Genomic DNA, 56,425 nt, shown 5'->3' with positions numbered 1-56,425 from the left:
GTTTGAGGTGGGTGCCATCTGAAAGATCTGATAGTGCTATGCGAAGGAAGGTGGCAGCGAATTCCTCCGCAGGCAGGGGCAGGCTGACGATGTAGCCCTGAATCTGTTCGCAGCCTTCGCAGGCGAGAAAGTTTTGCTGCGCCTGGTTCTCGACACCTTCGGCAATGATGGTCAACTGCATGCTGCGTCCCAGGGCGATGATTGCGCGGGTGATGGCGACGTCATGGGGATCGCTGGGCAGGCCGCGAATGAATGACTGATCGATCTTGAGAATGTCCAGGGGTAGACGTTTGAGGTAGCTCAGGGACGAATAGCCGGTGCCGAAATCATCGATGGCCAGTTGCACGCCGAGCGCCTTGAGCTGATGAAGGATGGCTAAGGCTTCCTCGGCCTGGCTCATGATGAAGTTCTCGGTGATCTCCAGCTGCAGGTCCCCGGCCTTGAGCTGGTAAGTCTTGAGCAGGTGTTCTATGCGTCTGGCGAGGTTGGGCTGGCGCAGCTGGGCGCCGGCGAGGTTGATCGACAAAGGGCCAAACGGCTCGTAGGTGCTCTTCCATTTGTACATCTGCCGGCAGGCTTGTTCCAGCACCCAGTCGCCCAACTGCAAAATGGTGCCGTTCTCTTCGGCCAGGTGGATGAACTGCTCTGGCGGGACGTCGCCTAGGGTGGGGTGACGCCAGCGGATCAAGGCCTCTGCGCCAACCAGGTTTTGGGTCTTGAGGCTGAACTTGGGCTGAAAGCACAAGCTCATTTCGTTGCGCTCGATGGCCCGACGCAGTTCGTGTTCCAGAGCGATGCGCTCGCTGGCCTGGGCGGTCAGGTCGCGGGTATAGGCCTCGACCCGGTTGCGGCCCTTGGCCTTGGAGCGGTACATGGCCGCGTCGGCGTTGCGAATCAGGTTGGCGACGTCGGTGCCATCCTGTGGATAAAGGCTGATGCCGATGCTGGCGCTGGTGAAGAACTCATGTTCACCGGCCTCGAACGGGGCATGGAAGCAGGTCAGCAGCTTGTTGGCGATGGCGCTGGCATCGCTTGGGCGATGCAGGCCGGGCAGGAGGATGATGAACTCATCGCCACCCAACCGCGCCACGGTGTCCAAGTCGCGTACCTGCTCTCTCAGGCGTTGGGCGATGCCTTTGAGCAGTAGGTCGCCGACCGGATGGCCGAGGCTGTCGTTGATGTGCTTGAAGCGGTCCAGATCCAGAAACAGCACCGCACCCTGTCGGTTGGCCTCTTGCGGGCAAGTAAGGGCGGCCTGCAGGCGCTTTTCGAACAGCGCACGGTTGGGTAGGCCGGTCAGCGGGTCGTGGTGGGCCTGGTAATCGAGCTTGGCTTGGGCGAGCTTGAGGCTGGAGATATCGGCGAACACAGCCACGAAGTGGGTGATCTCATGATCGCGGTTGCGCACGGCGCTAATGGTCAGCCAGCCGGGGTAGAGCTCGCCATTCTTGCGCTTGTTGTAGATCTCGCCTTGCCAATGGCCTTCGGCAGTCAGTTGATGCCACATGGCCGCGTAGAACGCGCTGTCGTGCTGCCCGGACGCGAGCAGGCGTGGGGTTTGTCCAAGGGCTTCGATCTCGCTGTAGCCGGTGATCTCGCTGAAGGCGCGATTGACGGCACTGATGCGCTGGTCGGGATCGGTGATCAGTACCCCTTCGGCGGTGTTCTCGAACACAGTGGCGGCCAGTTGCAGTTTTTCCTGCATCAGATGGCGCTCGGTGATGTCCCGGGCGATGGTCAGCATGCAGTCGGTGCTTTCGATCGGCAGCGGCCTGGCGGAGAGTTCACACAGGCGGATCTGCCCATCGCTGCGCCGGATATGACAACTGAAGTCACGCACGAAACCGTCGCGCTGCAATTGCTCGATCAGGCGCTTGCGCTCGTTGAGATCGACCCAGATACCCAGGTCCAGGGAGGTCTGGTCCATGGCTGGATTGATGTCATAGCCGGTGAGGCGGCAGAACCCTTCGTTCACTTCGAGCAACAAGCCGTCGCTCTGGCGCGACAGCAACAGGCCGTCGGGGGAGGCATGGAAGGCCTTGGCGAATTTTTCTTCGGAGGTCTGCAGTTGTCGCTGGGTTTCCTTCAGTTGGCTGATGTCGCGCACCGCCACGACCATGGCCCGGGTGCCGTCGAGGTCGAACGTCTCGGCCGAGGTCAGGCCGGTGAACACCTGGCCGTTGCTGCGGCGAAAGCTCATTTCCAAGTTGCGGATGCCGCCTTGCTGCAGGCGCTCGAGCAGAGCGGGGCCGGCGCCAGCCAAGGCCCACAGGTCTAGTTCGGTGGCGGTGCGCCCGATCACCTGGCCTGGGCTCAGGCCGATCTGTTCCTCGAAGGCTTCGTTGACTTCCAATAGGCAACCGTCGCTATGGCGAGCAATCACCAGGATGTCCGGGCATTGCTGGAACACCGAGGCGAACTTCTGTTCCGACAGGCGCAGGGCATCTTCCGTACGTTTGGTTTCGCTGATGTCGATCATCAAGCCCCGCAGCAACGGGCGGTGGCCGTGTTCGATCATGCTGACGATATTGCGTACCCAGAGGGCGTGGCCGTCCGCGCGGATCACTCGATAGTCGAGGCTGTGGTCGCGCCCCGCGGCGGTTTCGCTGTCGCAATAGGCCTGGGCCCAGAGCGCGTCCTCAGGATGCAGGATGCTGCGCCAGAAACCGGGGCGCAGCCAATCACTCAAGGGGTAGCCGAGCAGGTCTTCGGCATGGGGGGAGACATAACTGTATGTGAAGTCGTTGGCATCGGCTTCCCAGGCGATAGCGGACAGGCTTTCGACCAGGCTGCGGTAGTGGTACTCGCTGCTGCGCAGTTCCTGTTCGAGGGCGATACGCCGCGAAATTTCTGAACTCAGGCGCCGGTTGATGCGAATGACCACCGCCAGACCGGCAAGCAGCAGCAAGACCGCAGGCAGGCCGTAGATCAGCATGTCACTCCAGAACGACCGCTGGTCGACGACGTTCCCGACCCAGCGTTGCTGGATGTGGCTAATTTCTGCCGTGGTCATATCGGCCATGACCTTATCGAGAAGGCCGACCAGTATCTTGTTGTCCTTCTGGGCCGCCATGGCCAGTTGATAGCGATAGGGCGTCTCACCGCTAACGTACAGGCCGTCGAGCTTGAGCTGGCGCAGGGCCCAGATACTCGAGGCGAGGTCCCCGACCACTGCGTCCACTTCATCTGTCGCCAAGGCCTGAAGGGAGGAGCTGACGTTGGGCAGTGCCACCAGGTTCAGGTCCGGGTGGTGAGTGCGCAGCAGCTCATGGGGGGCGTAGTTTTCAACCACGGCCACCTTCAGCCCATACAGGTCTTCGAGGGTGCGGGGCTGTGGGCCGCCCTTGTGTGCCAGGATGACGATGGGGAAGTCCAGGTAGGGGCGGGTGAAGGCGAGGTATTGCTGGCGTTCGGGCGTCGACATGATGCCGGGAAGCAGGTCGATGCGTTTTTCCCTAGCCTGCTGCAATACCTCGGTCCAATTGCTGGGCTCGATCGGTTTGAGCGATATGCCCAGACGCTCCTGGATCAAGGCAACGTAATCGGCGGCCAATCCCTGGTAACGGCCTTCCTGGTCGCGAAACTCGAAAGGCGGCCAGGAGGCATCGACGCCCAGGCGCACGTGTGGGTGAGCGCTGAGCCAGGCTTTTTCTTCATCAGTCAGGGTCAGGGCGCCGGCCGTTGCGTTCCACGCAAGCAGGATCAGCAACAGAAGGGCCGGCACAAAGGACATAGCGGCCTCTCATTCAGGTGGTCTGAATCGAGTGTAGACGGGCAATGGCCGAGGGGAGAGGCGATCAGTGGGGTTTGTCGCGTGCCTGAAAAGAAAAACCCCGGCCTAGGCCGGGGTTTGTCATCACTCGTCGAGGAAGGAGCGCAGGTGCTCGCTTCGCGTCGGATGGCGCAGCTTGCGCAGCGCCTTGGCTTCGATCTGACGGATCCGCTCGCGGGTCACGTCGAACTGCTTGCCTACCTCTTCGAGGGTGTGATCCGTGTTCATGTCGATACCGAAACGCATGCGCAGCACTTTGGCTTCGCGTGCGGTCAGACCGGAGAGCACGTCACGCGTGGCTTCCTTGAGGCTTTCGACCGTGGCCACGTCGATCGGGGACTGCATGGTCGAGTCCTCGATGAAATCGCCCAGATGCGAATCTTCGTCGTCACCGATCGGCGTTTCCATGGAGATCGGTTCCTTGGCGATCTTCAACACCTTGCGGATCTTGTCCTCAGGCATTTCCATGCGCTCGCCCAGCTCTTCCGGCGTCGGTTCGCGACCCATTTCCTGCAGCATCTGGCGGGAAATACGGTTGAGCTTGTTGATCGTCTCGATCATGTGCACCGGAATACGGATGGTGCGTGCCTGGTCGGCGATCGAGCGGGTGATCGCCTGGCGGATCCACCAGGTGGCATAGGTCGAGAACTTGTAGCCGCGACGGTATTCGAATTTGTCCACCGCCTTCATCAGACCGATGTTGCCTTCCTGGATCAGGTCCAGGAACTGCAGGCCACGGTTGGTGTACTTCTTGGCGATGGAGATCACCAAACGCAGGTTCGCCTCGACCATTTCTTTCTTGGCGCGACGGGCCTTGGCCTCGCCGATCGACATGCGACGGTTGATTTCCTTGATCTCGGCGACGGTCAGGCCGGTTTCGTTCTCAAGGTCGATCAGCTTCTGCTGGCAGGCGACGATCGCAGCGTCTTTCTCACCCAGGGCGGCAGCCCACTTGGTGTTGCGCTTGGACAGGTCACCGCTCCAGGTCTGGTCGGTCTCGTTGCTTGGGAACAGGCGCAGGAAGTCGGCACGAGGCATGCGTGCATCACGTACGCACAACTGCATGATGGCGCGTTCCTGGGCGCGCAGGCGATCCAGTGCACTGCGCACGCGCTCGACCAGAACGTCGAACTGCTTGGGTACCAACTTGATCGGCATGAACAGGTCTGCCAGGGCCTGGAGGGCTTCGATGCTCTCCTTGCCGCTGCGCCCGTGTTTCTTCAGGATCTTGCCGGTGATCTGGAGCTGGTCGGCGACGGCGCCGAAACGCTGGCGGGCGACTTCCGGATCCGGGCCGCTTTCGCCCTCGTCCTCGCTGTCGTCGCTGCTTTCTTCGCTCTCTTCGTCTTCGTCCTCTTCTTCCTTGGCAGCTGCGGCCTTGGCGCCCGGGATCGGGACTTCTTCGGTCGGCGCGGCAATGTTGTCGTCAGGGTCGATGTAACCGCTGAGGACATCGGACAGACGGCCACCTTCGGTGGTGACACGATCGTATTCGCTGAGGATGTAGTCGACAGTCCCCGGGAAATGGGCGATGGCGCCCATGACTTCGCGAATGCCTTCCTCGATACGCTTGGCGATTTCGATCTCGCCTTCGCGGGTCAGCAGTTCGACGGTACCCATTTCGCGCATGTACATGCGCACCGGGTCGGTCGTGCGGCCGATATCGGTTTCGACTGCCGCCAACGCTGCGGCGGCTTCTTCGGCTGCGGCTTCGTCGGTGTCGGCTTCCGCCAACAGCAGGGCATCCGCATCCGGAGCACTCTCGAATACGTTGATCCCCATGTCGTTGATCATGCGGATGATGTCTTCCACCTGTTCCGGATCTGAAATATCCTCAGGCAGGTGGTCGTTGACCTCCGCGTAAGTCAGGTAGCCCTGCTCACGACCGCGGGTGATCAACTCTTTGATACGAGATTGCTGTTGCGCTTTTCCGGACATAACACCCTATCCACTGAAGGTCTTGGCGGGCAAAAAACAAGCCGAGGATTATACCCGAGCATGGACCTCACGCGCCAGATGAGGTCGGGGTTTGTGCGGGAACATTCCGGCTCAGCAGTGCGAGGAGCTGCGATTTTTCCTCGGTGCTCAACTCGCTTTGACGTGCTTTCCTGAGCAGATGTTCCAGGCTGCGCTCGCGTTGGCGGGCGGACAAGCTAGTTATAGTGTCGAAAAACTGTTGTTCAAGGTTATCGGCATCGATCAGCCATTCCTTTTCCGCCAGAGCCCGCAGCAGACGGCCTTGTTCGGTGCCGTGCCAACGTGCGATCAGCTGCATTGAGCTTAGCTTAGGATTCTTCTGCGCGGCCTCGATCAGTGCGACCAACAGCTGGCTGTAGATATGCTCTTCGTCGGCAAAATGGCTGGCATCTTCCACCTTTCCGGCCAACAACGGGTAATGCAGCAGGGTGCGCAGGGCCGACAGGGTCGGCGGCTCGACCGGGGCGGGGACACGCGGTGGTGCTTCGCCGCGCTGGCCATCGCGTTGCCAGGGTTTGCCGCCTTTTTTGTCCCAGGGCTTGCCATCCCACGGTTTCTTCGCGCCCTTGTTCGGGGTCCATGGACGCTGCTCCTGCTGGGCGGGCGCGTAGTCGGGCTGATGCGCGTCGCTGTAGTCAGGGGCGTAGCTGGCCATGGCGTCGTAGTCATAGCCTGGGTCGTAGTCGGGCACGTTGGGTGCCGGCGCGTGCTGTGCCAACTGCTCGACCTGCTGAGGATCGAGACCGGTGATTTCCTTCAAGCGATTGCGCATGAGCTGACGCAAATTGGCGCCCGGAATCTTTTCGATCAGCGGTGCAGCCAATGTAGCCATGTGCGCCTTGCCTTCCAGCGACCGAGGGTCCGCCTCGTTGCTCAGTTGCTCGAAGAAGTAGTCCGCCAGCGGTTGGGCGTGCTGGTTGATGCGGGCCATGAAAGCGTCGGTGCCTTCGGCGCGGACCAGGCTATCCGGGTCTTCGCCCTCGGGCAGGAACAGAAAGCGCGCCCGGCGCCCATCCTGCAGGCTGGCCAGTGTGGACTCCAAGGCGCGCCAGGCAGCCTTGCGACCAGCCTGGTCACCGTCGAAGCAGAACAGGACACTCGGCACCACGCGAAACAGGCGCTTGAGATGTTCCTCGCTGGTTGCGGTGCCGAGGGTTGCCACCGCGTTGCGCAGGCCTTGCTGGGCCAGGGCGATGACGTCCATATAGCCCTCGACCACGATGATCTCATCGAGGTTGCGGTTGTGCTTTCGCGCTTCGAACAGGCCGTAGAGTTCCTGGCCTTTGTGAAAGACCGGGGTTTCCGGGGAGTTCAGGTACTTGGGCTTGTCATCGCCCAGGACCCGGCCGCCAAAGGCGATGACCCGCCCCCGGCTGTCACGGATCGGGAACATCACCCGGTCGCGGAAGCGGTCGTAGCGCTTGCCGCTCTCGGCGTTCTCGATCAGCAGGCCTGCGTCGATCATCACTTTCTGTTGCAGGCTATCGGCGCCCAGGTGTTTGAGCAGGTTGTCCCAGCCCGGCGGCGCGAAGCCCAGGCCGAAGTCGCGGGCGATCTCGCCGGACAGCCCGCGGCCCTTGAGGTAGTCCACCGCTGCCTTGCGGGTCGGGTGAGCGCGCAGGGCCTGGCGATAGAACTCGGCAGCGGCCTCGAGCAACGGGTAGAGGGGTGAATCGGTGGGCTGACGGGGCTTCTGACCTCGGCGGCCTTCTTCTCGCGGCACTTCCATGCCAGCGGCGCGTGCCAGTTCTTCCACGGCCTGGGGGAAGTCCAGGTTGTCGTGGTCCATGACGAAGCCGAGCGCGTTGCCGCCAGCGCCGCAGCCGAAGCAGTAATAGAACTGTTTGTCTGGGCTGACGGTGAAAGAGGGGGTTTTTTCTTTGTGGAACGGGCAGCAGGCGGAGAGATTCTTGCCGGTTTTCTTCAGTTGGATACGCGAACTCACCACATCGACGATATCGGTGCGGTTGAGCAGGTCATCAATGAAGCTTTGGGGAATCAGCCCGGCCATGGCAGTCTCGTCATCTGGCAGCTGGCAAGTCTAATCGCTACGCGCGGGTTAGGGGCGAGTAGTGCGGTGCGGGAAGTATGAGAAAAATGTGCTCGTCAGCCACGGAGGGCTCGTCAGTCAGGACGTGCACGACTGGTCGAGGACCAGCTCTGACGTGTTCAGGCAGGTTGCCCCGGGGTTGTTGCGAGGGGCGCCTCGGACGTGAGTCTGAGGTTTGAAACAACCGCTGCCATCAACCCGGCACAGGGCCGGGCGGGGCAGAAGCTTTGCGTAGAACGTCTGTATTAGTACAGACGAACGGCGCGGCGCTGTTCGCGCTGAACCTTCTTGGCGTGACGCTTTACAGCGGCAGCAGCTTTGCGCTTGCGCTCGGCAGTCGGCTTCTCATAAAACTCGCGGCTACGAACTTCAGCCAGTACACCGGCTTTTTCGCAGGAGCGCTTGAAACGACGCAGAGCTACGTCGAAGGGTTCGTTCTCTTTAACTTTGACGGCTGGCATCCAGGGCTACCTTCATTCATTACCGGGGTAGACGTGCTCCTGGCAAAACAAAAAGGTGTGCTGGAGAACGTCGGTTTTCAAGGGTTGCGGATGTTAACCCTTAGCTGGCCGGAATGCAAAGCCTCTGATCGAAAACCGCTGGTCGGCATGGGGTACGAGGACTATCATGCGCGCCTTCGAATTCAGCCTCGACAAGGCACGGACCCATGCTAGTACTGGGATTGGAAACATCCTGCGACGAAACCGGCGTCGCATTATACGACAGCGAACGTGGCCTGTTGGCCGATGCGCTGTTCAGTCAAATCGACCTGCACCGCGTCTATGGCGGCGTGGTGCCGGAGCTGGCCTCGCGTGATCACGTCAAGCGCATGCTGCCCTTGATCCGCCAGGTACTGGCCGAGGCCGGCTGTGTCGCCACCGAGATCGATGCGATCGCCTACACCGCTGGCCCCGGGCTGGTCGGCGCGCTGCTGGTCGGCGCTTCCTGCGCCCAGGCGCTGGCGTTCGCCTGGGACATCCCGGCGATCGGCGTCCACCACATGGAAGGTCACCTGTTGGCGCCCATGCTGGAAGAAACCCCACCAGAGTTCCCGTTCGTCGCTTTGTTGGTCTCCGGCGGCCATACCCAGCTGGTGCGGGTCGATGGCATCGGCCAGTACGAGCTGCTAGGCGAAAGTCTGGACGATGCGGCAGGCGAGGCGTTCGACAAGACGGCCAAGCTGATCGGCCTGAATTACCCCGGAGGCCCGGAAATCGCCCGTTTGGCCGAAAAAGGCATGCCGGGCCGCTTCGTGTTCCCACGGCCGATGACCGACCGCCCAGGCCTGGAGTTCAGCTTCAGTGGTCTGAAGACCTTCGCCCTGAATACTTGGCAGCAATGCCGGGATGCCGGCGATGATAGCGATCAGACCCGCTGCGACCTTTCGCTGGCGTTCCAGCAGGCGGTGGTCGAGACGTTGACCATCAAGTGCAAGCGCGCGCTCAAGCAGACTGGCCTCAAGCGCCTGGTCATCGCCGGTGGTGTGAGCGCCAACAAGGCCTTGCGCGCCTCGCTGGAAACCATGCTCGCCAGTCTCCATGGCAACGTTTACTACGCACGTCCCCAGTTCTGCACCGACAACGGCGCGATGATCGCCTATGCCGGTTGCCAGCGGCTGCTGGCCGGGCAACGCCAGGACCTGGCGATCAGCGTGCAGGCGCGCTGGCCGATGGAGCAGTTGTCGGCCTTATGAGGCGGGGTGTTGCCGGGCAGGCGTTAGAAATGTCGTTCGCGCCCGGCAAACAGGTCGCGTAGATTGCTGCGGTGGCGCCAGACGATGAGTACTGTAAGCACGGTGATTGGCAGCAGTGCCTCAGGTTCGCGCCAGGCCAGCAATGGCAGTGTCAGCGGTGTGGCAATCAATGCGGCGAGGGAACTGGTGCGGGTCAGGTAGAAGGTCAGCAGCCAGGCGGCGATGGCCAGCAAGGCGGCCGGAAAGTACAGGCCCATGAGCATGCCGGCTGCGGTGGCCACGCCCTTGCCGCCCTTGAAGCAGAAGTAAAGCGGGAACAGATGACCGATGACCGCGCATAGGCCGATCCAGGCTTGCTCCTGAAGGCCGAGGCCGGCCAGTTGGGCGAGCAGCACGGGCAACAGCCCCTTGCACAGGTCGCCGAGCAGGGTCAGGATCGCCAGCTTGCGGCCCGCCAGGCGTAGCATGTTGGTCGCGCCGGCGTTGCCTGAGCCGCTCGAACGCGGGTCCGGGCTGCCGCTGAGGCGGCTGAGGACGATGGCGAAGGACAGAGAGCCGAGCAGGTAGGCAAGCAGCGCCAATAACCAAAACATGCTAACTATTCCGGGCGAGGACGCCTTGATTCTAACGGCGCCAGTCGCCCTTGTCGTGCTGTGGAGAGAAGTGCTTGGACAGAGTGTTCATCGAAGGCCTGGAAGTCGAGACCGTCATCGGTGCCTATGACTGGGAGCGGGATATTCGCCAGTGCCTGCGCCTGGACCTGAGTTTCGCCTGGGACAACCGCCCGGCGGCAGCAGGCGACGACCTGAGCCTTGCCCTGGACTACGCCAGTGTGAGCGCGCGTATTCAGGCGTTCGCCGAGCAGTCGCGCTATGAGCTGGTGGAGACCTTCGCCGAACGCTTGGTTGCGGCGCTGATGGAAGAGTTCAACATCCCTTGGGTACGCCTGAAGCTGACCAAGCCCGGCGCCGTGCCGGCTGCCCGCGGTGGTGTTGGCGTGGAGATTGAGCGCGGATGTCTTTGAGCACGGTTTACCTGGGCCTGGGCAGCAATATCGACCGGGAGGCGCACCTGTGCGCCGGGCTCGATGCGCTGGCGAGCTTTCTGCAGGGCATGCACTGCTCTCCAGTGTTCGAGAGCCAGGCGGTGGGCATCAAGAGTGGGCCTTTCTACAACCTGGTGGTGACCGGCAAGACCGACTTGCCGCTGCTGGAGCTGGACCGTCGGCTCAAGTTCATCGAGGCGGACAATGGTCGCTATGCGCCTGAGCGCAAAGGCCTGCCGCTGGACATCGATGTGCTGATGTATGACGACTTGTTGGGGACGTTCAATGGCTTGGTGCTACCACGGGCCGAGATTCTGAAGAACGCGTTCGTGTTGTGGCCGCTGTCGCTGATCGCGCCGCAACTGGTGCATCCCGGTGAAGGCAAAAGCATGGCTCAGCTGTGGCAGGAGGCGCGGATCGAGCAGGTGCTGGCGCCGGTACCGTTCGAGTGGCGCGGGTTGCAGCTGACGCCACTGCAGCCGATCTGAAGCCATCTGCGTGGGAGCGAGGGCACCCGGTGAATGCGGTATTAACCCAGCGCTCATCGTTGCGCCCGCTCCCATGGCCAGCCATTCAGCGTTGCCTGTAGGCCTCAAGCGCCGTCAGCCGGGCCTCCTTCAGCGCCTCGCCCAGAGCCTGTCCGGTCAGGCCTTTTTCCACCAACCCCTTCACATCGACCGCCTTGGCCACTGCTGCTGCGCCGCGTAGGTAGTCGGCTTGTGGATAGGCCTGGTTCTCGCCTCGGCTTCGCGCTTGTGCCTGGCAGGCGGCGATGAAGTCCTCCAAACGCTGGGGACGACGGTACACATCGAACTTCTGCAGTAACTCCAGAAGCTCAGCAGCGCTCAGTTCCAGAGCACCATGGCACAGGGTTTGGCATTCCACGACCAGCAAGGCCAGTTCCTGGGACTCCCGGGGCGCCTTGAACCGCCGGTTGAGGGCCTTGGCCTGGTCCAGGTCGGTAAGTTCATGCAGCAGGCAGGCCCAGCGTACGTGGAGCGGTAACTGCTCGCCGGCGGCCTGTTCCAGTGCTTGCAGGGTATGGCTTTGCTGCTTGTCCAGCAGTGCGTCCACCTCTGGCATCAGGACCTTCAGGGCGCCGCAGTCGCGCAGCACCTGGATGAATACCTGGGGTTGATCCTCCATCAGCGCGCGCTCTATCTCCTTCCAGCTGCGCTCGGCGGTAAGCGCCTGCAATTCGCCGGATGCGCTGATCCGGCGCATCAGCTCGCGCGTTTCGTCGGCGACCCGAAACCCCAGCGGCGCATAGCGGGCGGCGAAGCGGGCCACCCGCAGTACGCGCAGCGGATCTTCGGCGAAAGCCGGGGAAACATGACGCAATAAGCGCTGCTCCAGATCCTTCTTGCCATGATAGGGATCGTACAAATTGCCTAGTTCGTCTTCGGCCATGGCGTTGATGGTAAGGTCCCGGCGGATCAGGTCCTCTTCGAGGGTTACATCGGGGCTGGCATGGAAGGTAAACCCACCATAACCCCGCCCGCTCTTGCGTTCGGTACGCGCCAAGGCGTACTCCTCACCCGTGCGCGGATGAATGAACACCGGGAAATCAGCCCCGACCGGGCGGTAGCCCAGGGCCTGCATCTGGTCGACCGTAGCGCCGACTACCAGCCAGTCGATATCGCTGACCGGGCGCCCGAGCAGGCGATCGCGTACCGCGCCACCGACTTTATAGATCTGCATGAAAAACCTCCGTGACTGCCGACAGGATACCCTGTCGACAGCTACGGAAGGGGGCTCTAGAGGTGGTGGACCACTGCCAGGTCCATGCGACCGTACTCTCCCGCTTCGCTCTGGTCGCCCCGGGGAGGCATGTGATGGGTCTTCATGACCTGGTCGCCTTGCACGGTTTCCAAGTGGATATCGAAGCCCCACAGACGATGAAGGTGCTTGAGCACTTCCTCGGTGGAGTCGCCCAGCGGCTTGCGATTGTGCTGCTGGTGGCGCAGGGTCAGGGAGCGGTCGCCGCGACGGTCGATGCTCCAGATCTGCACGTTGGGTTCGCGATTGCCCAGGTTGTACTGGGCGGCCAGTTGCTCTCGGATGATCCGGTAGCCAGCTTCGTCGTGGATCGCCGGTACCAACAGGTCGTCGCGCTGGTCGTCATCCAGGATGCTGAACAGCTTGAGGTCTCGGATCACCTTGGGCGAGAGGTATTGCAGGATGAAGCTTTCGTCCTTGAAGCTGCTCATGGCGAACTTGAGGGTGGAAAGCCAGTCGCTGCCGGCGATGTCAGGGAACCAGCGTCGATCTTCTTCCGTAGGGTGTTCGCACATGCGACGGATGTCCGTGTACATCGCAAAACCCAGAGCATAAGGGTTGATACCGCTGTAGTAAGGGCTGTCGAAGCCCGGCTGGAACACCACGCTGGTGTGCGACTGCAGGAACTCCATCATGAAGCCTTCGGTCACCAGGCCTTCATCGTAGAGGTCGTTCATCAGGGTGTAATGCCAGAACGTCGCCCAGCCTTCATTCATGACCTGGGTCTGTCGCTGCGGGTAGAAGTACTGGGCAATCTTACGCACGATACGCACCACTTCGCGCTGCCAGGGCTCGAGCAGCGGCGCGTGTTTTTCGATGAAATAGAGGATGTTTTCCTGCGGTTCGGCGGGGAAGCGCACATCATCGCGTTCATTGCCTTTTTCCGAACCCTTCGGGATGGTGCGCCACAGGTCGTTGATCTGCCGTTGCAGGTGCTCCTCGCGCTCTTTCTGCCGCCGACGCTCTTCCTCGGCAGAAATGGGGTAGGGGCGCTTGTAACGGTCGACGCCGTAGTTCATCAGGGCGTGACAGGAATCGATGAGGTCTTCGACGGCATCGATGCCGTGGCGCTCCTCGCATTGGGCGATGTACTGCTTGGCGAACACCAAGTAGTCGATGATGGAGCTGGCGTCGGTCCAAGTGCGGAACAGGTAGTTGCCCTTGAAGAAGCTGTTGTGGCCATAGCAGGCATGGGCGATTACCAGCGCCTGCATGCACATGGTGTTTTCTTCCATCAGATAGGCGATGCACGGATCGGAGTTGATCACGATCTCGTAGGCCAGGCCCATCTGGCCACGGCTGTAGGACTTCTCCGTACTGAGGAACTGCTTGCCGTAGGACCAATGGTGATAGCCCAGCGGCATGCCGACGGAGGCATAGGCGTCCATCATCTGCTCGGCAGTGATCACCTCGATCTGGTTGGGGTAGGTGTCCAGGGCGTAGCGCTCGGCCAGGCGGCTGATTTCGCGGTCATAGGCCTGGATAAGCTCGAACGTCCACTCGGACCCGGTGGAGATGGGTTGGCGTCTCTGCTCTCTGGCGGTCATGTGGCTAACCTGCGCTGGAAGAGTTCACGGAAGACCGGGTAGATATCACCGGCCGATACCAACTGCTGCTGGGCGAAGGTATCTGGGAAAGCCTCGCCGATGCGCTCGTATTCATACCAGAGCGCCTGGTGTTCGCGAGGGGTGATCTCGACGTAAGTGTAGTACTGCACATGCGGCATGATCTGCTTGGAGAGGATGTCGCGGCAGATCGGCGAGTCGTCGTTCCAGTTGTCGCCGTCCGAGGCCTGGGCGGCATAGATGTTCCAGTCGCTGGCCGGGTAGCGTTCGGCCATGATTTCCTGCATCAGCTTGAGTGCGCTGGAAACAATGGTGCCGCCGGTTTCACGGGAGTAGAAGAACTCTTCTTCGTCCACCTCGCGCGCGCTGGTGTGGTGGCGAATGAATACCACCTCGATGCGATCGTAGTTCCGCTTGAGGAACAGGTACAGCAGGATGAAAAACCGTTTGGCGATGTCCTTGGTGGCCTGGGTCATGGAGCCGGACACGTCCATCAGGCAGAACATCACCGCTTTGGAGCTGGGGTTGGGCTGCTTGACCAGCAGGTTGTACTTGAGGTCGAAAGTGTCGAGGAAGGGCAGGCGGTTGATGCGTGCCTTGAGGCGTTCAATCTCGGCCTCGGTGGCCTGGATATCGGTGAAATTGTCCGGCTCCTCGACCTTGAGGCGGGCGAGCTCAGCCTGGGCCTCGCGTAGCAGGGCACGGCTGCTGCCGGTCAGGGCAATACGCCTGGCGTGGGCAGAGCGCAGGGTGCGGACAATGTTGATGCGCGAGGGGTTACCTTCGTTGGCGATGCCTGCACGCACGGTCTTGAAGGTGTCGGCGCCGGTCAGGTGACGCTTGACCAGGTTAGGCAGTTCCAGGTCCTCGAACATGAATTCGAGGAATTCTTCCTGGGTGATCTGGAACACGAAATCATCCATGCCCTCCCCGGAATTGCCGGCCTTGCCGCGGCCGCCACCCCCTCCGCCACCCTGTGGCCGGGGGATATGCTCGCCTGCGGTGAACTCTTTGTTGCCGGGGTGGATGATGGTCTGTTTGCCGCCACGACCATGGTGCAGCACGGGTTCGTCGATATCACGACCCGGAATGCTGATCTGCTCGCCATGCTCCATGTCCATGATGGAGCGGCGGCTCACGGCCTCTTCGACGGCTTTCTTGATGTGCTCACGGTACCGCCGCAAGAAGCGTTGGCGGTTGACCGTGCTCTTGTTCTTGCCGTTCAGGCGTCGGTCGATTACGTAGCTCATGGTCCCTCCGGTGACTGGATGCAGCTGCAAGCCTCAAGCTGCAAGAATGAGCAGCCACCGCTGCTGCAAGCTGTGGCGCGAGACGTCGCCTGGCGCCGGACAGCTTGCAGCTTGCGGCTTGTCGCTTGCCGCTTTATTGCGATTTCCTGACCCGCAGATACCATTCCGACAGCAGGCGAACCTGTTTGTCGGTGTAGCCACGCTCCACCATCCGGGTGACGAAGTCGTTGTGTTTCTGTTGATCCTCCTTGCTGGCCTTGGCGTTGAAGCTGATGACCGGCAGCAGGTCTTCGGTGTTGGAGAACATTTTCTTCTCGATCACCACGCGCAGCTTCTCGTAGCTCAGCCAGCTGGGGTTCTTGCCGTTGTTGTTGGCTCGCGCCCGCAGCACGAAGTTGACGATCTCGTTGCGGAAATCTTTCGGGTTGCTGATCCCGGCCGGCTTCTCGATCTTCTCCAGCTCTTCGTTGAGGGCAATGCGGTTGAGGATCTCGCCGGTTTCCGGGTCGCGGTACTCCTGGTCCTGGATCCAGAAGTCGGCGTACAGCACGTAGCGGTCGAAGATGTTCTGGCCGTATTCGCTGTAGGACTCCAGATAAGCGGTCTGGATCTCCTTGCCGATGAACTCGATGTAGCGGGGAGCCAGGTATTCCTTGAGGTAACGCAGGTAACGCTCGCGTACTTCGGCAGGGAACTGCTCCTGTTCGATCTGCTGTTCGAGCACATAGAGCAGGTGCACCGGGTTGGCGGCGATTTCATGCGGATCGAAGTTGAACACCTTGGAGAGGATCTTGAAGGCGAAGCGGGTCGACAGGCCGTTCATGCCTTCATCGACACCGGCGGCGTCGCGGTATTCCTGGATCGACTTGGCCTTCGGATCGGTGTCCTTGAGATTCTCACCGTCGTAGACGCGCATCTTCGAGTAGATGTTGGAGTTCTCCGGCTCCTTCAAGCGCGACAGCACGGTGAACTGCGCGAGCATCTTGAGGGTGTCCGGTGCGCAGTGGGCCTTGGCCAGCGAGCTGTTGATCAACAGTTTGTCGTAGATCTTCACTTCGTCGCTGACACGCAGGCAGTACGGCACCTTGACGATGTAGATCCGGTCGATGAACGCCTCGTTATTCTTGTTGTTGCGGAAGGTGTGCCATTCCGATTCGTTGGAGTGGGCCAGCAGAATCCCGGAGTAGGGGATCGCTCCGAGGCCTTCGGTGCTGTTGTAGTTGCCTTCCTGGGTGGCGGTGAGCAGCGGGTGCAGGACCTTGATCGGCGCCTTGAACATCTCGACGAACTCCATCAGGCCCTGGTTGGCCCGGCACAGCGCGCCCGAGTAACTGTAGGCGTCGGCGTCGTTCTGCGGGAATTCCTCGAGCTTGCGGATATCCACCTTGCCGACCAAGGCGGAAATGTCCTGGTTGTTCTCATCGCCTGGTTCGGTCTTGGCGATGGCGATCTGGTTGAGGATGGAAGGATAGAGCTTGACCACCCGGAACTTGGAGATGTCGCCGCCGAACTCCTGCAGGCGCTTGGTGGCCCACGGGGACATGATGGTGTTCAAGTAGCGGCGCGGGATGCCGAATTCTTCTTCAAGAATGGCGCCGTCTTCGCTGGCATTGAACAGCCCCAGGGGCGATTCGAACACCGGGGAGCCCTTGATGGCGTAGAAAGGGACCTTCTCCATAAGCTGCTTGAGCTTCTCGGCCAGGGACGATTTGCCGCCACCCACCGGGCCCAGCAGGTACAGGATCTGTTTCTTCTCTTCCAGGCCCTGTGCGGCATGGCGGAAGTACGAGACGATCTGGTCGATGCATTCTTCCATGCCGTGGAAGTCGGCAAAGGCCGGATAGCGCCTTATTACCTTGTTGGAGAAGATTCGCGACAGCCTGGAATTCGTTGAGGTATCGACCAGCTCTGGTTCGCCTATGGCCAGCAACAGCCGTTCGGCCGCCGATGCATAGGCACTGCGATCCTCTTTGCACAGCTCGAGGTACTCCTGCAGCGAGAATTCTTCCTGGCGGGTTGACTCGAAACGTTGTTGGAAGTGGCTAAAAATGCTCATGACGTCACCTCGCTCGATACGTTGGAGCCGACGCCGGATCAGTCAGCATGATGCTGGCATGCAACCGGGCTGGCCGATTGCTGTATACCCCCCAGAACACCCGTAGAAACGCTACCGATGACCCGCACGCCGGTGTACCGGCTCTCCCCTTTTTTGGATGGCCTGGGCTTAAGGATAGTTGGTTATACGGGAGGTCAAGGGCGCGAGGCCGAGAAGATACTCACGACCGTTCGTCAGGAAAGGCCCAAGCCCGCACGTGGCGCGGGCTGCGGGAAAATGAAAAATTTTATTCGGCGCCGCCTTGAGCGGTTTCAGCCGGGTAGGTGTTGCGCCACAGCTCGAAGCCGCCATCGAGGCTGTACACCTCGGAAAAGCCCTGGCCCACCAGATAGGCCGCGGCGCTCTGGCTGGAATTGCCGTGGTAGCAGACCACCAGGGTCGGTGCATCGAGGTCGGCATTGCGGATGAACTCCGCGACCGAATGGTTATCCAGATGTGTGGCGCCGCTGATATGGCCGGCAGCAAACGCCTGTGGGTCGCGAATGTCGACGACCACCGCACCTTGCTCACGCAAGGCCAGGGCCTGCTCGGGAGGGATGCGCTTGAATTCGCTCATGGGTCGGTTTCCTTCGGGGCTGATCGTTAAGTCTAGTCGGTTATGCCGATTGGCGTGGGGTGCCATCGTCGGCGCACTCGCAGCGGTGGAATTCGCCGCTGTCTACGTTGTACAGCGTCATGGCGCCACCCCAGACGCATCCGGTGTCCAGGCCGATGACATCGGGGACATCGACACGACCTTCCAGGGCGGCCCAGTGGCCGAAGAGGATCTTCACATGACGTGAGCGGCGGTCCTTGTGGGCGAACCAGGGCTTATAGCCCTTGGGGGCGCTGTCCAGGCCTTCCTTGCTCTTGAGGTCGAGCTTGCCCTCGGCAGTGCAAAAGCGCATGCGGGTGAAATAGTTGGTGATGACCCGCAGGCGTTCGACGCCGGTCAGGTTCTTGCTCCATTTGTTCGGCTCGTTGCCGTACATGCCATCGAGAAAGAGCTGCAGGCGAGTGTCGTCGCGCAGCACTTCCTCCACTTCGGCCGCCAGTTCGAGCGCCTTGCCCAGGGTCCACTGGGGCGGGATGCCGGCGTGGACCATGGCGATACCGCGTGCCTCGTCATAGTGCAGCAGCTTCTGCTGGCGCAGCCAGTCGAACAGCTGGTCGGCGTCTGGTGCTTCGATGATCTCGCGCAGGGTGTCGCTCTTCTTCAAGCGCTCGACGTTGTACCAGGCTGCCAGCAGATGCAGGTCATGGTTGCCCAGCACACACACCAGCGACTGGCGGATCGAATACAGAAAGCGCAGGGTCTCGAGGGACTCGGGGCCGCGGTTGACCAAGTCGCCTACCAGCCACAGGCGGTCCACGGCGGGGTTGAAGTGCACGCGTTCGAGCAAGCACTTGAGCGGCTGCAGGCAGCCCTGCAGGTCGCCGACCGCGTACACCGCCATCAGTGCAATGCTCCAGGCACGGCCAGGCGGAACGGCGCGATAGGCGCATCGAAGTGTTTGCCGTCCTCGGCGAACATCTGGTAGCTGCCCTGCATGGTACCGACACGGGTCGTGAGCACCGCGCCGCTGCTGTAGGTGTGGCTGTCGCCTGGCTCGATGAGCGGTTGCTGGCCGACCACACCCGCCCCGCGAACCTCTTCGACTTCCCCGTCACCGTTGGTGATCAGCCAGTGGCGTGAGACCAGGCGGGCCTTGAGCGTGCCGTTGTTTTGCACAGTGATGGTGTAGGCGAAGGCAAAGCGGTCGTTGTCGGGATCGGATTGTTCTTTGAGGTAACGGGTCACGACGCTGACGTCGATCTGATAGCGGGGGTCTGACATGCAAAGGCCTTGGACGAGCGGACGCAAATACTGCAATGGTTGCAGTCTAGGCCATGGACGGGGCTTGAGGCCAGTTATGCAGGGCCTGGCGTCGCTTGTAGACATTATCGGCCCCATCGCGGGTTTGTCTGCGCGATGGGGCCACACCAATGGCGTGTGCTTAGCTGGCGCTTGGCTGCTCGGCCAGCTTGTCGGCCAGGCGTACGAACGCCGCGAGATCCAGTTGTTCTGGACGCAGGCTGCCATCGACACCCGCTGCCTCGATGGCCTGGCTGTCGAGCAGCCCTTTAAGGGTGTTGCGAAGGGTCTTGCGACGCTGGTTGAAGGCCTCGCGCACGATGCGTTCTAGCAGGCGTGGATCCTTGGCCGGGTGCGGCAGGGTTTCATGCGGAACCAGGCGGACGATGGCTGAGTCCACTTTCGGCGGCGGGTTGAAGGCGCCAGGGCCGACGTTGAACAAGTGTTCCACGCGGCAGTGGTACTGCACCATGATCGACAGGCGGCCCCAGTCGCCGCCTCCTGGGCCGGCGGCCAAACGCTCGACCACTTCCTTTTGCAGCATGAAGTGCATGTCGCGGATCAGGTTGGCGTGTTCCAAGAGGTGGAAGATCAGCGGGGTGGAGATGTTGTAGGGCAGGTTGCCCACCACCTTGAGGCTGCGCTCAGGCACGCCCAACTGATTGAAGTCGAACTTCAAGGCATCGCCCTGGTGCAGGCGGAAGTTGTCCCGGTCTGCAAACTTGTGCTGGAGAATCGGCACAAGGTCCTTGTCCAGCTCGACGACGTCCAGTTGGGCGCCGCTGCCCAGCAGGCCTTCGGTCAGGGCGCCTTGGCCCGGGCCGATTTCCAGCAGATGCTCGCCGGGTTTGGCATTGATGGCACGCAGGATGCGGTCGATGATGCCGGCGTCGTGCAGGAAGTTCTGGCCGAAGCGCTTGCGCGCCCGGTGTTGGTATTGCTCGGTCATGGTCGGTTCTCGGCCATCTGGTAGGCGGTTTCCAGGGCGACACGCAGGCTGCCGGTGTCGACTTTGCCGGTGCCAGCCAGGTCCAGGGCGGTGCCGTGGTCGACCGACGTGCGGATGATCGGCAAGCCCAAGGTCACGTTGACTGCGGCGCCAAAGCCTTTGTACTTGAGTACCGGCAGGCCCTGGTCGTGGTACATCGCCAGCACCGCATCGCAGTGCTCCAGATATTTGGGGGTAAACAGGGTATCGGCCGGTAGCGGACCACGCAGGTCCATGCCTTGGCTGCGTAGGCGCTGCAAGGCGGGCTCGATGATGTCGATTTCTTCGCGGCCCAGGTGACCGCCTTCGCCGGCATGCGGGTTGAGACCGCAAACCAGGATGCGGGGCTGGGCGATACCGAACTTGTCGCGCAGGTCGGCATGCAGGATCCGCGTGACCCGCTCCAGGCGCTCGTCGGTGATGGCGTCGGCGACGTCACGTAGGGGCAGGTGGGTAGTCACCAGCGCCACGCGCAATCCATGGGTGGCCAGCATCATCACCACCTGGTTGGTGTGGGTAAGGTCAGCCAAAAATTCGGTATGGCCGGAGAAAGCGATGCCGCTTTCATTGATCACGCCCTTGTGCACCGGTGCGGTGATCATGCCGGCGAAATGCCCATCCAGACAGCCTTGGCCAGCGCGGGTCAAGGTCTGCAGCACGAACGCGGCATTAGCCTTGTCCAACTGCCCGGGTACAACCGGGGTGGCCAATGGCGTATCCCAGACATACAGGCTGCCGGCGGGGGCGGGTTGGTCGGGCCAGGCGCCTTGGATGACCGGTAGCAGATTGACAGCCAGCCCCAGCTGCGTGGCCCGCTCGGCGAGCAGGTCACGGCTGGTGATGGCGATCAAGGGATGAGGCTGAGCCTCGGCGGCCAGCAGCAGGCACAGGTCTGGGCCTATGCCGGCCGGCTCGCCGGGCGTGACGGCGAAGCGCAGGGGCTTCACTGGGCGGCCTGGTCGGCGCCAGGCAGCTTGATTTCAACGTAGGCTTCGTCGCGGATCTGACGCAGCCAAGTCTGCAGCTCTTCATCGTACTTACGGTTGCGCAGCACACTCAGGGCCTGCTGTTCACGCGCTTGCTCGGTGCTGTCGGTAGCGCGGCGGCCCAGCACTTCCAGTACGTGCCAGCCGTACTGGGTACGGAACGGACGGGTCACTTCGCCCTGGGGGGCGTTGGCCATCTGTTCGCGGAACTCCGGCACCAGGCTGTTGGGGTCAACCCAGTTGAGGTCGCCACCGTTGAGGGCCGAACCTGGGTCTTCCGAGAAGCTCTTGGCCAGCTCGCCGAAGTCTTCGCCGTTCTTGATGCGCTCATACAGGCGCTCGGCCAGTTGCTCGGTGGCCGCATCGCTGCGGATCTCGCTTGGCTTGATCAGGATATGGCGAACATGGACTTCGTCACGCAGCACGCTGGCATTGCCGCCACGCTTTTCCTCGAGCTTGAGGATAATGAAGCCGTTGGGGATGCGGATTGGCTGGGTGATATCGCCGTCGGCCATGCTGCTCAACATCTTGGCGAAATCAGGCGGCAGTTGGCCGGCTTTACGCCAGCCCATCTCACCGCCTTCCAGGGCGTTCTCGCTGGCGGAGCGGGCGATGGCCATCTGGCCGAAGTCCGCACCTTGCTTGAGCTGCTGGTAAACGTCACCGGCTTGGCGGGCGGCCGCCTGGATTGCCTCGGAGTTGGCGCTTTCCGGGGTCGGGATCAGGATGTTGGCCAGGCGGTACTCTTCCGACAGTTGCATCTTGCCCAGGTCGGAGTTGAGGTAGTTCTTCACTTCCTGTTCGGAGACCTGGATACGCTCGGCCACACGGCGTTGGCGCACGCGGCTGATGATCATCTCGCGCTTGACCTGGTCACGGGCGTCGTCGAACGACAGGCCATCGTGGGCCAGGGCGGCACGGAACTGATCGAGGCTCATGCCGTTGCGCTGGGCAATGGTACCGATGGCCTGGTTGAGCTCTTCGTCAGTGATGCGGATGCCCGAACGTTCGCCGATCTGCAGTTGCAGATTCTCGACGATCAGGCGCTCCAGCACTTGCTGCTCCAGGGCTCCGGCCGGGGGCACGCCGCCGCCGCGCTTGGCGATGGTCTGCTGCACTTCGCGGATGCGTTGATCCAGTTGGCTTTGCATGACCACGTCGTTGTCGACGATGGCCACCACGCGGTCCAGAGGTTGTACCGCGGCATGCACCGCGCCACTCAGCAATGCAGCGCCCAGCAGCAGCGGGCGCAGTCGATCAATAAGCTTGGTCTTCACGTGTACGGTAACCTTGAATGCCTTCGTCGAGGAACGTCTCGACCTTGTTGCCCACAACGCCGCCGAGGCCTTTGAGCACCACTTGCAGGAAGATGCCGTGGTCACCTTTTTCGTTATCTGGCACTGCCTGGCTGAAATCGTCGTAGTCGATCCAGTAACGGTTGATCAGGCGCAGCTTCCAGCAGCAGCTGTCATACTCGAAACCGCCCATGGCTTCCAACGTTCGATTGCGGTTGTAGTCATGTTGCCAGCGGGCGATAACGCTCCATTGCGGCACGATCGGCCAGATAACCGAGAAGTCGTGCTGCTGGATCTTGTAATAGTTCTTGATGTAGTTGGGGTCGCCTGGAACGCCGTAGTCGCCGCCGGTCTTCCAGGTACCGCTTAGCTGGTCATAGATGATCAGGTCGTTGCGGTAGCGATAGCCGATGTTGACGATCTTGTTGGGATTGTCCTCAGGCTGGTAGTGGAACATGGCGCTACCTGAGCGTGGCTTGCGGCTGTCCGGATCCCAGTTGTAGTCGGAGTTGAAGCGCCAATCGCGGTTGAAGGCATACTGGTACTCAAGCGCGTAGGGCGATACGTCTGACTGAGCGTCATCGCGGGTGCGCCAGTCGATGCCAGGCATCTGCACTTCACGATCTTTGAAGTAGAGGGCCTGGCCAATGCTGAAGCGCTGACGTTCGAAGCCGTTTTCTTCGATCCAGCGGTTGGTCACACCCAGCGACAGTTTGTTCTCGTCACCGATGCGGTCGGAGCCGGTGAAGCGGTTGTCACGGAACAGCGAGGCGTAGTTGAAGTAGCTTTCGCTGGTGTCGAAGACCGGGATGTCCTTCTGGTCCTTGTAAGGGACATAGAGATAGAACAGGCGCGGCTCGAGGGTCTGACGGTAGTTCTTGCCGAACCACTGGGTATTGCGGTCGAAGTACAGGCCGCTGTCGACGCTGAACACAGGCACGCTACGGTCCTGCGAGCTGGAGAAGTTGCCTTGCAGGTCGCGTACTTCCGGCGTCGCGGTGGCCAGGTCATTCTTGCCCTTGCCGTCCAGGTCAAGGTCGTAGTGGGTATAGACGTACTTGAGCTTCGGCGTCAGGAAGCCGTAGCTGGCCTTCATAGGCAGGCTGATCGCCGGCGCAAGGTTCAAGCGGGTGCCGTTGGACCGGGCGATCCCGAAGACGTTTTCGTCGAGCCTGCGCCCATCGGGGCCGGCAGAGGTATCCAGCTCGCCGTCCTCGTTGAACACGGTGTCGTTCTTCAGGTCGCGTTCGAAGCGGACTGCCTCGGTATCGTAAGTGAAGTCAAATCCGCTCGGGTGGTAGGGCAACATGCCGTTGAGCGTGATCTGTGGCAACTTGTCGTATGGCGTGATCTGGGAAATGGTCGCCATTTCGTACGCCTGCATGTTCAGGCGTGCCCGGTAGCTATCACCGCGATAGGTCAATGCACCTTGCTGGTTGACCACGTCACGGCTCTTGATGCCTTCCTGGCCGGTATCGAGATCCTGGAAGTAGAACGGGTCGCTGATGTCGGTGTAGTCAACCTCGCTCATCAAGCGCGAATCCAGCCCGCCCTTGTGCTGCCAGTTGTACATCCAGCGCTGTTCTTTGTAGTCGGTCTGATCTTTACGATCGTCGTTCTTGTCGTTCAGGTACGCAGCACCGAACTGGCCTTCGCTGGACTTGGTGAGGTAGCGGAATTCGCCTTCCATCAACATGCCGCGTTTGGCCATGTAGCGCGGGTACAGCGTGGCGTCGTAGTTTGGCGCCAGGTTGAAGTAGTACGGTGTGACCAGCATGAAGCCGGTGTCGCTGCTGGTGCTGAACGACGGCGGCAGGAAGCCGGACTGGCGACGGTCGTCGATCGGGAAGTAGATGTACGGTGTATAGAACACCGGGAAATCCTTGACCCGCAGGGTGACGTTGGTCGCGGTACCGAAGCCGGTGGCCGGGTTCAGGGTGATGTTGTTGCCCTTGAGCTGCCATGCGTTGCTGCCCGGCTCACAGGTGGTGTAGGTACCGTCCTTGAGGCGGATGATGGCGTTTTCGCCACGCTTGGCGTACAGCGCGTTGCCGCGAATGTGCGACTTGTGCATCACGTATTCGGCGTTGTCGACCTTGGCCTCGCCGGTATCCAGCTGGATTTCGGCCTGGTCGCCGACGACCAGCGAGCCATTGTCGCGCAGCTTGACGTTGCCCTTGAGCTCGCCGCGGTTCTCGGCCTGGTACAGGTTGGCCTCGTCGGCCTGGACCTGCATGCTGCCCTGGCGCATGACCACGTCACCGGCGAGGGTGGCGATCTGCTGCTCCTGCTGGTAGCGGGAGACCTTGGCGTTCAGGTAGGTCGGCGCTTCGTCCTTGGGCGTGGTGTCATCCATGCCAGGACGCGACGGCTCGATGTAGGCGCCACCGCAGTACGGACCGGTCTCAGCCAATTGGGCGGCGGTGAGTTTGTCGCGGGGAACCCAGTCAAGGTGGCTGTAGTCTTCGCTACGCGACTTCAGGCCGCGGCCCTTGCTCTCGGTGACCAGCACCGGCTTGGGTTCGCCATCGGCGTCGGTCTCGGCGACCTGGGCGTCACCGCCCGAGCTCAGCGCGGCGCCTTCATGCACTGGGCGCGGCGGCAGGTTGTTGGCCGTGGTCTTGGGCTTGCAGTCCCAACCACCGGAGGCGGACACTTGGCAGTCGAACTGCTCGGCTGCCACCACGTATGACGTGGCCAGAGGTTGCAGAGCCAGCAGACCGCCAGTCACCAGCAACGGAAACTTTCTACGAAACGCGGGGGATTTCAATGCCATCTTATTAGTCCGGGCTTCCTGCGTGCCATCTGCCCGCGTGTGGGGCCGCACGCCTCTCGATGGTCTGAAAAAGATGCTGGATAATAAAGCATGACCCGCTTGACGGCTAGGGCCGTCGGAGACCCTTGTAATGCCCGATCACGATGTACGCCTGCAACAACTGACCGCTTGGCTCGATGAGCAGCTTGACCGTCTTTTCCGTGAAAACGCCTGGGGCGAGGTGCCAGAAGGCGCCCTGACCGCCGCCAGCAGCGACGCGAGCTTCCGTCGCTACTTCCGCTGGCAGGGGGGCGCACGCAGCTTCGTGATCATGGATGCGCCGCCGCCACAAGAGAATTGCCGGCCCTTCGTCGACATCGATCATCTACTGGCCAGGGCCGGCGTGCACGTGCCGGCCATCCACGCCCAGGATCTGGAGCGTGGCTTCCTGTTGCTGGGGGATCTGGGCCGTCAGACCTACCTGGATGTCATCGATGCCGGCAATGCCGATGCCCTGTTCGCCGATGCCATCGACGCCTTGCTGGCCTTCCAGCGCCTGCCGATGGACGCGCCGTTGCCCAGCTACGATGTCGCCCTGCTGCGCCGCGAAGTGGAGCTGTTCCCCGAATGGTACGTCGGGCGCGAGCTGGGCCTGGCGTTCACCGATTCGCAGCAGGCGACCTGGCAGCGGGTGAGTCAGTTGCTGATCGACAGTGCCCTGGCCCAGCCCAAAGTCCTGGTGCATCGCGACTATATGCCGCGCAACCTGATGCAGAGCACACCGAACCCTGGCGTGCTGGACTTCCAGGACGCCGTCTACGGCCCGGTGACCTATGACATCACCTGCCTGTTCAAAGACGCGTTCGTCAGTTGGCCCCAGCTGCGAGTCGAGGGCTGGCTACGCGATTACTGGCAGAAAGCCCAAGCGGCCGGCATCCCCGTGCAGGCCGACTTCGAGGACTTCCACCGCGCCAGTGACCTGATGGGCGTGCAGCGTCACCTGAAGGTCATCGGCATCTTCGCCCGTATCTGCCACCGCGACGGCAAGCCGCGATATCTGTCTGACGTGCCGCGATTCTTCGCCTATATAGATGAAGTGATCAGCCGTCGTCCCGAGCTGGCCGAACTGGGGCAACTGATCGCCGAGCTGAAGGCCGGAGCGCGTTCATGAAGGCTATGATCCTGGCAGCGGGCAAGGGCGAGCGCATGCGCCCCCTGACCTTGCATACTCCCAAGCCACTGGTGCCAGTGGCAGGCCAGCCATTGATCGAATATCACCTGCAGGCGCTGGCCAAGGCGGGCTTCACCGAGGTGGTGATCAACCACGCCTGGCTGGGCCAGCAGATCGAGGATCACCTGGGCGACGGTGCCCGGTTCGGCCTGCACATTCGCTACTCGCCCGAGGGCGAACCGCTGGAAACCGGCGGCGGGATCTTCAAGGCGCTGCCGTTGTTGGGCGATGCGCCGTTTCTGCTGGTCAATGGCGATATCTGGACCGACTACGACTTCGCCCGGCTGCGCGTGCCCATGAGGGGGCTTGCGCACCTGGTACTGGTCGACAATCCAGGCCATCACGGCCGTGGTGACTTTCGTCTGGATGGCGATTCGGTTGTCGATGGCGACGAGGCACCTGGCACCCTGACCTTCAGCGGCATCTCCGTACTCGATCCTGCATTGTTCGAAGGCTGTGAGCCCGGCGCGTTCAAGCTCGCGCCATTGCTGCGCCATGCAATGGCCGAGGGGCGGGTGAGCGGTGAGCACTTCCAGGGGCGCTGGGTCGATGTCGGCACCCTAGAGCGCCTGGCCGAGGTCGAGCGTTTGATCGGCGAGCGCGTTTGATATGTGGTGGCCAAGCACATTGATAGGTGCCGGCGCCGGTTTCGCCGTGGCCAGCATCCCCGGTGCGTTGCTCGGGGCCTTGCTTGGCCAGGCCATGGACCGGCGCCTGCGTCTGGAGGGCTGGGAAGACCTGCGTGAGCGTCTGGGTGGACGCCCGGCATTGCGTGACGAGGAACTGCTATTCGTCCTGCTCGGGCGACTGGCCAAGAGCGATGGCCGTGTCGTGGATGGGCACCTCCAGCAGGCCCGCCAGGAAATGACCCGTCTGGATATGGCTGAGCCGGCTCGGTTACGGGCAATCGCCGCCTTCAATCGTGGCAAGTCGGGCAAGGTGCGTGTGGGGCGCTATTTGCAGCGGATCAAGCAACAGCCCCATGCCGCTGAAGGCACCCTACGCGCCTGCTGGCGGATGGTCTGGGCGGATGGCAAGGCGGGGATGCGTGAGCGCGAGCTGCTGCTGGAGTGGGGGCGCCGGCTAGGCCTGTCGCGGACTCAGATCCAGGCGCTGGCTCTTGAATACGAACCGCGCAAGGCGGCTCCGGAGGGCGCCGTGTTGACCTACGCAGCAGCCCTGCGCCTACTCGGGGTCGAGGCGGACAGCGAGATCGAGCACGTCAAACAAGCCTATCGCCGGCTGGTCAGCAAGCATCATCCGGACAAGCTCGCCGGCAGCGGGGCCAGCGACGCGCAAGTGCGCGAGGCGACCGAGCGCACCCGTGAGCTGCACCAGGCCTATGCCCTGGTGCGCAAGCGGCGCGGGCTTTGACGCCTCTGACCTGGGGCGGGCGCGCGGCCGCGATGGGCTGCAAGGCAGCCCCTCCGATCACTCCTGAGGCATCAGCCACCCACGTACCCGGCGGAACAGCTGCTCCTGCTGCGCCGCCGCATTCCCCGGCATGGCAATCAGCGACAGCTGCCGATACTGGCTGTCCTTCTGCCGCTTGCTGGCCTGCAGGCGCTGCTCGGCAGCACGGCGGTCACGCGGCTGCGTGCTGTAGTAGACGTCGGCGGTCGGCACCTTCACGGTGGGCGCCAGAGCTTCGAGGTCCTGTTCCACCTGGGCCGGTGTCTGCGCGGCGATCATCACCAGCTTTTGCACCTGTGGCGGCTGTCGCTCGCTGAGGTAACGCGCGGCCCAATAAGCGCCGCTGCCATGGCCGACCAGGGCGATGCTGCGCGCATTGTGCTGCTGGGCAAAAGCCACTGCGGCGTCGAGGCGGGCGAAGATGCGCTCGGCATCGGCCGGATCGTTTTGCTCGGCGGCTTCCTTGGCATCGGTGCTGTCGGCCGCATCGGCTTCGGCGGCCGTGGCCTGGGCAACGTTGGCGTTGGCATCTTCCGGCGTGTCCTTGGCGGGCGCCGACTCGCCTTCGCCCTTTTCAGGTTCAGGGGCAGGCTTGCTCTCGGCTCGCGGCTGCGGGCTCTCGCTGACAAGGTCCGGCAGGCTGATGCTCAAGCTGTGCCAGCCGACATCGGGAAACTTGCGCCGCAGCGGCCCGACAGCATTGGGCCAGTCGGCGTTTTCACCGGCACCCGGGACGATGATCACAGCGCCCTTGGGGTCGGCATCGTTGGCCGGCTTCCACAAAGCGAGGAAGCTTTCGGCGCCCGCCTGCAAGGTTTGCTGTTCGGCCTTGGGCACGGTACGTTCGAGCGCCTGGGCATCTTCCTGGCTGCGTTCGGCCAGGGGTGGGCGAGGTGCGGGCGCCGTGGGCGACTCTGCGGCGGCGGGAGGTGTTTGAGGTTCGGCGGCCTGTGTGCCGAGCGGTAGGATCGTGGCCAGGCAGCAAATGGCCAGCGTCGTGCGATAAAGTGTGAACATGAATCAACCCAAGGCCAGAATGATACCGGCAGCCTAATAGTATTTGTCCGTGACGGCCATGCGCATCGGCCGTCCTTGCCCAGACGAGCGTGTAGATGAAGCGAATGCGTTGCCTGTTGGTTATCGGCTGGTTGCTGCTGCCCTTGATCGCCTTGGCAAGGCCCGCGCCTGAGCCTTCGGTGGTGTTGGAGCCGGCTCAGCAGCAATGGCTGGATGACCATCGCAACCTGCGGGTCGGCCTGGTGCTGCAGGCACCCTATGCCCAGTTCGATCGTCGGCTGCAGCAGTTCTATGGTGCCAATGTCGAGATCGTGAATGCGCTGGCGCGGCTGCTCAGGCTGGACCTGACGTGGCGCAACTTCCCGGATCAGGCAGCACTCGAACATGCCCTGCAAGCCGGTGAGATCGATTTCGCGCCCGGTCTGACCCAGACCCCGGCCAGCTTGCGCCTCTGGTCGTTCAGCGATCCCTACATGCGTGTGCCGCAAATGGTCGTCGGGCTGCGCACCGGAGCGGTGGCGGTCGAGCTGGAAAACCTGGGCGCCAACGACCGGGTGGCGGTGCGCATGCCCAGCGCCTTGGCCGATTACCTGCGGGCCAACTACGTCAACCTCAACCTGCAGGGCGTGCCCAACGAGCGCCAGGCCCTGCAATTGGTGCTGGGTGGCCAGGCCAGTTTCGCGGTCATGGATGAAGCACGCCTGAGCGGGTTGTCTCGGGAAAGCGAGTTCGGCGAACTGGCGGTGGTCGGTGACATTGGCCTGCCGCAACTGCTTCGGGTCGGCTCGCGGCGCGACTGGCCGATCCTGGCCGATGTCCTGGAGCGCGGCTTGCAGGCCATTCCTGCCAAGGAGCTGGAACAGCTGCACCAGCGCTGGCTGCAACCGAAATACCCACGGCTGAGCGACACCGCAGGATTCTGGCAGAACCTGGCGTCGTTGTTCGGCCTGTTGCTCATCTGTGCAGTGGTCACGCTGCTCTGGCAACGGCGTCAGCAGCACCAGCTTGAGCGCAACCTGCTGGCCACGCGGGAAACCCTGGCCGAACGCCAGACGCGCGAAGAGGCGCTGCGCCTGAGCCAGTTTTCCATCGACCAGAGCACGGTCGGCATTCTCTGGGTCAACTGGGACAGCCATGTGCGCTACGCCAACCACGCCGCCGAGCGCATGCTCGGCAGGGGTGAGGGCGAGTTGTTGGACCTGCCGCTGATCGACTTCGAGCCCAACCTGCACATGGACCGCTGGTTGCAGTTGTGGAAACGCGTGCGCACCGGCGATGGAGGGGTCGAGCCGTTCGAGACCCAATGCCTGCGCAGCGACGGCAGCCTGTTACCGGTGGAGCTGTCGCTGAGCTTTCTGCGTTTTCGCGATGCCGAGTACCTGGTGATGTTCATCACCGACATTACCGAGCGCCGCCGCGCCCTGGCGGCGTTGCGCGAAAGCGACGCCCGGCTCAAGGGCATCGCAGGCAACGTCCCTGGGCTGGTGTTCCGTCTGGAGCGCGATCCGGCCGAAGGTGATCTGGAGTTTCCGTACATCAGTGAGGGCAGCGAAGCGCTGGTTGGCTATGCGCCAGCCCAGATCCAGCATCCGGATATGGGCCTTCGCAACTTGGTCCATCCCGAGGACCGTGCCGATTACCACCGGGTCCAGGACTTGGCACTGGCCACCGACCAAGACTGGTCCTGGCAGGGGCGGATCCTCACCCGTCAGGGCGAACAGCGCTGGGCCGACATCAAGGCCAGCACCCGGCGCCTGGCCGACGGCCGGGTGGTGTGGGACGGCATTGTCTGGGACATCACCCAGAGCAAGCGGGTCGAGCTGGAGCTGGCGCGGTCCCAGGAGCAGTTACGTGAGCTCTCGGCGCACTTGGAGAGCGTGCGTGAAGAGGAAAAAGCGCGGATTGCCCGGGAAGTCCATGATGAACTGGGGCAGATGCTCACCGTGCTCAAGCTCGAAGTGTCCATGTGCGAGCTGGCCTATGCCCAACTCGACCCTGGCCTGAATGAGCGTCTGGACAGCATGAAGCGCCTGATCGCGCAGTTGTTCCAGCTGGTGCGCGACGTGGCCACGGCCTTGCGTCCGCCGATCCTCGATGCCGGCATCGCCTCGGCCATCGAATGGCAGGCACGGCGCTTCGAGGCGCGTACGCAGATTCCCTGTCTGGTCCAGGTGCCGGACAATCTGCCAGCATTGAGTGACGCCAAGGCCACCGGCCTGTTCCGGATCCTGCAGGAGGCACTGACCAATGTCATGCGCCACGCCCAGGCCCATACCGTGCAGATCGAGCTGGCGCGCGAGGAGGGCTGTCTGCGCATGACGGTCATCGACGATGGTGTGGGGTTCAGCTGCGATCAGGCCAGGCCAACGTCCTTCGGCCTGGTGGGCGTGCGCGAGCGGGTCCTGATGCTGGGCGGCGGCATGACGCTGGACAGCGAGCCGGGTGAAGGTTGTAGCCTGAGTGTGACCATTCCGTTGGGGTAGGGGAGAACGACTGTGATACGCGTGCTAGTGGCCGAAGACCACACGATTGTCCGCGAGGGCATCAAACAGCTGATCGGCCTGGCCAAGGACATGCAGGTGGTGGGCGAAGCCGGCAACGGCGAGCAACTGCTCGAGACCCTGCGTCATACGCCCTGTGAGGTGGTGCTGCTGGATATTTCCATGCCTGGGGTGAACGGCCTGGAGGCGATCCCGCGTATCCGGGCGCAGCACAACCCGCCCTCGATCCTGATGCTGTCCATGCATGACGAAGCGCAGATGGCCGCCCGAGCCCTGAAGGCCGGCGCCGCAGGCTATGCCACCAAGGACAGCGACCCGGCCCTACTGCTCACCGCTATCCGGCGGGTGGCCGCTGGCGGACGCTACATCGACCCGGCGCTGGCGGACCGCATGGTCTTCGAGGTCGGTCTGACCGAGACCCGGCCCTTGCATACGCTGCTGTCGGAGCGCGAGTTCTCGGTATTCGAACGCCTTGCCCAAGGCGCCAACGTCAACGATATCGCCCAGCAGCTGGCGCTCTCGAGCAAGACCATCAGCACCCACAAGGCGCGCTTGATGCAGAAGCTCAAGGTGAACTCCCTGGCGGAGCTGGTGAAGTACGCGATGGAGCACAAGCTGGTGTGAGTGTTCTGGTTGCGACAGCTGTGCTCTTATGCCCGGCCCTTCGCTTGTGGGAGCGGGTTTGCCCATGAAAGGGCTGGGCCTGCGATTCGCGTTGCCTGGGCTGATCTCGTCGGGGGTATAGCCGCTCCCAGAGCGGGGGATGCTGGGCTGGCGCACTGTCCCAATCCCGCCACTCTTGTAGGGATCGCCCTACAACAAATCTTCCATCCGGATGATGGCATTCTCTCAGCACCCCCGATTTTCCCGGGCTTGCGCCTTCTCTAGTCTTTGCCTACGCAGTCATTCCAACAAGAAGGTGCAGGCATGAGCGAGGCGAATTCGAACGCTGCCACCGGCGAGATCCTGGTCAGCTTCCGCGGTGTGCAGAAAAGCTACGACGGCGAATCGCTGATCGTCAAAGACCTCAACCTGGACATCCGCAAGGGTGAGTTCCTGACCCTGCTCGGTCCGTCCGGCTCGGGCAAGACCACCAGCCTGATGATGCTGGCCGGTTTCGAGACTCCTACCGCGGGTGAAATCCAGCTGGCCGGGCGCTCGATCAACAACGTGCCGCCGCACAAGCGTGACATCGGCATGGTGTTCCAGAACTACGCGCTGTTCCCGCACATGACCGTGGAGGAGAACCTGGCGTTTCCTCTGACCGTGCGCAACCTCAGCAAGACCGACATCAGCGAGCGGGTCAAGCGCGTGCTGACGATGGTCCAGCTCGATGCTTTCGCCAAGCGCTACCCGGGCCAGTTATCCGGTGGCCAGCAGCAGCGTGTGGCCCTGGCCCGCGCACTGGTGTTCGAGCCGCAATTGGTGTTGATGGACGAACCGCTCGGCGCGCTGGACAAACAGCTGCGTGAACACATGCAGATGGAGATCAAGCACATCCACCAGCGTCTGGGCGTGACCGTGGTCTACGTGACCCACGACCAGGGCGAGGCGCTGACCATGTCCGACCGGGTAGCGGTATTCCACCAAGGCGAGATCCAGCAGATCGCCCCGCCGCGCACCCTCTACGAAGAGCCGCGCAATACCTTCGTGGCCAACTTCATCGGCGAGAACAATCGCCTCAACGGCACCTTGCTGTCCCGTGATGGCGAACGCTGCCAGGTTCAGCTGGCCCGTGGGGAGCGGGTCGAGGCCTTGGCGGTGAACGTCGGCGAGGCGGGTGATCCTGTGACCTTGTCGATCCGCCCCGAGCGCGTGCGCCTCAACGGCCACAGCGAAAGTTGCGTCAATCGCTTCTCCGGCCGCGTAGCCGAATTCATCTACCTGGGCGACCACGTGCGGGTTCGCCTGGAAGTCTGCGGCAAGGGTGACTTCTTCGTGAAGCAGCCGATCGCCGAACTCGACCCGGCCCTGGCTGTGGGCGATGTGGTACCGCTTGGCTGGGAGGTGGAGCACGCCCGCGCGCTCGATCCGATTGCCGAAGCCCATTGATGGTTTGCTTCACCAACCCTTAACTGTGGAGAGAACAATAATGCACAAGCAGTTGAAACTGACCGCCCTGGCCCTCGGCTTGTTCGCCGCCGGCCAAGCCCTGGCTGCGGATCTGACCGTGGTGTCCTTCGGCGGTGCCAACAAGGCTGCCCAGGTCAAGGCGTTCTATGAGCCATGGGAGAAGGCAGGCAAAGGCAAGATTGTCGCCGGTGAATACAACGGCGAGATGGCCAAGGTCAAAGCCATGGTCGACACCAACAGCGTCTCCTGGAACCTGGTGGAAGTGGAGTCGCCGGAACTGGCCCGCGGTTGTGACGAGGGCATGTTCGAGGAGCTGGACCCGGCCTTGTTCGGCAACGAGGCCGACTACGTGCCGGGCGCCATCCAGCCGTGCGGCGTGGGCTTCTTCGTGTGGTCCACGGTGCTGGCCTACAACGCCGACAAGCTCAAGACCGCACCTACCAGCTGGGCTGACTTCTGGGATACCCAGAAATTCCCGGGCAAGCGTGGCCTGCGCAAGGGCGCCAAGTACACCCTTGAGTTCGCCCTGATGGCCGACGGCGTGGCGCCCAAGGATGTGTACAAGGTGCTGGGCACCAAAGAAGGCCAGGATCGCGCCTTCAAGAAACTCGACCAGATCAAGCCAAGCATCCAGTGGTGGGAGGCGGGCGCCCAGCCGCCACAGTATCTGGCCTCCGGTGACGTAGTCATGAGCTCGGCCTATAACGGCCGGATCGCCGCGGTGCAGAAAGAGAGCAACCTCAAGGTCGTCTGGAACGGCGGCATCTATGACTTCGACGCCTGGGCCATCCCGAAAGGCGCCAAGGATACCGACCTGGCGAAGAAGTTCATCGCCTTCAGCGTCCAGCCCGAGCAGCAGAAGACCTACTCCGAGAACATCGCCTACGGCCCGGCCAATACCAAGGCTGTCAGCCTGCTGTCGGACGCGGTGAAGAAGGACATGCCGACTACCCCTGAGAACATCGCCAACCAGGTGCAGATCGACGTGGCCTTCTGGGCCGACAACAGCGAGCAGCTGGAGCAACGCTTCAACGCTTGGGCGGCGAAGAAGTAAGCCGCGTTGACGGAGCGCCGGCCTTTAAGGCGGCGCTCATCGTTCCCCAGATTTTCGGAGTTCGCCATGGCCATTGCAGTGCCCCTGAACGAAGGCGCAGGTAAAAGCCTCAAGCAGCGCCTCAAGCATGCCGAGCGGGTCAACCGTTGGAAGGCGCAGGCGTTGATCGCGCCGCTGGCGCTGTTCCTGTTGCTGGTGTTTCTGGTGCCGATTGCGGCACTGCTGTACAAGAGCGTCGGCAACCCCGAGGTGGTCAACGGCCTGCCGCGCACCGTCGAGGCCATCGCGCAATGGGATGGCAAGGGCCTGCCGGGCGAGGACGTGTACAAGGTGCTCAGCCAGGACCTGGCGGAGTCACGCAAGAAACAGACCCTGGGCGATCTCTCCAAACGCCTGAACATGGAGTTGGCCGGCTACCGCAGCCTGCTGGCGAAGACTGCACGGGCGTTGCCGTTCAAGGCCGAGCCTAGTTCTTATAAAGATGCCCTGCAGACGCTCGACGAGCGCTGGGGCGACCCTGCGTACTGGCAGGCGATCCGTCGCAATACCAGTGCAGTGACACCGTTCTACCTTCTGGCGGCGCTGGACCATCGCATCGACGACCTGGGCGAACTGGCCAAGGCCACGCCAGACCAGGCCATCTATCTGGACATCTTCACCCGAACCCTTTGGATGGGGGTGGTCATCACCGCAATCTGCCTGGTGCTGGCCTACCCGTTGGCCTACCTGCTGGCCAACCTGCCGACCCGGCAGAGCAATTTGCTGATGATCCTGGTGCTGCTGCCGTTCTGGACCTCGATCCTGGTGCGGGTGGCTGCTTGGATCGTGCTGTTGCAGTCCGGTGGCTTGATCAACAGTGCGTTGATGGCCATGGGCATCATCGATGAGCCGCTGGAGTTGGTGTTCAACCGCACCGGTGTGTACATCGCCATGGTGCACATCCTGCTGCCGTTCATGATCCTGCCGCTGTACAGCGTCATGAAAGGTATCTCGCCCAGCTATATGCGTGCGGCGATCTCCCTGGGCTGCCATCCGTTCGCTAGCTTCTGGCGCGTGTACTTCCCGCAGACCTATGCGGGTGTGGGGGCCGGTTGCCTGTTGGTGTTCATCATCTCCATCGGCTACTACATCACCCCGGCGCTGCTGGGCAGCCCGAACGACCAAATGGTCAGCTACTTCGTGGCCTTCTACACCAACACCAGTATCAACTGGGGCATGGCTACCGCCCTGGGCGGACTGTTGCTGCTGGCCACCGTCGTGCTGTACCTGATCTATAGCTGGCTGGTCGGCGCCAGCCGCCTGCGCCTGAGCTGAGGAGCCCTTTCATGCTGAGCCCTTACATGTCGCCCGTGGAGCGGGTCTGGTTCTACAGCCTGCGTATTCTCTGCGGTTTGATTCTGTTGTTCTTGGTGTTGCCGGTGCTGGTGATCGTGCCGTTGTCATTCAACAGCGGCAGCTTCCTGGTGTACCCATTGCAAGGCTTCTCGCTGCACTGGTACCAGGACTTCTTCGCCTCGGCCGAATGGATGCGATCACTCAAGAACAGCATCATCGTCGCCCCGGCCGCCACCGTGCTGGCGATGGTATTCGGCACCCTGGCCGCCATCGGCCTGACCCGCGGGGACTTCCCGGGCAAGTCGTTGGTCATGGCCCTGGTGATTTCGCCGATGGTGGTGCCGGTTGTGATCATTGGTGTGGCCAGCTACTTGTTCTTCGCGCCACTGGGCATGGGCAACAGCTTCGTTTCGTTGATCCTGGTGCATGCGGTGCTGGGCGTGCCCTTTGTCATCATCACGGTGTCGGCCACGCTGCAGGGCTTCAATCAGAACCTGGTGCGGGCTGCCGCCAGTCTCGGTGCCTCGCCGCTGCTTACCTTCCGTCGGGTGACCCTGCCGTTGATTGCCCCAGGTGTGATCTCCGGCGCGCTGTTCGCCTTCGCCACCTCCTTCGACGAAGTGGTGGTGACGCTGTTTTTGGCCGGCCCTGAGCAAGCGACCTTGCCACGGCAGATGTTCAGCGGCATTCGCGAGAACCTCAGCCCGACCATCGCCGCGGCCGCGACCTTGCTGATCGCTTTCTCTGTGGTGCTGTTGCTCACCCTTGAGTGGCTGCGCGGGCGCAGCGAGAAGCTGAGGACCCAGCAGCCGACCTGACGGTTCCGGATCAATACCCGCTCTCACAGGGCTACGCTGAAACTGTGGGAGCGGGTTCACCCGCCAAGCGTTTGCACCGCATTGAAGCAACTGGTCGACACCCATTGATACCAATCAGCCTTCATTGGCTTGCCTGAGTTACAATGCGCGCCACCGTGATTTCTGCCAACAGGTGCGCCATGCAGCCCTACGCTATTGCCCCCTCCATCCTCTCCGCCGATTTTGCCCGTCTGGGCGAGGACGTCGACAAGGTGCTGGCCGCCGGGGCCGACATCGTTCACTTCGATGTGATGGACAACCACTACGTGCCCAACCTGACCATCGGCCCGATGGTCTGCAGCGCCCTGCGCAAGTACGGCGTGACCGCGCCGATCGACGTGCACCTGATGGTCAGCCCGGTCGATCGCATCATCGGCGACTTCATCGAGGCAGGCGCCACTTACATCACCTTCCATCCTGAAGCGTCCCTGCACATCGACCGCTCCCTGCAACTGATCCGCGATGGCGGCTGCAAGGCCGGCCTGGTGTTCAACCCGGCCACCAGCCTGGATGCCCTCAAATACGTAATGGACAAGGTCGACATGGTGCTCTTGATGAGCGTCAACCCAGGCTTCGGTGGCCAGAAGTTCATTCCTGGCACCCTCGACAAACTGCGCGAAGCCCGCGCGCTGATCGACGCCAGCGGCCGTGATATCCGCCTGGAGATCGACGGTGGCGTCAACGTCAACAATATCCGCGAAATCGCCGCCGCCGGTGCCGATACCTTCGTGGCCGGCTCGGCGATCTTCAATGCGCCGGACTACCAGGAAGTCATCGGTAAAATGCGCGCCGAACTGGCCCAGGCGCGCCCATGAGCGGCTTCGAGCAGCTGTTCCCGGGAGCGCTGCCAAGGCTGGTGATGTTCGATCTGGATGGCACGTTGATCGATTCGGTCCCTGACCTTGCCGCCGCCGTGGATCGCATGCTGCTCCAGATGGGGCGCCCACCCGCGGGCCTGGAGGCCGTACGCCACTGGGTCGGCAATGGCGCCCAGGTCCTGGTCCGTCGGGCCTTGGCCGGTGGCCTGGACCACGATGCCGTGGACGATGCGTTGGCCGAACAGGGCCTGGCCCTGTTCATGGAGGCCTATGGGCAAAGCCATGACCTGACGGTGATCTACCCCGGTGTACGCGACACCTTGCGCTGGCTGCGCAAGCGCGGCGTGGAAATGGCGCTGATCACCAACAAGCCCGAGCGCTTCGTCGGGCCACTGCTCGATCAGATGAAGATCGGTCGTTATTTCCGCTGGATCATCGGCGGCGACACCCTGCCTCAGAAAAAACCCGATCCGGCCGCGTTGCTGTTCGTCATGAAGATGGCCGGCGTGCGCCCCGAGCAGGCATTGTTCGTGGGCGACTCGCGCAGCGATGTGCTGGCGGCCAAGGCGGCGGGCGTCAAGTGTGTAGGACTGAGCTATGGCTACAACCATGGCCGGCCGATCGACGAGGAGTCGCCCAGCCTGGTCATCGACGATCTGCGTGCCTTGCTGCCAGGTTGCTTAGTCCCGGCCACTGGGATAACGTTGGCGGACCTTCAAGCCTCACAAGACAGAGAGTCCACCGTGGCGGTCATCGGCAAATTCTGGATGAAAGTCATCAAGGCCCTGGCCCGCTGGCGCTGGCGCGCCTGACTTCTGCCCGCCGGCGCCTGCCGGCCCGTCCGCTTGCCCGACCCCATTGCTGCTTGCCACGAGGCTACCCATGACCCGCGAAGAATTCCTGCGCCTGGCCGCTGCCGGCTACAACCGCATTCCCCTGGCCTGCGAAACCCTGGCTGACTTCGACACGCCGCTGTCGATCTACCTGAAGCTTGCCGACCAACCCAACTCCTATTTGCTCGAGTCCGTTCAGGGCGGCGAGAAGTGGGGGCGATATTCGATGATCGGCCTGCCATCGCGCACCGTGCTGCGTGTGCATGGCTACCACGCGAGCGTCCTGCAGGACGGCGTGCAGGTGGAAAGCCATGACGTAGAGGACCCCTTGGCGTTCGTCGAGACCTTCAAGGATCGCTACAAGGTCGCTGACATCCCGGGCCTGCCACGCTTCAACGGTGGTCTGGTCGGTTACTTCGGCTATGACTGCGTGCGTTACGTGGAAAAGCGCCTGGGTGCCTGCCCGAACCCGGACCCGCTGGGTGTACCGGACATCCTGCTGATGGTCTCCGATGCCGTGGTGGTGTTCGATAACCTCGCGGGCAAGATGCACGCGATCGTGCTAGTGGACCCGGCCGAGGAACAGGCTTACGAGCAAGGCCAGGCGCGGCTGCAGGAGCTGCTGGCCAAGCTGCGCGAGCCGATCACCCCGCGTCGCGGCCTGGACCTGAGCGGCCCGCTCGCCGCCGAGCCCGCATTCCGCTCCAGCTATACCCGCGAGGACTACGAGAACGCGGTCGGGCGCATCAAGGAATACATCCTGGCCGGTGACTGCATGCAGGTGGTGCCGTCCCAGCGTATGTCCATCGACTTCAAGGCCGCGCCGATCGACCTGTACCGAGCGCTTCGCTGCTTCAACCCGACGCCTTACATGTATTTCTTCAACTTCGGTGACTTCCATGTGGTGGGCAGCTCGCCAGAAGTGCTGGTGCGTGTCGAGGACAATCTGGTCACCGTGCGACCGATCGCCGGAACCCGTCCACGCGGCGCCACCGAAGAAGCCGACCGGGCACTGGAAGACGATCTGCTGTCCGATGATAAGGAAATCGCCGAGCACCTGATGCTCATCGACCTGGGTCGCAACGATGTGGGCCGGGTATCGTCCACCGGCAGCGTGCGCCTGACCGAGAAAATGGTTATCGAGCGCTACTCCAACGTCATGCACATCGTCTCCAACGTCACAGGTCAACTGCGTGAAGGCCTGACCGCGATGGACGCGCTTCGCGCGATCCTGCCGGCTGGCACCCTGTCGGGCGCCCCAAAGATCCGTGCCATGGAAATCATCGACGAGCTGGAACCGGTCAAGCGTGGCGTCTATGGCGGCGCCGTGGGCTACCTTGCCTGGAATGGCAACATGGACACCGCTATCGCCATCCGCACCGCGGTGATCAAGGACGGCGAGCTGCATGTGCAGGCTGGTGGCGGCATCGTCGCTGACTCGGTACCGGCGCTTGAGTGGGAAGAAACCATCAACAAGCGTCGGGCCATGTTCCGCGCGGTGGCCTTGGCGGAGCAGACGCCACAAGCCTGACGGGCAGTAGATGAGTGAACGGCGCCCTGGTGGCGCCGTTCTTCTTTGGAGGGCCTGTGCGGAGCCTGTTGCGACAGCGGCGCTCAGGCCTGTTTCGCGGGTTCTCGAGTGCTTTTGACGAGTCCGCTGTCCTGCAGGAGCGGGATTACCCACAAAACAGGCAACGGGATCTGCCGCAGGGCGCCAGTTCCGTTCAAAAGTCCAAGCTCAGCGCCAGGCCGACGCCTTGCTGGGTCAGCGCATCGCTCTTGCGCCAATTGTAGTTGCCCCGCAGGTGCACACCGGGCACCAGTTCATGGGTCAGCCCCAGGCTGGCACGGGTCAGGTTGCTGTCCGGCGTGTAGCCGGTGAGTGTGAAGTCATGGGCTGGCAGGCTGGTGAGGTGCAGGCTCAGGTCTTGGCGGTCGTCTTCGAATTCGTGCTCTCGGGCGATTTCGACAAATAACCGGGTACCTGCCGCAAACTGATAGCCACCTTGCAGGCCTATCCCCAGACGCCGCGAGCTGCGTTCCTGGTCATCGTAGGCCAAGGCTGTGGAGCGCCCGCTCTTTTCCTCGTAACCGTCGACCTTGACCCGTGCATAGTCGGCGCTGAGGAAGGGTGACAGCTGCCAGACACTGTGCTCGCTCGCCAGGTTGTAACCCAGCCGGCCGGTGACCGACCACGCCTCGCCATCCGTGTCGCCTTTCTCGCTGCGCTCCCCCACGCCGAGCGCGAAGGTACGCTTGAGGTCGTGATAGTCCAGGTGCCCTGCGGTCAATGCCGCGTCGGCCCACCAGCGGTGCTGGCGATATTGGGCAAAGACCGTGGCGAGATAGCTGTCGAGCTTGTAGTCCGAGTCGTATTCTCCGACCTCGAGCTTCTGCCGGTTCACGCCAGCCGCCAAGCCGATGCGCCACGCGTCGTCGAGGCGGTAGCTGCCGCCCAGGGTCAGGTTGTAACCGCGTCCATCTGCGCTGGCGGCACCGCGCTGGTCGTCGAAGTCGAGGTCCTGAGCGCCCGTGGCGACAAAGGGCTGCCATTGGCCAACGGCCTGCCAGGGTGTCTGCCATTGGTTGCGCAGCTCGTCCTGATGGGCCCGTAGGTTGCCGTGGGCCATTTCCGGCAGCAGCGTCAGCTCCCAGGGTGCAGCAAGGATCGAATAGCCGTAGTCGGCGATCAGTTTCTGACCGGCGATGGTCGGATGCACCGAATCGTTGAACAGCAGTTTGGTGGGATCCGGTGTGATGCCGTTGGCCCCGTACACCGGGTTACCCACGCAGCCTTCGCCGCTGTAGCAGGTGCCGACCAGGTTCTGGCCGGTGGCCAGCCCGAAGTCGGCTGGATTCGCCAAGGCCTCCTGAAGCAGGGCTGGAATGTTCAGAGGGATGATCTGTGCGTCGATCTGGCCGAGCTGGTTCAGCAATGATTGATTGAACACGCCAGACAATTGCGACAGCGGGCCTTCCAATGGCGTGCCGCTGTAGTTGGGTGTCTGCCCCAGATCCGGCAACAGCCAGACCATGATGTAGCGCGCACCACCCTGTTGCAGGGCCTGCGCACTGGCTGCCAGGCGCGCGCCGGCGGCAGCGGCGTCGCCCGGGGTGTTGACCAGCCCTTGAAGGAAGTCGTTGCCGCCGCCGGTCAGGTAGTACAAAGCGTTAGCGTCGGCGCGCAAACCATTGGCCAGGTAGCCGTCACGCTCGCGCAGCACCGTACCCGCACCCGGGCGTCCCGGCGGGATGATGGTGCGTGAGGTCTCGGTGATCGAGTCGAGTATCTGCTGCGTTGTGTAGCCTCCGACCGCCCAGTTGTTGCCGTCGGGGCGGGTGCCGATGGAAGTGGAGGGGTTGAGCTCGTCGGTGGGTACACCCAGCCGGTTCCCCAGGATCATCGGCGTGACCGGTGCATAGCTGCCATCGGCATTGCGGTTGGTGAAGCGCAGCCCGAACTGTCCGGCATCGCTGAGGCTGTCGCCGAACACGATGAGCGAGGAGTAGGGCGAGGGCGCTGCCATGGCCTGGCTGCAGGAAAGGGCCAGAAGCCCCATCAGGGGACGAATGAAGCGTGTTTTGCGCATTGGAGAAGGTCCTTTTCTTTATTTTTGTCGGAACAGCCCGATTGACCTTAACAAAGCTGAGGGAATTCGATCCAAGTGGATTCGTTTCTCCGTATTTACGGGCATATTGCACCCGCCGGCCCGGTAGGCTACTGTGCCGTGACGTATAAGCGAGACCTACTTCTGTGTTGATCGTCAGCAAACTCTTGATGCGCGTTATCAAGGCCCACGCCCGTTGGCGTTGGCGCGCCTGACTTTATCTCCTGCCGGCCCGTCCGGCCCGCCCCCGTTTGCCTTCCAGTCGCTTCATCCACCGCTCGCTGCGGGACAGCCCGCGCTTGCACCGGCATTGGAAGGTTCGAATTCAAAGTCAGTAGATTCAAGAGGTTCAGCCCGATGTTACTGATGATCGACAACTACGACTCCTTTACCTACAACGTCGTCCAGTACCTGGGCGAGCTGGGCGCCGAGGTCAAGGTCATTCGCAACGATGAAATGACCATCGCCCAGATCGAAGCCCTTAAGCCCGAGCGCATCGTCGTCTCCCCTGGCCCTTGCACGCCGAGCGAGGCCGGGGTCTCTATCGAGGCCATCCTGCACTTCGCCGGCAAGCTGCCGATCCTCGGCGTCTGCTTGGGCCACCAGTCCATCGGTCAGGCCTTTGGCGGTGATGTGGTTCGCGCCCGCCAGGTGATGCACGGCAAGACCAGCCCGGTCCATCATCGCGACCTGGGCGTGTTCGCCGGCTTGAACAACCCGCTCACCGTGACCCGTTACCACTCGCTGGTGGTCAAGCGCGAAACCCTGCCCGAGTGCCTGGAAATCACTGCCTGGACGGCCCATGCCGATGGCTCGGTCGACGAGATCATGGGCCTGCGCCACAAGACGCTGAACATCGAAGGGGTGCAGTTCCACCCCGAGTCGATCCTCACCGAGCAGGGCCACGAACTGTTCGCCAACTTCCTCAAGCAGACCGGCGGCCATCGCTAAGGAGCGAACATGGATATCAAGAGCGCGTTGAGCCGTATCGTCGGCCACCTGGATCTGTCCACCGAAGAAATGCGCGCTGTCATGCGCCAGATCATGACGGGCCAGTGCAGTGAGGCGCAGATCGGTGCCTTCCTGATGGGCATGCGCATGAAGAGCGAGAGCATCGACGAGATCGTCGGTGCCGTATCGGTGATGCGTGAGCTGTGCAGCAAGGTAGAACTGCAAACCCTCGACGGTGTGGTCGACATCGTCGGCACCGGCGGCGATGGTGCCAATATTTTCAACGTGTCCACCGCGTCGGCGTTTGTCCTCGCGGCAGCGGGTTGCCCGGTGGCCAAGCATGGCAACCGCGCGGTATCCGGCAAGAGTGGCAGTGCCGACCTGCTGGAGGCCGCTGGAATCTACCTGAACCTGACGCCCGTGCAGGTCGCCCGCTGCATCGACAGCCTGGGGATCGGCTTCATGTTCGCCCAGACCCACCACAGCGCCATGAAGCATGCTGCCGGCCCGCGCCGTGATCTGGGGCTGCGCACCCTGTTCAACATGCTGGGCCCGCTTACGAATCCGGCCGGTGTGAAACACCAGGTGGTCGGGGTGTTCACCCAGGCCCTGTGCCGCCCGTTGGCCGAAGTGCTGCAACGCCTGGGCAGCAAGCATGTGCTGGTGGTGCACTCCAAGGACGGTCTGGATGAGTTCAGCCTGGCTGCACCGACCTTCGTGGCCGAACTGAAGAATGACCAGATCTCCGAATATTGGGTCGAGCCCGAAGACCTTGGCATGAAGAGCCAGAGCCTGCACGGTCTGGCTGTCGAAGGTCCGCAGGCCTCGCTGGAGCTGATCCGTGACGCCCTAGGCCGTCGCAAGACCGAGAATGGCCAGAAGGCCGCCGAGATGATCGTGCTCAATGCTGGCGCGGCGCTGTACGCCGCCGACCACGCCATGAGCCTCAAGAGCGGTGTAGAACTTGCCCATGACGTGCTGCACACAGGCCTTGCCTGGGAGAAGCTGCAAGAGTTGGGCGCTTTTACCGCGGTATTCAAGCAGGAGAACGAAGCATGAGCGTACCGACGGTGCTGGAGAAGATCCTTGCCCGCAAGGTCGAGGAAGTGGCCGAACGCAGTGCCCGCGTCGGCCTGGCCGAGCTGGAGCGAATGGCCAAGGCGGCCGACGCCCCGAGAGGCTTTGCCAACGCCATGCTCGCACAGGCCAAGCGCAAGCAGCCGGCAGTGATTGCCGAGATCAAGAAGGCCTCGCCCAGCAAAGGCGTGATCCGCGAGCATTTCGTTCCGGCCGACATCGCCGTCAGCTATGAAAAGGGCGGGGCCACCTGCCTTTCGGTACTGACCGATGTGGATTACTTCCAGGGCGGCGATGCCTACCTGCAGCAGGCCCGCGCGGCATGCAAGCTGCCGGTGATCCGCAAGGACTTTCTCATCGACCCTTACCAAGTGGTCGAGGCCCGGGCCCTGGGCGCCGATTGCGTCTTGCTGATCGTCGCCGCGCTGGATGACGTACGCATGGCTGAACTGGCTGCTACCGCCAAGTCTGTCGGGCTCGATGTTCTGGTCGAGGTGCACGACGCTGCTGAGCTGGAGCGCGCGTTGAACACCCTCGATACTCCGCTGGTCGGGGTCAACAACCGCAACCTGCATACTTTCGAGGTCAGCCTGGAGACCACGCTGGACCTGCTACCACGCATTCCGCGTGACCGCCTGGCGATTACCGAGAGCGGTATCCTCAACCGTGCCGATGTGGAGCTGATGGAAATCAACGAGGTCTATTCGTTCCTTGTCGGTGAGGCGTTCATGCGTGCCGAGCAGCCTGGGCTGGAGCTGCAGCGACTGTTCTTCCCCGAGCGCGCGGTGAAAACCGTGGTTCAGGAACTGGACTGATCGATCGAAGCCGGCGTTTGCCGGCTTTTTTGTATGCCTGCTCTTCGCAGCCTGAACGCAACGAAAATCCCATGGGAGCGGGTTTGCCCATGAAAGGGTTTGTGCAACCAACATCTTTAGGTGGATCAATGACCGAACGACCGCTGGCGCTGACCGTCGAACAAGGCCTGCACGCCGAGCAGGAGCTGCTGGCGGCGGTATGCCGTGGCGAGCGTGACGCGGGTGTGCTGTTCTGGCGCCCGACCGACCACGCCCTGGTGATGCCTCGACGCATGAGCCGCCTGGACAACTTCGAGGCCGCCTGCTCTGAGCTGGCCATTGCCGGGTGGCCTGTGCTCTTGCGCGAAACGGGCGGCGAGCCGGTGCCTCAGTCCCATTCGACAGTGAATGTGGCGTTGGTCTACGTTGCGCCGCGCAGTGAAGGAGATCACGGGCGCATCGAAAATGCCTATGAGCGCCTGTGCCTACCACTGTGCGATGTGCTGCGCGAGTGGGGCGGCGTGGCTTCGGTCGGCGAGATCGACGGCGCGTTCTGCGACGGTCGGTATAACGTCAATCTCAATGGTCGCAAGCTGGTCGGTACTGCCCAGCGCTGGCGCCAGGGCTTAGGCGGAAAGCGTGCGGTGGTGCTGGTGCACGGCGCGCTGTTACTGGACAACGAGCGAGAATCGATGGTCGCGGCGGTCAACCGCTTCAATGAATGCTGTGATCTGGAGCAGCGTTGCCGTGCCGACAGCCATATCGCTCTGCACGAAGTGGTGCCCGAGGCGCCGTGGTTCGAGCGCCTGAGTCAGGCCTACAATGAGGTGATCGCGGCGATCCCTCGCGACTAACGGGTGCCGTGGACCACCATGGTCTTGCCCTTGACCTGCACCAGGCTGCGCTCTTCAAGGTCCTTGAGCACGCGGCCGACCATCTCCCGTGAGCAGCCGACAATGCGGCCGATCTCCTGACGGGTGATCTTGATCTGCATGCCGTCCGGGTGGGTCATGGCATCGGGCTGCTTGCACAGGTCAAGCAGGCATCGGGCCACGCGGCCGGTGACATCGAAGAAAGCCAGGTCGCCCACCTTGCGGGTGGTATTTCGCAGGCGCTGGGCCATCTGGCTGCCCAGAGCGTAGAGGATGTCTGGATCCTGGCGGGCCAGTTCACGGAACTTGTCGTAGCTGATTTCAGCTACCTCGCACTCAGTCTTGGCGCGGACCCAGGCGCTGCGCTGCTGCTCTTGTCCTGCGGACTCGAACAAGCCCAGCTCACCGAAGAAATCCCCGCTATTGAGGTAGGCGATGATCATTTCATGGCCATCGTCATCCTCGATCAAGATGGTCACCGAACCCTTGATGATGAAGGACAACGTTTCAGCCCGGTCGCCAGCGCAGATGATGTTGCTTTTGGCGGCGTAACGGCGGCGCTGGCAGTGGGCGAGCAGCTTGTCGATATTCTTGATCTTGGCAGGTAGAGCGGAGGCAACCATCACGAAATCCTGTTCGGGGCGAGGCATTGCACTTTTTATAGGACGTTGGCGACGAGCGCCAGTCATTTGGCGTCAGCTTATCAGACACTGCCACTTGCAATGGCTTTAAAGGCGCTCGCATTGCGCTTTTCCGAGAGCGCCACAAAGACTAAGCTGACGACCTTTCTCAAGCATCTTGGAGTCCAGATACATGAAGGCACGCATCCAGTGGGCCGGTGAAGCGATGTTCCTCGGCGAATCGGGGAGCGGCCATGTCGTGGTCATGGATGGCCCGCCCGAGGCAGGCGGACGCAACCTGGGCGTACGCCCCATGGAAATGTTGCTGCTCGGCCTGGGCGGCTGCAGTAGCTTCGATGTGGTGAGCATCCTCAAGAAGTCCCGCCAGGCCGTGGAGAGCTGCGAGGCCTTCCTGGAAGCCGAGCGCGCCAGCGAAGACCCCAAGGTATTTACCAAGATCCACCTGAACTTCGTGGTCAAGGGGCGCGGGCTTAAGGAAGCTCAGGTCAAGCGCGCGGTGGAACTGTCGGCGGAGAAGTACTGCTCGGCCTCGATCATGCTCGATCGCGCTGGCGTGGAAATCACACACGGCTACGAGATCGTCGAGCTGGGTTGAATGACCGGTCGGGGCTGCTTTGCAGCCCCAAGCCTGTTCAGTTACGAAGTGCGGGCAGCGCTTGCTGCAACCATCTTGGCAGGTGTGCCCGTAGCGACTGGCTCAGTTGCTCACGCTTTTTTTGGTACAGCAAACCCAGCCCGATCACGCCCAGGCCGATCACGGTCAGCACCAGCGGGAAGAGCAGCGACTCGGCGAACACGTCATAGGAGAGGTAGCCCAGGTAGGCCGCCACGCCCATGGAACCAAAAACTATGAACACCGGCCGACGCAACAGTACCGCCAAGCCCATCAGGCCAAGATTGACCAGGCAATACAACGCCTTGCCCAGCTCGCTGCCGCTGTCCATCAGCGTCAGTCCGCCCCAGAATGCCGCCAGTCCCGCCAGATAGCCCCAGCCTGCGTAGTCCCGGCGGGTTCGCCCATCGATCACGATGAAGACCGTCAGTAGCGTCAGACCGAACCACAACGAGACCGTGCGACGCTGTTCCCAGCTGAACGGTGAACCGAAGAACCATTCGCTGAGGTCCATGGACATAAACCACAGGGCCACGGCCATCGGCATCACGATGAAGGGAAAGGGGACCAGGCGCAGCATCAACAAGCCCGCCACCACCGTGGCCGTCTCCATCAGTACCCAGCCGCCCTGTACGTAGGTGTAGTACTGGTAATACTCGCTCTGGGTATCGTCGAGTGGCCACCAACCGGCAAGGCGCTCGATGGCGAACACTGCCAAGGGCACGATGCTCACGGCGACTGCGGCCAGCACGCCAGCGGCAATGGGTTGCTCCCGGCGTTGCAGCCTAAGGGCGAGCAGCGTCAACAAGGCGATGTAGAGCGAGGAAACGCCCAGCAGCGCCGAATCGCCGATGCTCATCCAGGCTTCGGTGAGCAGCCAGCCCATGGCGCCCATGATCAGTAATGCGCCGAAGTAGAACGCCACATGGGCAAGCTGGAAAGTACCGCGGGTTTGCGGTTGCTGGCGCAGGAAGGCTAACAAGGCCTGGTCCTGGCCCGGTTGAAGAACACCTGCGTCCACCGCACGAGCCAGGTCCTTGGCGTCGAAACGTTCCGTCATGTTCGTGCCCTTCAGATGCGGTAGGTGCTTTTGGTCATCACCTTGGCCATCAGGCTCATGCCGAAGCGCACAGGGGCTGGGAAGCGGTAGCCGCCGGCTTCGAGTGCAGACTCGGCGTGCTGTTCTTCATCGACACGCATCTGTTCGAGAATGGCCCGGGACTTTTCATCCTCCTGGGGCAGTTGCTCAAGGTGCTCGTCCAGGTGCTTGCATACCTGGTGTTCGGTCGCTGCGACGAAGCCGAGACTGACCTTGTCGCTGACCAGGCCGGCAAGGGCGCCGATGCCGAAGGACATGCCATAGAACAGCGGGTTGAGCACGCTCGGGTGGCTGCCAAGCTGGCGGATGCGTTGCTCGCACCAAGCCAGGTGGTCGACTTCTTCTTCGGCGGCATGCTCCATGGCCTTGCGCACCTCAGGCAACTTGGCGGTCAAGGCTTGGCCTTGGTACAGCGCCTGGGCGCAGACTTCACCGGTATGGTTGATCCGCATCAGGCCGGCAATATGGCGGGTTTGGCTTTCGTCCAGTTCGGCATCGGGTTGGACGATGGCCGGGGATGGGCGGGCAGGTTGGCCGCTGAAGGGCAGCAAGGTGCGCATGGCAGTATCGGCCTGCAGCAACAAGCGGTCGAGCGGCGAGTAGTGACGTTCGGTAGCCATCGGGCACCTCCGCTAGAGTGTGCCCGACAGTTTACCGCAATCGGGAAGGGGACGGTTGCCCTGGATCAGCCCGGCGGCCAGTGCATCTGGCGCTGGCCGAGCACGTGCATGTGGATGTGGTAGACCGTCTGGCCGCCCAGCTCATTGCAGTTCATGACCACACGGAAGCCATCCTCGCAGCCGAGTTCCTTGGCCAGGCGCTGGGCCGTGAACAGGATATGGCCGGCCAGGCCTTTGTCTTCCTCGGTCAGGTCGTTGAGGGTGCGGATGGGCTTTTTCGGGATGACCAGAAAATGCACAGGTGCCTGCGGGGCGATATCGTGGAAGGCCAGAACCTGGTCGTCCTCGTAGATGATCTTCGCCGGGATCTCCCGGTTGATGATCTTGGTGAAGATAGTCTCCACAGCTCGTACTCCATGGTGAGTGTCCGGGCCGAGTGTACCCAGCACGACGACGCTCGCCCAGTGGCTATTCGACGCCGACCGGGCAGTAGCGCCGATGGATGACGCCGGCCAGCTTGCGCGTGAGCCAGCGTGGCATCAGGCGAGGCATCGCCGCCAGCCAGCGGTTGCGTCGTCCAGGCATGATCAGGGCGCGGTTCTTGTCCAGCGCGCGTACGGTATAGAGCGCCACTTCTTCCGGGCTCAGGCAGCGCGCGCTGTCGTCCAGCCGAGGGATGCGTCGGCGCGAGGATCGCACAGGCCCGGGGCACAGGACCGAGACTTTGATTCCGGTGCGCTTGAGCTCCTCGCGAAGCGCCTCGGAGAAACTCACCACATAGGCCTTGCTGGCTGCGTAGGTGGCCATCCACGGGCCGGGCGCGGCGCTGGCCAGGGCTGCGACATTGAGGATTTGTCCGCCTCCGTGCAAAGCCATCAGGTTGCCAATGGCATGACACAGGCGGCTCAGGGCGAGGACGTTGACCTCCAGCAGGTCTTGTTCGTCGGCCCATTCATGGGCGAGAAACGGCCCATAGGTCCGCTGGCCGGCACAATTGACCAAAAGGTCGATGTGTCGCTCGCCTTCTTCGAGCTCCAGGACGAAGCCCGACAGGCGTAGGGGTTGGCTCAGGTCGCAAGCCCGGAACAGCACTTCGACGCCGAAGCGCTGGGTCAGCTCGATGGCGACCGGCTCCAGGGTCTCGCGGTGGCGTGCCACCAAGATCAGGTTGCGCCCACGCCGTGCCAGGGCTTCCGCCAGGGCAAGCCCTAGGCCGCTGGAAGCACCGGTAATCATGGCGTAACGGGTCATGCAAGGCTCCTGAGGCCGAAAAAGGGCGACTAGTGTACAGCGTGGCCGGAGAAGGTGTTGCCTTTTGCTACCGGCTCAGCCCCGAGCCTCAGGGGCCTGCCAGCACATGATCCTTCGGGCTCAGAACGGCTTGACCACTACCAGGATCACGATGCCCAGCAGAAACAGCACCGGCACTTCGTTGAACCAGCGGTAGAACACATGCCCGCGAGTATTGGTGCCAGCAGCGAAGCGTTTGCGCTGGGCGCCGCACATATGGTGGTAGACGGTCAACAGCGCCACCAGGGTGAGCTTGGCGTGTAGCCAGCCCTGGCTCAGCCAGCCAGGATTGAGGTAGAGCATCCAGGCGCCGAAGACGTAAGTGGCGATCATCGCTGGGTTCATGATGCCGCGATACAGCTTGCGTTCCATGGTGACGAAGCGGTCCAGGCTGAGGCTGTCCTGACTTTGGGCGTGGTAGACGAACAGGCGCGGGAGGTAGAACAGCCCGGCGAACCAGCAGACCACGCTGACGATATGCAGGGCCTTGATCCATAGATAAAGCATGGGGGAGTTCCTTCAGGATTCACGGTCGTCAGATAGTAACGGTCAAGCGTCCAATGGGGCATCCGAAGAGTTGTTACAGAGGCCCCGCACCCCTATTATCGTGCGCTTTCCAGTGGGCTCGTTGAAGAAGGGGCAAGCGTTATGATCAAGGTCGGTATCGTTGGCGGCACGGGTTACACCGGTGTCGAACTGTTGCGCCTGCTGGCACAGCACCCACAGGCCGAGGTCGCTGTCATCACGTCGCGCTCCGAGGCGGGCGTCGCGGTCGCCGACATGTATCCGAACCTGCGCGGTCATTATGATGGCCTAGCCTTCAGCGTGCCGGACAGCAAGACCTTGGGCGCCTGTGACGTGGTGTTCTTCGCCACGCCCCATGGGGTTGCCCACGCACTGGCTGGCGAATTGCTGGCTGCCGGGACCAAGGTCATCGACCTGTCCGCGGATTTCCGTCTGCAGGATGCAGTGGAGTGGGGCAAGTGGTACGGCCAGCCCCATGGTGCGCCGGAACTGCTCAAGGATGCGGTGTATGGCCTGCCAGAGGTCAACCGCGAGAAGATCCGCCAGGCCCGCCTGATCGCAGTGCCCGGTTGCTATCCTACCGCCACTCAGCTGGGTTTCCTGCCGCTGCTGGAGGCAGGCCTGGCTGATCCATCGCGACTGATTGCGGACTGCAAGTCCGGGGTGAGCGGGGCGGGGCGTGGCGCAGCCGTAGGTTCACTGTTCTGTGAAGCAGGCGAAAGCATGAAGGCATACGCGGTCAAGGGCCATCGCCATCTGCCGGAGATCAGCCAGGGCCTGCGTCAAGCCGCTGGCAAGGAAGTCGGGCTGACCTTCGTGCCGCATCTCACGCCGATGATTCGCGGTATTCACGCGACCCTTTACGCGACCGTCGCCGACACTTCCGTCGATCTGCAGGCGCTGTTCGAGAAGCGCTATGCCGATGAGCCGTTCGTCGATGTGATGCCGGCTGGTAGCCATCCTGAGACCCGCAGCGTACGTGGTGCCAATGTCTGCCGCATCGCTGTACATCGTCCTCAGGGGGGCGACCTGGTGGTGGTGCTGTCGGTGATCGACAACCTGGTCAAGGGGGCTTCCGGCCAGGCGGTACAGAACCTGAATATCCTGTTCGGTCTGGACGAGCGCATGGGGCTCTCCCATGCGGGTCTGCTGCCCTAAGCGCAGCGGTAAGCTGCAAGCCTCGAGCTACAAGTGAGCACGCCGGGATTGGCTTTCCGCTTGTAGCTTGTCACTTGCAGCTTTCGTATTGTTGACCAATTTTCTCGGAGAAGCGGATAATGCGCGTCATCGAGTTTTATGGCGACACTGCGCCGGGAGAGTCAACATGAGCGTCGAAACCTTCACCCCCACGGCTTTGGAATTTACCCAAGGTGCTGCGAACAAGGTGAAGACCCTGGTCAGCGAGGAAGGCAATGATCGCCTGAAGCTGCGTGTGTTCGTGACGGGCGGCGGTTGCTCTGGCTTCCAGTACGGCTTCACCTTCGATGAAGAAGTGGCCGAGGACGACACCATTGTCGAGCGCGAGGGTGTATCCCTGGTAGTGGACCCGATGAGCTTCCAATACCTGGCAGGCGCCGAGGTGGACTACCAAGAAGGCCTTGAAGGTTCGCGTTTCGTGATCAAGAACCCCAATGCCACCACCACCTGCGGTTGCGGTTCCTCGTTCTCGATCTGAGGCCGGGCCCTGCAACGAAAACGCCGCGCAATTGCGCGGCGTTTTGCGTTGTGCAGGTTCGTCAGGCTGGATAGATCGCCCCGAGAACGCGCAGCCCCCGGGCGGCGGTCACGCTGGGGCGGTTGGCCGGGATGCGTTCGAGGCAGCAATGGGCCAGCCATGCGAAGGCCATGGCTTCGACCCAGTCCGGGTCCACGCCATGGGCGGCTGTGCTGCTGACCTGGGCACAAGGCAGCAGCGCTGCCAGGCGACCCATCAATGCGCTATTGCGAGCACCACCACCACAGACCAGCAGGGCCTCGGTGCCTGATTGGGCGCCAAGCAGCGAGTCAATGATGCTGCGGGCGGTCAGTTCCAGCAGCGTGGCCTGTACATCTTCGTCCCGATAGGCTGGCAGCGCTGCCAGATGGGCGTCCAGCCAGGGAAGGTTGAACACTTCACGGCCGGTGCTCTTGGGGCCGCTGCTTGCAAAAAAGGGGTCCGCCAGAAGCTTGTCCAACAACGTATCGATGATCTGGCCGCTGGCGGCCCAGGCGCCATCGGCGTCATAGGTTTGGCCGCGCTTGCGTTCGATCCAGGCGTCCAGCAGCACGTTGCCTGGGCCGCAGTCGAAACCACGGACCGGTTGGTCTTGCTCGATCAGGCTGAGGTTGCTGAACCCGCCCACGTTCAGAATGGCCACGCGTTGCCCCAGGTGGCTGAACAGCGCCTCATGGAATGCAGGCACCAACGGGGCGCCTTGGCCTCCCGCGGCCACGTCACGACGGCGGAAATCACCGACAACGCAGATGCCCGTCAGCTCGGCCAGCAACGCCGGATTGCCAATCTGTACAGTGAATTCACGGGCCGGCTCGTGGCGGATGGTCTGACCGTGGCTGCCGATTGCACGGATGGCGCTGGCGTCCAGGCCTTGGCTTGCCAAGAGCTGTTTTATGCCTTTGGCGGCGAGGCTAGCCCAGCGGTTCTCCGCCAATGCGGCACGCGCGATCTCGTCAGGGCCGCTGGCACAGAGGGCAAGCAGCGCCTGACGAAGATCAGAAGGCATGGGGGTGTAGTGAGTGGCGAGCAGGTGGGTCTGCTCGCGTTGTTCGATCAGTGCGATGTCCAAACCATCTAGGCTGGTTCCGGACATCACACCCAGATAAAGCGCCATGGTTCAGCGCTTGTTGGCGGCGAGCAGGGTGGCCTTTTCCTGATCCATGCGGGCGATCAGGGGTTGGCTCTGCTGCAGGAAGCGCTGGCGCTCGGAGCGGGCAATCGGGTCGGCCATGGGCACCTTCTGGCTCAACGGGTCGACGTGAACGCCATTGACCTGAAACTCGTAGTGCAGGTGTGGACCCGTGGACAGGCCGGTGGTGCCGATGTAACCGATCACCTGGCCTTGCTTGACCGAGCTGCCGGTCTTGATGCCCTTGGCAAAGCCCTGCATGTGACCATAAAGGGTCTTGTAGGAGTTGCCGTGGGCGATGATCACGGTATTGCCATAGCCACCGCGGCGACCTGCCAGAAGTACCTTGCCATCGCCGGCGGCCTTGATCGGCGTGCCCCGTGGTGCGGCGTAGTCCACACCCTTGTGAGCGCGGATCTTGTTGAGGATCGGGTGCTTGCGGCCAGCGGAGAAGCGCGAGCTGATGCGGGCGTAATCCACCGGCGTACGGATGAAGGCTTTGCGCAGGCTGTTGCCGTCGGCGGTGTAGTAGCTGGTGTTGCCCTGCTTGTTGGTGTAGCGCACAGCGGTATAGGTCTTGCCGCGGTTGGTGAAGCGCGCGGACAGGATGTTGCCGGTGCCGACCACCTTGCCGTCCATGACCTTCTGCTCGTACACCACGTCGAATTCATCGCCAGGGCGGATGTCCTGGGCGAAGTCGATGTCGTAGCCAAGGACGCGGGCCATGTCCATGGTCATGCTGTGGGACAGGCCGGCGCGCTTGGCGGAAGCCGACAGCGAGCTTTTGATCACGCCATGGGCATAGGCAGTGCGCACCACCGGCTTGCTGATTTCCCGGTTGAAGCTGTAGCCCTTGGCTGTTTTGGTCAGGCGTATGGTCTCGAGGTTGCTGATCTTGCTGTGCAGGCTGGCCAGTTGGCCGTCTTCGTCGAGTTCGAACTGCAGGACCTGCCCATGCTTTAGCTGACTGAACTGCTTGGCCTGCTTGCCGCTTGCCAGGACGTCATGGACTACGTTGGCTGGCAAACCAACCTTGGCGAACAGTGTGGAGAGGGTATCGCCGCGCGCGACCGCGACTTCACGATGGCCGGGCAGCTTGGCCTCGGCGGTCTCCTTGGCTTTTTCCTCGGTAGCTGGCGCTTGTTGCTCAGCCTGCTTGGTGGGTGGTTCGCCCTCTTCGACTTGGGCAAAAGGAGAGCCTTCGTCGTTCTCGGCTTGAACCAGCGGGGCGGCCTTGGACTCGTCCTTCAACTGCTCGGCCGGCGTTTCCAGCTCCAGGCTGAGGGTGGTCTTCTTGGCTTCGACTTCGCTGGAGGGAAATACCAGCAAAGCCAGGCTGAGCAAGGCGGCAATGCCGCTGGCGGCCAACAAATGGCTTTTCGGATAAAGCGGGGGCGCTTTAGGCGTCTCGTTGGTCATAGGTGAGGTGACTTTGAAAAAGGTGAAATGGAAAAGATGAATGACATGATGAAGATGAAATAACTGTATAAAATATAACCAAATCCGGTTTCGCGCAAGGGCGCGTAGACGCCGCAATGCGTCATCCGGGTCACATTCCTTTGCGAAACTTGTAATTGATGGCCGATCTTGTATGGTTGGCTCCCCTTGAATCTGAGCCTTGCGGGTCTGTCTATGAAGTCGGTTGAAGAGCAGCTGGCGCTTATCAAGCGCGGTGCGGAAGAGGTATTGGTCGAGTCGGAACTGGTGGAGAAGCTCAAGCGCGGCCAGCCCCTGCGTATCAAGGCGGGCTTCGACCCGACTGCGCCGGACCTGCATCTGGGCCACACTGTGCTGATCAACAAGCTGCGCCAGTTCCAGGACCTTGGGCATCAGGTCATTTTCCTGATCGGTGACTTTACTGGCATGATCGGTGACCCGAGTGGCAAGAGCGCGACCCGCCCGCCGTTGACCCGGGAGCAGGTGCTGGATAACGCCGAGACCTACAAGCAGCAGGTATTCAAGATCCTTGATCCGGCCAAGACCGAAGTCGCGTTCAACTCTACCTGGATGGACAAGCTGACGCCGGCCGACTTCATTCGACTGGCCTCCCAGTACACTGTTGCGCGCATGCTCGAGCGCGATGACTTCGACAAGCGCTATAGCAGCAACCAACCGATTGCGATCCATGAATTCTTGTATCCGCTGGTGCAGGGATACGACTCGGTTGCGCTCAAGGCGGACGTGGAGCTTGGTGGTACCGATCAGAAGTTCAACCTGCTGATGGGGCGCGAGTTGCAGCGTGCCTATGGCCAGGAGGCGCAGAACATTGTCACCATGCCTTTGCTTGAAGGGCTTGATGGCGTCAAGAAGATGTCCAAGTCTCTGGGCAACTATGTCGGCATCCAGGAAGCTCCGGGGGTGATGTACAGCAAGCTGGTCTCCATTCCGGACACCTTGATGTGGCGTTATTTCGAGCTGCTGAGCTTCCGCTCCATGGAAGAGATCAACCAGTTCCGAGCCGATGTGGAGAAGGGTGCCAACCCGCGCGACATCAAGATCAAGCTGGCCGAAGAGATTGTGGCGCGCTTCCATGGTGAAGAGGCTGCGGCCAATGCCCATCGTGCTGCGGGCAACCGCATGAAGGATGGCGAGCTGCCGGAGGACCTGCCAGAGATCGAGGTGGCCGCACCAGAAGACATGCCGATCGCCGCGGTGCTGAACAAGGCGGGTCTGGTGAAAAACTCTGCCGCTGCTCGCGATCTGCTCAATGCAGGTGGGGTGAAGGTGGATGGCGTGGTTGTCGATCGTGGTTTCGTCTTTGCCATCGGGGCGACCCATGTTTGCCAGGCGGGTAAGAAAGCTTTCGCTCGCATTACCTTGAAAGCCGAGTAAGGCCGGCTTCCATATTTTTGGGAGTAGCTATATAGAAGCGGGGAGGCCGTCAGGCCTCCCCGCTTTGCTTTTCAGCCGGATTAAGGTTTTTTGAAAATAAGTGTTGACGGGGTTTCGAATCCCCTTATAATGCGCCCCACTTCCGACGTAGTCGAAACGCAAAACTCCTTGATAATCAACGAGTTGAACGCTTCAGGTAATATCGGAAGGGCTTCGGTCTTCTGATCGGCAGCGGTGAAAAAAGGCAGTTGACAGCAGGTTTTAACGCTGTATGATTCGCCTCCCGCTACGAGAGATCGCAGCGAGTTAAGCGGTTGAAGTTGAACGGGTTTCTCGGAAAAAACTTCAAAATAAACGCTTGACAGACTTAGAGGAAAGCGTAGAATGCGCGGCCTCGGTTGAGCAAAGCGCTTAACCAAATCG

Annotated in this window: 49 protein-coding genes and 1 pseudogene (1 of these 50 cut by a window edge); 23 read left to right on the top strand and 27 right to left on the bottom strand. The window is 62.1% G+C overall.

Annotated features, from left to right (window positions below; genetic code table 11):
• The 4 genes from BLS27_RS18845 to rpsU form a co-directional block, all read right to left on the bottom strand.
• Positions 1-3,733: the 5' portion of a bifunctional diguanylate cyclase/phosphodiesterase gene (locus BLS27_RS18845; RefSeq protein WP_043210367.1), read on the bottom strand. The gene continues 11 nt to the left of window position 1, outside the view; 3,733 of the gene's 3,744 nt are visible here — the first part of the coding sequence; its start codon is at positions 3,731-3,733; the stop codon falls past the left edge of the window.
• A gap of 123 nt (positions 3,734-3,856) precedes the next feature.
• On the bottom strand, positions 3,857-5,710 hold the full coding sequence (rpoD, locus tag BLS27_RS18840) for an RNA polymerase sigma factor RpoD (RefSeq protein WP_043210369.1): 1,854 nt from the start codon (positions 5,708-5,710) through the stop codon (positions 3,857-3,859).
• A 67-nt stretch (positions 5,711-5,777) separates the two neighbouring features.
• Entirely contained in the window at positions 5,778-7,760 is a 1,983-nt protein-coding gene (dnaG, locus tag BLS27_RS18835) for a DNA primase (RefSeq protein WP_090346221.1), read from the bottom strand.
• Positions 7,761-8,044: 284 nt separating this feature from the next.
• Positions 8,045-8,260, bottom strand: coding sequence for a 30S ribosomal protein S21 (rpsU, locus tag BLS27_RS18830; protein ID WP_003255575.1), 216 nt, complete (start codon positions 8,258-8,260; stop codon positions 8,045-8,047).
• A 206-nt stretch (positions 8,261-8,466) separates the two neighbouring features.
• Between rpsU and tsaD the strand changes: the two genes are divergently transcribed.
• Positions 8,467-9,492 (top strand): tRNA (adenosine(37)-N6)-threonylcarbamoyltransferase complex transferase subunit TsaD, encoded by a 1,026-nt coding sequence (gene tsaD / locus BLS27_RS18825; RefSeq protein WP_090346219.1) that lies wholly within the window; start codon positions 8,467-8,469, stop codon positions 9,490-9,492.
• 23 nt (positions 9,493-9,515) lie between these two features.
• Here tsaD and plsY read toward each other — a convergent pair whose 3' ends face one another.
• The gene (gene plsY, locus BLS27_RS18820) at positions 9,516-10,085 is read right to left on the bottom strand and encodes a glycerol-3-phosphate 1-O-acyltransferase PlsY (protein WP_043210374.1); all 570 of its coding nucleotides are present in this window, start codon (positions 10,083-10,085) and stop codon (positions 9,516-9,518) included.
• Between the two features lie 74 nt (positions 10,086-10,159).
• On the opposite strand from plsY, the gene folB reads away from it, so the two are divergent.
• Entirely contained in the window at positions 10,160-10,516 is a 357-nt protein-coding gene (gene folB / locus BLS27_RS18815) for a dihydroneopterin aldolase (RefSeq protein ID WP_043210375.1), read from the top strand.
• Positions 10,507-11,025 (top strand): 2-amino-4-hydroxy-6-hydroxymethyldihydropteridine diphosphokinase, encoded by a 519-nt coding sequence (gene folK, locus BLS27_RS18810; protein WP_043210376.1) that lies wholly within the window; start codon positions 10,507-10,509, stop codon positions 11,023-11,025. Before folB ends, folK begins: the two co-directional genes overlap by 10 nt.
• Before the next feature lie 85 nt (positions 11,026-11,110).
• Here the strand turns inward: folK and BLS27_RS18805 are convergent, their stop codons facing one another.
• From BLS27_RS18805 to BLS27_RS18755, 11 genes are all read right to left on the bottom strand, one after another.
• Positions 11,111-12,238, bottom strand: coding sequence for a multifunctional CCA addition/repair protein (locus BLS27_RS18805; RefSeq protein ID WP_090346217.1), 1,128 nt, complete (start codon positions 12,236-12,238; stop codon positions 11,111-11,113).
• A gap of 56 nt (positions 12,239-12,294) precedes the next feature.
• Positions 12,295-13,863, bottom strand: a complete 1,569-nt coding sequence (locus BLS27_RS18800) for a SpoVR family protein (RefSeq protein ID WP_043210380.1) — start codon at positions 13,861-13,863, stop codon at positions 12,295-12,297.
• Positions 13,860-15,131, bottom strand: coding sequence for a YeaH/YhbH family protein (locus tag BLS27_RS18795; RefSeq protein WP_043210382.1), 1,272 nt, complete (start codon positions 15,129-15,131; stop codon positions 13,860-13,862). Before BLS27_RS18795 ends, BLS27_RS18800 begins: the two co-directional genes overlap by 4 nt.
• Positions 15,132-15,264: 133 nt before the next feature.
• On the bottom strand, positions 15,265-17,187 hold the full coding sequence (locus BLS27_RS18790; protein WP_043210384.1) for a PrkA family serine protein kinase: 1,923 nt from the start codon (positions 17,185-17,187) through the stop codon (positions 15,265-15,267).
• Between the two features lie 286 nt (positions 17,188-17,473).
• Positions 17,474-17,803, bottom strand: a complete 330-nt coding sequence (glpE, locus tag BLS27_RS18785; protein ID WP_043210386.1) for a thiosulfate sulfurtransferase GlpE — start codon at positions 17,801-17,803, stop codon at positions 17,474-17,476.
• A gap of 40 nt (positions 17,804-17,843) precedes the next feature.
• A complete protein-coding gene (locus BLS27_RS18780; protein WP_043210389.1) occupies positions 17,844-18,683 on the bottom strand; it encodes a symmetrical bis(5'-nucleosyl)-tetraphosphatase in 840 nt (279 codons plus the stop codon).
• Entirely contained in the window at positions 18,683-19,063 is a 381-nt protein-coding gene (gene apaG, locus BLS27_RS18775) for a Co2+/Mg2+ efflux protein ApaG (RefSeq protein ID WP_043210391.1), read from the bottom strand. The genes BLS27_RS18780 and apaG overlap by 1 nt, the downstream gene beginning before the upstream one ends.
• 160 nt (positions 19,064-19,223) lie before the next feature.
• Positions 19,224-20,030 (bottom strand): 16S rRNA (adenine(1518)-N(6)/adenine(1519)-N(6))-dimethyltransferase RsmA, encoded by an 807-nt coding sequence (rsmA, locus tag BLS27_RS18770; RefSeq protein ID WP_043210394.1) that lies wholly within the window; start codon positions 20,028-20,030, stop codon positions 19,224-19,226.
• Positions 20,027-21,016: a 4-hydroxythreonine-4-phosphate dehydrogenase PdxA gene (pdxA, locus tag BLS27_RS18765; protein WP_090346215.1), complete on the bottom strand. Its 990-nt coding sequence runs from the start codon at positions 21,014-21,016 to the stop codon at positions 20,027-20,029. Before pdxA ends, rsmA begins: the two co-directional genes overlap by 4 nt.
• Positions 21,013-22,332, bottom strand: a complete 1,320-nt coding sequence (gene surA, locus BLS27_RS18760) for a peptidylprolyl isomerase SurA (protein ID WP_043210397.1) — start codon at positions 22,330-22,332, stop codon at positions 21,013-21,015. Before surA ends, pdxA begins: the two co-directional genes overlap by 4 nt.
• Entirely contained in the window at positions 22,313-25,126 is a 2,814-nt protein-coding gene (locus tag BLS27_RS18755; protein WP_090346212.1) for an LPS-assembly protein LptD, read from the bottom strand. Before BLS27_RS18755 ends, surA begins: the two co-directional genes overlap by 20 nt.
• Positions 25,127-25,256: 130 nt before the next feature.
• Here BLS27_RS18755 and BLS27_RS18750 point away from each other — a divergent pair, with 130 nt between their 5' ends.
• The 3 genes from BLS27_RS18750 to BLS27_RS18740 are packed head-to-tail and all read left to right on the top strand — an operon-like array spanning position 25,257 to position 27,710.
• Positions 25,257-26,276: an aminoglycoside phosphotransferase family protein gene (locus BLS27_RS18750; RefSeq protein ID WP_090346209.1), complete on the top strand. Its 1,020-nt coding sequence runs from the start codon at positions 25,257-25,259 to the stop codon at positions 26,274-26,276.
• The gene (murU, locus tag BLS27_RS18745; protein ID WP_070571934.1) at positions 26,273-26,944 is read left to right on the top strand and encodes an N-acetylmuramate alpha-1-phosphate uridylyltransferase MurU; all 672 of its coding nucleotides are present in this window, start codon (positions 26,273-26,275) and stop codon (positions 26,942-26,944) included. The genes BLS27_RS18750 and murU overlap by 4 nt, the downstream gene beginning before the upstream one ends.
• A 1-nt stretch (position 26,945) precedes the next feature.
• Positions 26,946-27,710 (top strand): TerB family tellurite resistance protein, encoded by a 765-nt coding sequence (locus BLS27_RS18740; RefSeq protein ID WP_090346206.1) that lies wholly within the window; start codon positions 26,946-26,948, stop codon positions 27,708-27,710.
• A gap of 57 nt (positions 27,711-27,767) precedes the next feature.
• Here BLS27_RS18740 and BLS27_RS18735 read toward each other — a convergent pair whose 3' ends face one another.
• The gene (locus BLS27_RS18735) at positions 27,768-28,766 is read right to left on the bottom strand and encodes an alpha/beta hydrolase family protein (protein ID WP_090346203.1); all 999 of its coding nucleotides are present in this window, start codon (positions 28,764-28,766) and stop codon (positions 27,768-27,770) included.
• 95 nt (positions 28,767-28,861) lie between these two features.
• Here BLS27_RS18735 and BLS27_RS18730 point away from each other — a divergent pair, with 95 nt between their 5' ends.
• From BLS27_RS18730 to trpE, 9 genes are all read left to right on the top strand, one after another.
• Entirely contained in the window at positions 28,862-31,249 is a 2,388-nt protein-coding gene (locus BLS27_RS18730; RefSeq protein ID WP_090346200.1) for a PAS domain-containing sensor histidine kinase, read from the top strand.
• 12 nt (positions 31,250-31,261) lie between these two features.
• The gene (locus BLS27_RS18725) at positions 31,262-31,891 is read left to right on the top strand and encodes a response regulator (protein ID WP_043210412.1); all 630 of its coding nucleotides are present in this window, start codon (positions 31,262-31,264) and stop codon (positions 31,889-31,891) included.
• Positions 31,892-32,194: 303 nt separating this feature from the next.
• On the top strand, positions 32,195-33,319 hold the full coding sequence (locus BLS27_RS18720) for an ABC transporter ATP-binding protein (protein WP_043210413.1): 1,125 nt from the start codon (positions 32,195-32,197) through the stop codon (positions 33,317-33,319).
• Positions 33,320-33,359: 40 nt separating this feature from the next.
• Positions 33,360-34,394 carry an ABC transporter substrate-binding protein gene (locus tag BLS27_RS18715; RefSeq protein WP_090346198.1) on the top strand — a complete coding sequence of 345 codons (1,035 nt, stop codon included), beginning with the start codon at positions 33,360-33,362 and terminating at the stop codon, positions 34,392-34,394.
• Between the two features lie 66 nt (positions 34,395-34,460).
• Positions 34,461-35,708 (top strand): ABC transporter permease, encoded by a 1,248-nt coding sequence (locus tag BLS27_RS18710; protein ID WP_043210418.1) that lies wholly within the window; start codon positions 34,461-34,463, stop codon positions 35,706-35,708.
• An 11-nt stretch (positions 35,709-35,719) separates the two neighbouring features.
• Positions 35,720-36,547, top strand: a complete 828-nt coding sequence (locus tag BLS27_RS18705) for an ABC transporter permease (RefSeq protein WP_043210420.1) — start codon at positions 35,720-35,722, stop codon at positions 36,545-36,547.
• Positions 36,548-36,726: 179 nt separating this feature from the next.
• On the top strand, positions 36,727-37,401 hold the full coding sequence (rpe, locus tag BLS27_RS18700) for a ribulose-phosphate 3-epimerase (protein ID WP_090346373.1): 675 nt from the start codon (positions 36,727-36,729) through the stop codon (positions 37,399-37,401).
• Positions 37,398-38,216 (top strand): phosphoglycolate phosphatase, encoded by an 819-nt coding sequence (locus BLS27_RS18695; RefSeq protein ID WP_043210424.1) that lies wholly within the window; start codon positions 37,398-37,400, stop codon positions 38,214-38,216. The genes rpe and BLS27_RS18695 overlap by 4 nt, the downstream gene beginning before the upstream one ends.
• 70 nt (positions 38,217-38,286) lie before the next feature.
• Positions 38,287-39,768 (top strand): anthranilate synthase component I, encoded by a 1,482-nt coding sequence (gene trpE / locus BLS27_RS18690; RefSeq protein WP_043210427.1) that lies wholly within the window; start codon positions 38,287-38,289, stop codon positions 39,766-39,768.
• Positions 39,769-39,961: 193 nt separating this feature from the next.
• On the opposite strand, the gene estP is transcribed toward trpE, so the two are convergent.
• Complete coding sequence (estP, locus tag BLS27_RS18685) at positions 39,962-41,827, bottom strand: esterase EstP (protein ID WP_090346195.1); 1,866 nt, start codon at positions 41,825-41,827, stop codon at positions 39,962-39,964.
• A gap of 375 nt (positions 41,828-42,202) precedes the next feature.
• Here estP and BLS27_RS18680 point away from each other — a divergent pair, with 375 nt between their 5' ends.
• The 4 genes from BLS27_RS18680 to BLS27_RS18665 all read left to right on the top strand — a co-directional run bounded on the left by BLS27_RS18680 (position 42,203) and on the right by BLS27_RS18665 (position 45,521).
• Positions 42,203-42,796, top strand: a complete 594-nt coding sequence (locus tag BLS27_RS18680) for an aminodeoxychorismate/anthranilate synthase component II (RefSeq protein WP_043210433.1) — start codon at positions 42,203-42,205, stop codon at positions 42,794-42,796.
• Between the two features lie 9 nt (positions 42,797-42,805).
• Positions 42,806-43,855 carry an anthranilate phosphoribosyltransferase gene (gene trpD / locus BLS27_RS18675; RefSeq protein ID WP_070571925.1) on the top strand — a complete coding sequence of 350 codons (1,050 nt, stop codon included), beginning with the start codon at positions 42,806-42,808 and terminating at the stop codon, positions 43,853-43,855.
• Positions 43,852-44,688 (top strand): indole-3-glycerol phosphate synthase TrpC, encoded by an 837-nt coding sequence (gene trpC, locus BLS27_RS18670; protein ID WP_043210439.1) that lies wholly within the window; start codon positions 43,852-43,854, stop codon positions 44,686-44,688. The genes trpD and trpC overlap by 4 nt, the downstream gene beginning before the upstream one ends.
• A 128-nt stretch (positions 44,689-44,816) precedes the next feature.
• Complete coding sequence (locus BLS27_RS18665) at positions 44,817-45,521, top strand: lipoate--protein ligase family protein (RefSeq protein WP_090346190.1); 705 nt, start codon at positions 44,817-44,819, stop codon at positions 45,519-45,521.
• On the opposite strand, the gene crp is transcribed toward BLS27_RS18665, so the two are convergent.
• Positions 45,518-46,162 (bottom strand): cAMP-activated global transcriptional regulator CRP, encoded by a 645-nt coding sequence (gene crp / locus BLS27_RS18660; RefSeq protein WP_043210445.1) that lies wholly within the window; start codon positions 46,160-46,162, stop codon positions 45,518-45,520. The genes BLS27_RS18665 and crp overlap by 4 nt on opposite strands.
• A gap of 190 nt (positions 46,163-46,352) precedes the next feature.
• Here crp and BLS27_RS18655 point away from each other — a divergent pair, with 190 nt between their 5' ends.
• Positions 46,353-46,775, top strand: coding sequence for an OsmC family protein (locus BLS27_RS18655; RefSeq protein ID WP_028689009.1), 423 nt, complete (start codon positions 46,353-46,355; stop codon positions 46,773-46,775).
• A 37-nt stretch (positions 46,776-46,812) separates the two neighbouring features.
• Here BLS27_RS18655 and BLS27_RS18650 read toward each other — a convergent pair whose 3' ends face one another.
• From BLS27_RS18650 to hemJ, 5 genes are all read right to left on the bottom strand, one after another.
• Positions 46,813-47,853, bottom strand: a complete 1,041-nt coding sequence (locus BLS27_RS18650) for a DUF2157 domain-containing protein (RefSeq protein WP_090346187.1) — start codon at positions 47,851-47,853, stop codon at positions 46,813-46,815.
• Positions 47,854-47,864: 11 nt separating this feature from the next.
• Positions 47,865-48,512, bottom strand: coding sequence for a 2-polyprenyl-3-methyl-6-methoxy-1,4-benzoquinone monooxygenase (gene coq7 / locus BLS27_RS18645; protein WP_043210450.1), 648 nt, complete (start codon positions 48,510-48,512; stop codon positions 47,865-47,867).
• Positions 48,513-48,577: 65 nt separating this feature from the next.
• Positions 48,578-48,916 carry a histidine triad nucleotide-binding protein gene (locus tag BLS27_RS18640; protein ID WP_009408519.1) on the bottom strand — a complete coding sequence of 113 codons (339 nt, stop codon included), beginning with the start codon at positions 48,914-48,916 and terminating at the stop codon, positions 48,578-48,580.
• A gap of 64 nt (positions 48,917-48,980) precedes the next feature.
• On the bottom strand, positions 48,981-49,763 hold the full coding sequence (locus BLS27_RS18635) for an SDR family NAD(P)-dependent oxidoreductase (protein WP_043210455.1): 783 nt from the start codon (positions 49,761-49,763) through the stop codon (positions 48,981-48,983).
• Between the two features lie 120 nt (positions 49,764-49,883).
• Positions 49,884-50,309 (bottom strand): protoporphyrinogen oxidase HemJ, encoded by a 426-nt coding sequence (gene hemJ / locus BLS27_RS18630; RefSeq protein WP_043210459.1) that lies wholly within the window; start codon positions 50,307-50,309, stop codon positions 49,884-49,886.
• 141 nt (positions 50,310-50,450) lie between these two features.
• Here hemJ and argC point away from each other — a divergent pair, with 141 nt between their 5' ends.
• Both argC and erpA read left to right on the top strand, forming a co-directional pair.
• Positions 50,451-51,485 (top strand): N-acetyl-gamma-glutamyl-phosphate reductase, encoded by a 1,035-nt coding sequence (gene argC, locus BLS27_RS18625; protein ID WP_090346183.1) that lies wholly within the window; start codon positions 50,451-50,453, stop codon positions 51,483-51,485.
• A 166-nt stretch (positions 51,486-51,651) separates the two neighbouring features.
• Complete coding sequence (erpA, locus tag BLS27_RS18620) at positions 51,652-52,002, top strand: iron-sulfur cluster insertion protein ErpA (protein ID WP_043210464.1); 351 nt, start codon at positions 51,652-51,654, stop codon at positions 52,000-52,002.
• 61 nt (positions 52,003-52,063) lie between these two features.
• On the opposite strand, the gene BLS27_RS18615 is transcribed toward erpA, so the two are convergent.
• Complete coding sequence (locus BLS27_RS18615; RefSeq protein WP_090346180.1) at positions 52,064-53,155, bottom strand: anhydro-N-acetylmuramic acid kinase; 1,092 nt, start codon at positions 53,153-53,155, stop codon at positions 52,064-52,066.
• A gap of 3 nt (positions 53,156-53,158) precedes the next feature.
• Entirely contained in the window at positions 53,159-54,589 is a 1,431-nt protein-coding gene (locus BLS27_RS18610) for a peptidoglycan DD-metalloendopeptidase family protein (RefSeq protein WP_090346178.1), read from the bottom strand.
• A 213-nt stretch (positions 54,590-54,802) separates the two neighbouring features.
• Here BLS27_RS18610 and tyrS point away from each other — a divergent pair, with 213 nt between their 5' ends.
• Complete coding sequence (gene tyrS / locus BLS27_RS18605) at positions 54,803-56,002, top strand: tyrosine--tRNA ligase (protein ID WP_043210472.1); 1,200 nt, start codon at positions 54,803-54,805, stop codon at positions 56,000-56,002.
• An 80-nt stretch (positions 56,003-56,082) separates the two neighbouring features.
• On the opposite strand, the pseudogene BLS27_RS23915 reads toward tyrS, so the two are convergent.
• Positions 56,083-56,425: pseudogene (locus tag BLS27_RS23915) on the bottom strand (hypothetical protein); the annotation flags it as partial.

This window comes from Pseudomonas guariconensis (assembly GCF_900102675.1).
GTDB classification, from domain to species: domain Bacteria; phylum Pseudomonadota; class Gammaproteobacteria; order Pseudomonadales; family Pseudomonadaceae; genus Aquipseudomonas; species Aquipseudomonas guariconensis.
Note: the sequence above shows the minus strand (reverse complement) of the source record. Positions and strands in the feature narration are given on the sequence as shown.

Bases quoted from the DNA above. Each gene is read 5' to 3' on its own strand.
- rpoD (WP_043210369.1), bottom strand. From the start codon at position 5,710: ATGTCCGGAAAAGCGCAACAGCAATCTCGTATCAAAGAGTTGATCACC.
- dnaG (WP_090346221.1), bottom strand. From the start codon at position 7,760: ATGGCCGGGCTGATTCCCCAAAGCTTCATTGATGACCTGCTCAACCGC.
- rpsU (WP_003255575.1), bottom strand. From the start codon at position 8,260: ATGCCAGCCGTCAAAGTTAAAGAGAACGAACCCTTCGACGTAGCTCTG.
- tsaD (WP_090346219.1), top strand. From the start codon at position 8,467: ATGCTAGTACTGGGATTGGAAACATCCTGCGACGAAACCGGCGTCGCA.
- plsY (WP_043210374.1), bottom strand. From the start codon at position 10,085: ATGTTTTGGTTATTGGCGCTGCTTGCCTACCTGCTCGGCTCTCTGTCC.
- folK (WP_043210376.1), top strand. From the start codon at position 10,507: ATGTCTTTGAGCACGGTTTACCTGGGCCTGGGCAGCAATATCGACCGG.
- BLS27_RS18805 (WP_090346217.1), bottom strand. From the start codon at position 12,238: ATGCAGATCTATAAAGTCGGTGGCGCGGTACGCGATCGCCTGCTCGGG.
- BLS27_RS18800 (WP_043210380.1), bottom strand. From the start codon at position 13,863: ATGACCGCCAGAGAGCAGAGACGCCAACCCATCTCCACCGGGTCCGAG.
- BLS27_RS18795 (WP_043210382.1), bottom strand. From the start codon at position 15,131: ATGAGCTACGTAATCGACCGACGCCTGAACGGCAAGAACAAGAGCACG.
- BLS27_RS18790 (WP_043210384.1), bottom strand. From the start codon at position 17,187: ATGAGCATTTTTAGCCACTTCCAACAACGTTTCGAGTCAACCCGCCAG.
- glpE (WP_043210386.1), bottom strand. From the start codon at position 17,803: ATGAGCGAATTCAAGCGCATCCCTCCCGAGCAGGCCCTGGCCTTGCGT.
- BLS27_RS18780 (WP_043210389.1), bottom strand. From the start codon at position 18,683: ATGGCGGTGTACGCGGTCGGCGACCTGCAGGGCTGCCTGCAGCCGCTC.
- apaG (WP_043210391.1), bottom strand. From the start codon at position 19,063: ATGTCAGACCCCCGCTATCAGATCGACGTCAGCGTCGTGACCCGTTAC.
- rsmA (WP_043210394.1), bottom strand. From the start codon at position 20,030: ATGACCGAGCAATACCAACACCGGGCGCGCAAGCGCTTCGGCCAGAAC.
- BLS27_RS18755 (WP_090346212.1), bottom strand. From the start codon at position 25,126: ATGGCATTGAAATCCCCCGCGTTTCGTAGAAAGTTTCCGTTGCTGGTG.
- BLS27_RS18750 (WP_090346209.1), top strand. From the start codon at position 25,257: ATGCCCGATCACGATGTACGCCTGCAACAACTGACCGCTTGGCTCGAT.
- murU (WP_070571934.1), top strand. From the start codon at position 26,273: ATGAAGGCTATGATCCTGGCAGCGGGCAAGGGCGAGCGCATGCGCCCC.
- BLS27_RS18740 (WP_090346206.1), top strand. From the start codon at position 26,946: ATGTGGTGGCCAAGCACATTGATAGGTGCCGGCGCCGGTTTCGCCGTG.
- BLS27_RS18735 (WP_090346203.1), bottom strand. From the start codon at position 28,766: ATGTTCACACTTTATCGCACGACGCTGGCCATTTGCTGCCTGGCCACG.
- BLS27_RS18730 (WP_090346200.1), top strand. From the start codon at position 28,862: ATGAAGCGAATGCGTTGCCTGTTGGTTATCGGCTGGTTGCTGCTGCCC.
- BLS27_RS18720 (WP_043210413.1), top strand. From the start codon at position 32,195: ATGAGCGAGGCGAATTCGAACGCTGCCACCGGCGAGATCCTGGTCAGC.
- BLS27_RS18715 (WP_090346198.1), top strand. From the start codon at position 33,360: ATGCACAAGCAGTTGAAACTGACCGCCCTGGCCCTCGGCTTGTTCGCC.
- BLS27_RS18710 (WP_043210418.1), top strand. From the start codon at position 34,461: ATGGCCATTGCAGTGCCCCTGAACGAAGGCGCAGGTAAAAGCCTCAAG.
- BLS27_RS18705 (WP_043210420.1), top strand. From the start codon at position 35,720: ATGCTGAGCCCTTACATGTCGCCCGTGGAGCGGGTCTGGTTCTACAGC.
- rpe (WP_090346373.1), top strand. From the start codon at position 36,727: ATGCAGCCCTACGCTATTGCCCCCTCCATCCTCTCCGCCGATTTTGCC.
- BLS27_RS18695 (WP_043210424.1), top strand. From the start codon at position 37,398: ATGAGCGGCTTCGAGCAGCTGTTCCCGGGAGCGCTGCCAAGGCTGGTG.
- trpE (WP_043210427.1), top strand. From the start codon at position 38,287: ATGACCCGCGAAGAATTCCTGCGCCTGGCCGCTGCCGGCTACAACCGC.
- estP (WP_090346195.1), bottom strand. From the start codon at position 41,827: ATGCGCAAAACACGCTTCATTCGTCCCCTGATGGGGCTTCTGGCCCTT.
- BLS27_RS18680 (WP_043210433.1), top strand. From the start codon at position 42,203: ATGTTACTGATGATCGACAACTACGACTCCTTTACCTACAACGTCGTC.
- trpD (WP_070571925.1), top strand. From the start codon at position 42,806: ATGGATATCAAGAGCGCGTTGAGCCGTATCGTCGGCCACCTGGATCTG.
- trpC (WP_043210439.1), top strand. From the start codon at position 43,852: ATGAGCGTACCGACGGTGCTGGAGAAGATCCTTGCCCGCAAGGTCGAG.
- BLS27_RS18665 (WP_090346190.1), top strand. From the start codon at position 44,817: ATGACCGAACGACCGCTGGCGCTGACCGTCGAACAAGGCCTGCACGCC.
- crp (WP_043210445.1), bottom strand. From the start codon at position 46,162: ATGGTTGCCTCCGCTCTACCTGCCAAGATCAAGAATATCGACAAGCTG.
- BLS27_RS18655 (WP_028689009.1), top strand. From the start codon at position 46,353: ATGAAGGCACGCATCCAGTGGGCCGGTGAAGCGATGTTCCTCGGCGAA.
- BLS27_RS18650 (WP_090346187.1), bottom strand. From the start codon at position 47,853: ATGACGGAACGTTTCGACGCCAAGGACCTGGCTCGTGCGGTGGACGCA.
- coq7 (WP_043210450.1), bottom strand. From the start codon at position 48,512: ATGGCTACCGAACGTCACTACTCGCCGCTCGACCGCTTGTTGCTGCAG.
- BLS27_RS18635 (WP_043210455.1), bottom strand. From the start codon at position 49,763: ATGACCCGTTACGCCATGATTACCGGTGCTTCCAGCGGCCTAGGGCTT.
- hemJ (WP_043210459.1), bottom strand. From the start codon at position 50,309: ATGCTTTATCTATGGATCAAGGCCCTGCATATCGTCAGCGTGGTCTGC.
- argC (WP_090346183.1), top strand. From the start codon at position 50,451: ATGATCAAGGTCGGTATCGTTGGCGGCACGGGTTACACCGGTGTCGAA.
- erpA (WP_043210464.1), top strand. From the start codon at position 51,652: ATGAGCGTCGAAACCTTCACCCCCACGGCTTTGGAATTTACCCAAGGT.
- BLS27_RS18615 (WP_090346180.1), bottom strand. From the start codon at position 53,155: ATGGCGCTTTATCTGGGTGTGATGTCCGGAACCAGCCTAGATGGTTTG.
- BLS27_RS18610 (WP_090346178.1), bottom strand. From the start codon at position 54,589: ATGACCAACGAGACGCCTAAAGCGCCCCCGCTTTATCCGAAAAGCCAT.
- tyrS (WP_043210472.1), top strand. From the start codon at position 54,803: ATGAAGTCGGTTGAAGAGCAGCTGGCGCTTATCAAGCGCGGTGCGGAA.